Origin of the sequence: Pseudoroseomonas ludipueritiae, assembly GCF_014490445.1 — a bacterium.
Taxonomy (GTDB): domain Bacteria; phylum Pseudomonadota; class Alphaproteobacteria; order Acetobacterales; family Acetobacteraceae; genus Pseudoroseomonas; species Pseudoroseomonas ludipueritiae.
The window spans coordinates 110289-166478 of sequence record NZ_JACTUZ010000001.1; the positions used below are offsets into that span (position 1 = coordinate 110289).

The window sequence follows — 56190 nt, forward strand, 5'->3', positions numbered from 1 at the left end:
GCACCAGCTCGCCCTGCTTGATCCGGCCGTCCCGCGTAGCCTCGGCCAGAGCCAAGGGAATCGAGGCAGCGGAGGTATTCGCATGGCGGCCCACGGTGGTCACCACGCGCTCGGGCGGCAGGCCGAGCTTCCGGCCCATGGCGTCAATGATGCGCTGGTTCGCCTGGTGTGGCACCAGCCAGGAGACATCGGCCTTGTCCAGACCATTGGCGGCCAGAGCCTCGTCCACCACGGAAGCCAGCTTCGACACGGCGTGGCGAAAAACCTCCCGCCCTGTCATGCGGACAATGCGGGTGGCAGGGTCGACATTCAGGATGTCGCCATGCGTGCCATCGGCATGGAGGTGGCAGGAAAGCACACCCCGCCCTTCCGCGGCATCAGTCGGCATGGCGCGCAGCACCACGGCGCCGGCACCATCCCCGAAGAGCACGCAGGTGCTGCGGTCTGTCCAGTCCAGCAGGCGGGTGAAGACCTCGGAGCCGATCACCAGGGCACAACGTGCCTGCCCGGCCCGCAGCATGGCATCCGCCACGGAGAGCGCGTAGACGAAGCCGGTGCAGGCGGCGGAGATGTCAAAGGCGAAGCCGCGCCTGACGCCGAGCTTGGCCTGCACCTGGGCGGCGGTGGAGGGGAAGGCCGAATCCGGCGTGGCCGTAGCCACAATGATGGCGTCGACCTCGGAAACATCGACACCAGCCCGCGCCAGCGCCTCCCGCGCTGCCGCCGCGCCCATGTCGCCAGCCGTTTCGCCAGGGGCCGCCATGTGGCGCTGACGGATGCCAGTACGCTCGACGATCCACTCGTCAGACGTGTCGAGGTTGTAGCGCTGGGCGACCGCCACGTTGTCCAGCACCTCCGCCGGCAGGTAGCCGCCAGTGCCAACGATGACGGCGCGAATGTCCGAGGCGGAGGAAGTCATGGATCAGGTTTCGTCCGAAGTGTTGCGGCGGGACGGCTTATTCGGTGGTCAGGCTGGCCGGCGCGGCCGGGTTGCGGCTCGGCATGGCTGCCAGGCCCTCGCGGATACGGTCATTCACCCGATGCGTCACCATGTCCATGGCCACATCCACCGCATGGGCGAAGCCAAGGGCATCAGTGCCGCCATGGCTTTTCACGACCAGACCGTTCAGCCCGATCAGCACCGCACCATTGTAGCGGCGGGGGTCCATCCATTCCCGCAGCCGGTCCAGCGCTGGCTTGGCCAGCAGATAGCCCAGCTTGGCCATCAGCGATGACGTGAAGACCTGCTTCAGCAGCCCACCCACCAGCTTCAGGGCGCCCTCGCCTGTCTTCAGAGCGACATTGCCGGTGAAGCCATCCGTCACCACCACGTCAACGGTGCCGGAGGTGATGTCGTGCCCTTCCACGAAACCGTGGAAGTTGGCCGCGAGTGGCGAGACCTTGAGCATATCGGCGGCCAAGCGGACACGCTCGTCGCCCTTCAGTTCCTCGCTGCCAACATTCATCAGCCCGATCGAAGGATTGGGCAGCCCCAGCACCGCCCGGGCGAAGGCATCGCCCATCACGGCGAATTCCACGAGGTTCCGGGCGTCGCAGGCAATATTGGCGCCAAGGTCCAGCAGAACCACATCGCCGCGCGCGGAAGGGCCGACGGCAGCCAGCGCGGGGCGGTCGATCTCAGGCAGCGTCTTCACGACGATCTTGCCCAAAGCCATCAGGGCGCCGGTATTCCCGGCAGAAACGACGCCAGCGGCCTCGCCCGCCGCCACGGCGTCGATCGCGACGCGCATGGAGGAATGGCGCATCCGCAGCGCCGCCGTTGGCTTCATGTCGCCGGAAACGACATCCGGCGCATGGCGCAGGGCACAGGCCTTTGCAGCGCGGGCGCGCTTGGCCAGCAGCGGCGTCAGCCGGCTTTCGTCGCCCACGAGAAGGAAGCGCGCCTTGGGGTGGCGCTCAGCGGCAAGCTCGAGCCCATCCAGCACCGACTCCGGCGCATGATCCCCGCCCATCGCATCGATGGCGAGGTCATAGGCGCCGGTGACGGGCTGCTTGGCTTCGCCCTCAAGAGAAGCGGCCCGGGAGGATTCCACCTGGGACAAAATCGCTGCTTCCGTTGGGCGTGCCGTGGCTGTCAGACGCGAACCGCGGCCTTCAGGGCCTTGCCGGCCGCGACGACCTCACGGCCATCATAGTGGCCGCAGGAGGCGCAGATGTGGTGCGGGCGCTTCAGCTCACCGCAATTGGCGCACTCATGGTGCGCCTGGGCGGACAGAGCCAGATGGCTGCGGCGCATGCCACGGCGGGACGGCGAAACTTTCTTCTTCGGAACGGCCATGGCGCCGGGCCTCTCTTTTCTCTGCTCGTGCTGTAGGAGTAGCAGCGGTCAATAAGGAAGGCGGCGCATTACCACCGCACCCCCAATGGTGCAAGCATTGCGACAGGATTCGCGCCCTAGTCGAGCCGCACGGCGTAGCGATAATGCTCGGTGTCGATCAGCGAGACCCGGTGTTCGACCACCCTGCGGGCGATATCGAAAGCCAGCCGCTGCACCCTCAGCAGTGGCTTGCCTTCCGGCAGGCCCAGCACTGCCGCCTCCTCCAGCCCCGCCGCCTGGGCGGAGAGATCCTCCTCCGCATGCTCGATGGTCACGCCGTGGGCACGCTGGAGATGGACATAAAGTTCCGTAGTCAGCTCGCCCTCGGGCAGGTGGAAGCCGGGCAGCCGCGCCTCCACCAAGGTGCAGCGCTCGAAGATGCGTGGCACGCCATCCACCGTCCGCAGGCGGCGGAGGCGGAAGATCGGCGTGCCCTGCGGAAGTCGCAGGGCAGCGGCCTCCGATTCGTCCGCCTCCCCTGGCTTGCAGGAGAGAACGACGATGTGGGAAATGACGGCGACGCCGCTCAGGTCCCGCAGCCGGAAGAAGTGGAATCGGGCGGTGTCGCCGGTATGGCGCAGCACGGTGGTGCCGCGGCCCTGGCGCCGCTCGATCAAGTTGCGCCGCTCCAGCTCCGCCAGCGCCTTGCGCACCGTGCCTTGGGAGACACCAAGCTCCGCTGCAAGCTCGGGCTCGGCCGGCAGGGAATGGCCAGGTGGCCAGGCACCGCTGGCGATGCGGTCGATCAGAACCGTTTCGACCTGCTGGTACAATGGGCGCGCGTCGAGCCGATCCTGCGGCTTGGGGGGGTCACTCATAGACATGAAGAATAAAAGGCTCCGGCAATCCGTCGGGCCGATTCGCGGCGTTGCTTTGCTGTTTTCCCGATCCTGATCGCGTGATCAAGTCGCTGCCCGAATCAGACTTGTGTCTTATATAAGACCTAGCTACAGATGAGGCCTCTCGGGATTGCTCCGCAAGCCGAGTTTGGGGAGGAAGATCCCGTAACGGGACACGTGTCGACGGCGCCGGGCCAGAAGCCCAGGCGCCGTCCGCGTTATTGGCTGGCGATAGTTGCAGGTTGTGGCCGACGCCCCGGGACGTTACGCTGTGCAGCGCAGCATAATGACAGGAAGGCCAATGTAGGCTTCGCTTCTCGATCTGGTCTCCCCATCCCGAACGCGCGGCCATGCCGCCGCGGCGCGGGCGGTCGACCGTCGTCCGACGCGAATCCTCCCCGTGCCTTTTCTCGAAGTATCCCGCATGTCCTTTCTTGATCCCGGCCGCTTGCGCGCCGAATGGTTCGGCAATGTCCGTGCCGACCTGCTCTCCGGCCTCGTCGTCGCCCTGGCGCTGATCCCGGAAGCCATCGCCTTCTCCATCATCGCTGGCGTCGATCCGAAGGTGGGGCTCTACGCCTCCTTCTCCATCGCCGTCATCACCGCCATAGCGGGTGGCCGGCCCGCCATGATCTCGGCAGCCACGGCGGCCATGGCCGTGGTGGTCGTGGACCTGGTGAAGGACCATGGGCTGCAATACCTTTTCGCCACCACCATCCTGACAGGCATCATCCAGATCCTGGCTGGTGCCGCGCGGCTGGGGCGGCTCATGCGCTTCGTGTCCCGCTCGGTGCTGACAGGCTTCATGAACGCACTGGCCATCCTGATCTTCACCGCGCAGCTGCCGGAGCTGATCAACGTCCCGCCCCTGACCTATGTCATGGTCGCGGCCGGGCTTGCGATCATCTACCTGCTGCCGCGTGTGACCAAGGCGGTGCCCTCCCCGCTCGTCTGCATCGCCGTGCTGACCGCGGTTTCGCTGACGCTGGGCCTGGATCTGCGCACGGTGGGGGACATGGGCGCCCTGCCCGACAGCCTGCCTGCCTTCCTGATTCCCGATGTGCCGCTGAACTGGGAAACGCTGCGGATCATCCTGCCCTACGCAGCCACGCTGGCGGCCGTGGGCCTGCTGGAGTCGCTGCTGACGGCCGCGGTGGTGGATGAGCTGACGGATACCCGCAGCCAGCGGAACCGCGAATGCGTCGGCCAGGGCCTGGCCAATTTCGCCACGGGCTTCCTCGGCGGCATGCCGGGCTGCGCCATGATCGGCCAGTCGGTCATCAACGTCACTTCCGGCGGCCGTGGCCGGCTTTCCACCTTCGTGGCTGGCGTCGTACTGCTGATGTTGGTGGTGCCGCTGGGCAACATTGTTGCCCGCATTCCCATGGCGGCGCTGGTGGCTGTCATGATCATGGTCTCCATCAACACCTTCCAGTGGTCCTCCGTGCGGACGCTGCTGACGCATCCGCGCTCCTCCTCGGTCGTGATGCTGGCGACCGTGGCGGTGGTGGTGCTGACGCATGACCTGGCGAAGGGTGTGCTGGTGGGCGTGCTGCTCAGCGGCATCTTCTTCGCCGGCAAGGTGCGGCGCCTCTTCGCCGTCACCTCCACCACCAGCGAGGATCGGCAGAGCCGCCGCTACGTGGTGGCCGGCCAGGTCTTCTTCGCCTCGGCCGAGGATTTCGTGGCAGCCTTCGACCTGAAGGAGCCGCTGCGCCGGGTGGAAATCGACGTCTCCGGCGCGCACTTCTGGGATATCAGCAGCATCGGCGCGCTGGACCGCGTGGTGCTGGCCTTCCGCTCGCGCGGCGCCAGCGTGGATGTCCTGGGGCTGAACGAGGCCAGCGCCACGCTGGTGCAGCAGCTTGGGCGGCACGACAAGCCGGGTGCAGCCCTGTCCGCCGGCCATTGAAGCCGGCGGCGCGCCGCCTCCTCAGGCGGCGCGGGACTTCAGGCGGTCGGCGAAGGTTTTGCGGAACTTCGCCACCTTGGGCGCGACCACAACGCGGCAGTAGCCTGACCAGGGATTGCGGGTGAAGTAATCCTGGTGCTCCGCCTCGGCCGGCCAGAAAGTGCCGGCGGGCACCACCTCGGTGACGATCTTGCCCGGCCAGAGCCGCTCCGCATCCAGTTCGGCGATGATGGCGCGGGCGGTTTCCGCCTGATCCTCATCCAATGTCAGGATGATGCTGCGGTACTGCGGACCCACATCGGCACCCTGGCGGTCCTTGGTCGTGGGATCGTGCAGGGTGAAGAAGATACGCAGAATATCGGCGTAGCTCACGATCGCCGGGTCGAAGACCACCTTCACCACCTCTGCATGGCCTGTTTGCTTGCCGCAGACCTGCTCATAGGTGGGGTTGGCGACATGGCCGCCGGCATAGCCGGAGACCACCTCCGTCACACCGTTCAGGTCACGGTAAGCGGCGTCGATGCACCAGAAGCAGCCGCCGCCCAGGATGGCGGTCTCGGTCGTGTTTGTCATGGATGTCCCTCCATCGGGAGAACAGGGCTGAAGCAGCAGATGGTGTCGCTCCAGCGCCGCTGCACCCCCTTGTCGGCGGTGGCCTTGGGCGCCACCGTGGCGGCATGACGACCTCATCCTCCGACCCCGCCCTGGCTGGCTTCGACTCCGCCGCTCTGTCAGATGCCGTGGCCTTTGCCGAGGCGAATGACTCCCCCTTCCCGCGCGACCTGCGGGCCCACCTGGAGGCCGGCTATTTCGAGCCGCCGCCGGACAATGCCGTGCTGGGTTCGGTTTCACCGCGCGGCCCCCTGAACGGGCTGTTGATGCGCCACGGCCAGACCGTGGTGCGATGGGGCGATACCCGCCAGGCGGACATGACCTTCAGCGTCGCCAAGAGCTATCTGGCCCTGCTGGCCGGGCTGGCGCTGGGCGATGGGCTGATCAGGGACCTGGATGAACCGGTCTCCGCCAGCGTCACGGATGCCGCCTTCGCCGGGCCGCGCAACGGCGCCATCACCTGGCGGATGCTGCTGGACCAGACCAGCGAGTGGGAAGGCACGCTCTTCGGCAAGGCCGACCGCATCGACCGTGGCCGCGACCTGCGCCGGGAAGGCAGCGGGCCCAAGGGGATCGACCGCCCGCTGGCCGCCCCTGGCGAGCACTGGGAATACAATGATGTCCGCGTCAATGCCCTGGCGCTGGCGCTGCTGCACCGCTTCCGCCAGCCGCTGCCGGAAGTCTTCGCCGAGCGGATCATGAACCCCATTGGCGCCAGCCAGGATTGGCGCTGGGAAGGCTATTCCACCAGCTTCGTGGAGATCGACGGGCAACGGATGCCTTCCGTCTCCGGCGGCGGCCATTGGGGCGGCGGCGTGGTGACACATGCCGAGGATCAGGCCCGCATCGGCCAGCTGATGCTCCAGGATGGTGTCTGGGACGGCCGCCGTGTGCTGCCGGAGGGCTGGGCCGCGGCCTGCACCACCCCGTCGCGCCTCAACAAGGACTACGGCCTGCTGTGGTGGCTGAACGGCCAGGGCCGCTACCCCGGCGCCAGCCGCGAGAGCTTCTTTGCCCAGGGCGCGGGCGGCAACGTCATCTGGGTGGACCCCGCGCATGATCTGGTGGGTGTCTTCCGCTGGCTGAACCCGGCCGCGCTGCCGGAGATGCTCGCCCGCGTCACCGCCGCGCTTCGGTAAGCGTCGGGCGGGCAGTTGACGGAGGCGCGGCTGGCGGGAAGTTTGATGCACTGAACTCCCGCTGGATCTCGCCCGGATGACCGACAGCACCGCCCTGCACGCCGCCACGCTCAGCCTGGATACGCATGTCGATATCCCCTGGCCCTCGCCGCCCGACCCCCGCGGCGAGACCACGCGCTGCGTGGACTACCCGAAGATGGTGGCGGGTGGCCTGAACGCGGTGGTCTTCGCCGCCTATCTGCCGCAAGGTCCCCGCACCCCGCAGGCGCATGAGGAGGCCGCCGCCCGCGCCGAGGCCATGCTGCGCTCCATCCGCGCTTCGGCCGCTGGCACGGGACGCCGCATCTGCACCCGCGCCGCCGATGTGAAGGCCGCCTTCGAGGCGGGCGATACCGCCGTGCTGCTGGCGGTGGAGAACGGCTATGGTCTTGGCGAGGATCTCTCCCGGCTGGCGCTCTGGCGTGGCCTGGGCATCTGCTACCTGACGCTCACGCACAACGGCCATAACCTGCTCTCCGACTCCGCCATTCCCCTGGCGGCACTGGGCGATGCCCCGTCCCTGCATGGCGGCCTCTCCGAATTCGGCCACGCCGCTATCGCGGAAATGAATGCCCTGGGCATCCTGGTGGATGTCTCCCATGTGGCGAAGAGCGGCATGATGCAGGCGGTGGAACTCTCCCGCTCCCCGGTCGTGGCGACGCATACCTGCTGCCGCGCCCTGCGCGACCATCCGCGCAATGTGGATGACGAACAGTTGGATGCCCTCCGGGCTTCCGGCGGCCTGGTGCAGATCACGGCGGTGCCCGCCTTCCTGCGCAATGCCGATGCCGACGGCCGCTTCCGTGCCAAGGTGAGCGACATCGTCGATCATGTTGATTATGCGGTAAAGCGCATCGGCATCACCCATGTCGGCCTGTCGTCGGACTTCGATGGCGGCGGCGGCGTGGAAGGCTGGCGCAGCGCTGCCGAATCTCACAACCTGACCGCGGAACTGGCGCGGCGTGGTTACAGCGCCGAGGAAATCGGGCTGCTCTGGTCCGGCAACTTCCTCCGCCTGATGCGCGCGGCGGAGGCGGTCGCCGCCGGGGGCTAAGGCGCCACCTCAGCCAAGCTCGAAGCTAGCCAGGCCGAAGGCGCGTTCCAGTGGAATGGCTGGGGCCTGGCCCACATACATGCGGGCAGTTTCGAACACCGGCTGCATACCGGCGGCTTCCGCCATGGCGACAGCCGCGGCATTGGGTTCGGGCAGGTCCAGAAAGATGGGGCCGGGCTGCCCTTCGATCAGGGCGTCGAACAAGGCGCGGGCGCTCGGCGCATCGGCTGCGGTCAACGGCCCGATACGGGCGCCATCCTGGCTCGGGCGTAGCACGCCGAAGCCGGCGAGGACGCCATCCCGCATGACTGCCAGCGCGCGGTGGCCCGGAGTGCTGAGCCAGACCCGCAGGAAATCCTCGCGCGGCGCCGGCAGAACCGAGGCGTCCAGGGCGGAAAGTGCTTCGAAAGGCAAGCTCGCAGCCGGCACCACCTGCCCCTGCCCGCCGCCGACCGCCTGGGGCCGTGCCGCGTAGCGGACATTGCGCCAGGCGGTGCGGAAGCCAGAACAGGCGTAATCCGCCTGCCGCGCCACGACACCATCGAGCCCGACCACCCGCCCGGCCAGCCGCTCCATCGCGTGCCGCCACAGCGCCATGCCCAGCCCCTGCCCGCGCAGATCGGGCCGCACGATATAGAAGCCGATGAAGCCGAAGCCCTTGCCCTGGCGCACGGCGGAGATACAGGCGGCTGGCCGGCCATGGGTATCCTCGGCCAGCAGGAAGCCTTCCGGGTCGGCGGCGAGAAAGGCGGCGGTATCGGCCAGGCCAGGATTCCACCCTTCCTGAGCGGCCCATTCGGCCATGACCGCCAGCTCGGCAGCCCCGGCTATACGGATGGCAGGCCTCATGCGGACAGTCGCACCATGGCGGCGCGGAAACGGGCAAGGATTTCTTCGCGCCTGATGTGCTGGCCCTCCCGGACAACCTCATGCCCACCAAAGACCACGGAGCGCACTGGGTTGCCCTGGCCGCTGAAGACCCAGGCGTCCAGCAGGGTATCGCCCTCAAGGCCGGCCAGGGCCGGATGATCCGGGTCCAGTTCCACAAGGTCGCAACGCTGACCGGGCGTGATGGCGCCTATGGCGCGCGCGCTGACCTGCGCCCCGCCCGCCAGGGCTGCCTTCAGCAGGTTCAGGCCAGGATGTGGGCGGGCGACGTCGGTCGCGACGGAGCGCACATGCCGCGCCAGCCTCTGGCTGGTTTCGAGTTGGCGCATCTCGTCGCGCGGCGATGTTCCGACATGGCTGTCAGTGCCGAAACCGAACCGGCCTTTTGCTTTCGCGTAGGCAGGATAGTTAAAGACCCCATCACCCAGCGAAGCCTCTGTGGTAGGGCACAACCCAACAACCGCACCGGTGGCCGCCAGCGCCATGGCTTCGGCATCGGTCATATGGGTCGAGTGGATCAGGCACCAACGGGCATCCAGCGGCGCATGATCCAGCAGCCACTGCACCGGGCGCGCGCCGGTTGCGGCCTCGCATTCCGCCACTTCGCGTAACTGTTCGGCGGCATGGATGTGGATGGGTCCATTGAAGGACGCGAGTTCAGCCAGCATGGCCGGCGTCACGGCACGCAGGGAATGCGGCGCGAGGCCCAGGCCCGCCTGTGCATCGCCGGCAATGGCGGAGCGGACATCCTCGACGATGCGCCAGTAGCCATCCAGGTCATTCAGGAAGCGGCGCTGGCCGGGCGCCGGCTCTTTTCCGAAGATGCCGCCGTGGCGGTAGAGGCTCGGCAGCAAGGTGATGCCGATACCGGCTAGCCGCGCGGCCTCCAGGTGCCGCAGCGCCATCTCCGCCGGTGCGGCATAGGGCGTGCCATCCGGCTGATGATGCAGGTAGTGGAATTCGGCAACATTCGTGAAGCCCCATTCCAGGCACTCCACGTAAAGCTGCGCGGCCACGGCTTCGGCGTCTTCGGGAGTCATGCGCCCCACGAAGCGGTACATGGTCTGGCGCCAGGTCCAGAAGGAATCCTCGCCACCTTCCGCATCCCGCGCATCCGGCGGGGAGCGGCGCTCGGCCAACCCCGCCATCGCGCGCTGGAAGGCGTGGGAATGCAGGTTCGGCACTCCGGGAATGACCACGCCCGAAAGCCTTACCGCATCTGCGGCAGGGCTATCTGGCGAGGCCGACAGGATGGTGCCGGCATCATCGGCCTCCACCAGCACATCGCGGACCCAGCCGCTCGGCAGCAGTGCTTGGGCAGCATGGAATCGCGGCATGGCGAGGAATCCCTGTCTTGCAGTGGGAGCATCTTTTCAGGTTGACGAAGGTTGTCAATACAACCAACATGAGAGCCATGGCGCAGCCCGACCTCGACCCCACCGCCCCCCGCTACCAGCAGATCAAGAGCTTCATCCTGGAGCGTGTGCGCAGCGGCGAATGGTCGGCCGAGCACCGGGTCCCGTCCGAGAATGAACTGGTCCGCCTGACCGGCCATTCCCGCGTCACCGTCGGCCGTGCCCTGCGGGAACTCGCGGATGCCGGCCTGCTGAAGCGCGTGCAGGGCGTGGGCACCTTCGTTGCCAGCGGGCCCCCGCAGTCAGCCTTGCTAGAACTGCGCGACATCGCGGGCGAGATCACGGAGCGCGGCCATGTCCACGCCATGCGGGTTGAGGCCCTGGGCCGCCGCCTCGCCGATGTTGAACTGGCAGTCGCCTTCGGCGTGCCGGAGGGTAGCCCCCTCTTCCACAGCCGCATCGTTCATCTCGAGGACGATGTGCCGGTGCAACTGGAGGACCGGCTGGTGAACCCGGTGATCGCGCCGGATTACCTGGACCAGGATTTCACCCGCACCACCCCCTATGCCCATCTCATGGCCTGCGCGCCGGCCGAGCGCGTGGAGCATGTGGTGGAGGCCGTCCGCCCCGATGCGGCGGCCATCGCGTCGCTAGGCATCACCCCTGACGAGCCATGCCTGCTGATCCACCGCCGCACCTGGTCGCGGCGCCTGGTGGCGACGCGGGCCTGGCTGACCCATCCCGGAAGCCGCTACCGCCTCGGCGGCGCCTTGCGCTGAAAGAAGCAGCCCCATGCAGGATCGTTTCCGCAACGCCCCCGCCATTCGCGCGCCACGCGGCGCCGAACTGACCGCCCGCCACTGGACCACCGAGGCGGCGATGCGCATGCTGATGAACAACCTGGACGACGAGGTCGCCGAACGCCCCGGTGAACTGGTGGTCTATGGCGGCATCGGCCGCGCGGCGCGGGATTGGAAGAGCTACGAGAGCATCGTTTCCACGCTGAAGCGGCTGACGGAAACGCAGACCCTGCTGGTTCAGTCCGGCAAGCCGGTCGGCGTCTTCGAGACCCATGCCGATGCGCCGCGCGTGCTGATCGCCAATTCCAACCTCGTGCCGAACTGGGCGAACTGGGAACACTTCACCAAGCTCGATCGTGCCGGGCTGATGATGTACGGGCAGATGACAGCCGGTTCCTGGATCTACATCGGCACCCAGGGCATCGTTCAGGGCACCTTCGAGACCTTCGCCGAAGCTGGCCGGCAGCACTTCGGCGGTGACCTTTCCGGCCGCTGGATTCTCACCGCCGGGCTAGGCGGCATGGGCGGCGCGCAGCCGCTGGCCGGCGTCTTTGCCGGTGCCTGCGTGCTGGCGGTGGAATGCCAGGCCTCGCGCATCGAGAAGCGGCTGGAGACAGGCTATCTCGACCACAGCGCCACCTCGCTGGACCAGGCACTGGCGATGATCGGCGCCGCCTGCATCGAGAAGAAGGCGATCAGCGTCGGCCTGCTCGGCAATGCCGCCGAGATCTTCCCGGAGCTGGTGAAGCGCGGCGTGGTGCCCGACATCGTGACGGACCAGACCAGCGCGCATGACCCCGCCAATGGATACCTGCCCGCGGGCTGGACGGTGGCGGAATGGGAAGCGAAGCGCGAGGCCGACCCGCAGGCCGTGGCCGCCGCCGCCAAGCGCAGCATGGTGGCGCATGTACAGGCCATGCTGGACTTCAAGAAGATGGGCAGCGCCGTGCTGGATTACGGCAACAACATCCGCCAGATGGCCAAGGATGAAGGCCTGGCTGATGCCTTTGGCTTTCCAGGCTTCGTGCCGGCCTATATCCGGCCGCTCTTCTGCCGCGGCATCGGTCCCTTCCGCTGGGCTGCGCTGTCGGGCGACCCGGAGGATATCCGCAAGACCGACGCCAAGGTCCGCGAGCTGATCCCGGACGACAAGCACCTGCACCGCTGGCTGGACATGGCGCAGGAGCGCATCCACTTCCAGGGCCTGCCGGCGCGCATCTGTTGGGTTGGCCTGGGTCAGCGGCACCGCCTGGGGCTGGCCTTCAATGAGATGGTCGCCCGGGGCGAATTGTCGGCACCCATCGTGATCGGCCGTGATCATCTGGATTCCGGTTCCGTCGCCTCCCCTAACCGTGAGACGGAATCCATGCTGGACGGAACGGATGCCGTGTCTGACTGGCCTCTTTTGAACGCCCTCCTGAATACCGCATCCGGCGCCACCTGGGTGTCGCTGCACCATGGCGGCGGCGTCGGCATGGGCTATTCACAGCATTCCGGCATGGTGATCGTGGCCGATGGCACGCCGGATGCCGCCCGGCGCCTGAAGCGGGTGCTCTGGAACGACCCGGCGACCGGTGTGATGCGCCATGCCGATGCGGGCTATGACATCGCCATCGATTGCGCGCGAGAATTCGGGCTGGACCTGCCGATGATCGGCGGTGCGGCATGATCGTCACACCCGGTTCCGCGAACCTGGAGCACCTCCAGGCCATCATGCAGGGGGAAGCACTGGAGCTTCCCGCCGGCTGGCAGGCGCCGGTCGAGGCCTCCGTCAGTGCCCTGGCCGGACGCATCGAGCAGGGTGAGGCGCTCTATGGCGTCAATACCGGCTTCGGCAAGCTGGCGAGCCAGCGCATCGGCAGCGCCGACCTCGCCAAGCTGCAGCTCAACCTGCTGCGAAGCCATGCTTCCGGCACCGGCCCGCTGCTGCCGGCACCGGTGGTGCGGCTGATCCTGGCGCTGAAGGCGATGTCCCTGGCGCGGGGCGCCTCGGCGGTGCGGCCCGTTGTTATTGAGGCGCTGCTGGCCCTGCTGCGCGCCGATGTGCTGCCAGCGATCCCCGCCAAGGGTTCGGTCGGCGCCTCCGGAGACCTGGCGCCGCTGGCGCATCTTTCGCTGGTGCTGATTGGCGAAGGCGAGGCACTGGTGGGCGGCGCGGTGGTGCCGGGTGCCGAGGCCTTGCGCCATGCCGGACTGACGCCGCTGGCCCTGGGGCCCAAGGAAGGTCTGGCGCTGCTGAACGGCACCCAGGTTTCCACCGCCCTGGCGCTCGCGGGACTCTTCACGACCCGGATGCTGCTGCGCACCGCCCTCGCCTCCGGCGCCATGAGCGTGGATGCCGCGCGGGGTTCGGACACACCTTTCGACCCCCGCATCCACGCGCTGCGCGGCCAGCCGGGCCAGATCCGCGCCGCTGCCGCCCTGCGGGGCCTGCTGGACGGCAGCGCCATCCGTGAAAGCCACCGGACCGGCGATACGCGGGTGCAGGACCCTTATTGCCTGCGGTGCCAGCCACAGGTCATGGGCGCCTGCATTGACCAGCTTGACCATGCCGCCCAGGTGCTGGAGCGGGAAGCGAATGCGGTCACCGACAATCCGCTGGTGACGGCGGAGGGCGAGGTGCTTTCCGGCGGCAACTTCCATGCGGAGCCTGTGGCCTTCGCCGCCGACAACACCGCCCTGGCCCTGGCCGAGATCGGCGCGCTGGCTGAACGGCGCATCGCGCTGCTGACGGACCCGGCCCTGTCCGGCCTGCCGGCTTTCCTGGTGCGGGAGGGCGGGCTGAATTCCGGCTTCATGATCGCCCAGGTCACGGCAGCGGCCCTGGCCAGCGAGAACAAGTCCCTGGCGCATCCGCGAAGCGTGGACAGCCTACCTACCAGCGCCAACCAGGAGGACCATGTCAGCATGGCCACCGGCGCCGCGCTGCGCCTGGCGGAAATGGCGGATAACACCGCCGGCATCCTAGCCATCGAATTGCTGGCGGCGGCGCAGGGCATCGGCTTCCATCGGCCCCTCACCTCCTCCCCAGCGCTCGAGATGGCCTTGGCGCTGGTGCGGGAGCAGGCGGCACCCTGGGACGAGGATCGGCTGATGGCCCCCGATATCGCCGCCGTGAAGCGGCTGGTCGAACGGGGCGCTTTCGCCCGGATGGCAGAAGGGATCTGAAGCCCATGTTCGACCGGGTGTGGCTCAACGCGCATCTCGCCACCATGGATGGCCCACCGGAGGCACCGCTGGGCGTGATTGAGGACGGCGCGGTGGCGGCCAAGGATGGGCGCATCGCCTGGGTCGGCCCTCGGGCCGACCTGCCCGGACAGGCTGCCGAAACGGTGGACTGTGCCGGCGCCTGGATTCTACCCGGGTTGATCGACTGCCATACCCATCTGGTCTTCGGCGGCAACCGCGCCGGGGAGTTCGAGCAGCGGCTGGCGGGCGCGACCTACGAGCAGATTGCCCGTGCTGGCGGCGGCATCTTTTCCAGCGTCCGTGCCACGCGCTGCGCCAGCAGCAAGGAGTTGTTCGACAGCGCCCTGCCGCGCCTGCAAGGGCTGATGGCCGAAGGCGTTACCACGGCCGAGATCAAGTCAGGCTATGGCCTGCAACTGGAGAGCGAGCTGAAGATGCTGCGCGTCGCGCGGCGCCTGGGCGAGGCTGAGCCGGTGCAGGTTGTCACGACGCTTCTGGCGGCCCATGCGGTGCCACCCGATTTCGCCGGGGGCGCCGAGGCTTACGCCCGCCATGTCGCGCAGGAGATCATTCCCGCCTCCATCGGGCTGGCCGATGCCGTGGACGCCTTCTGCGAGAACATCGCCTTCTCGCCAGCCCAGACGGCGATGGTCTTCGCGGCGGCACGGGCCGCTGGCCTGCCTGTGAAGTTGCACGCGGACCAGTTGTCCGACCTGGGCGGTGCGGCGCTGGCGGCCGCGCATGGGGCGCTTTCAGCCGACCACCTGGAACATGCCAACGCCGCAGGGCTGCGCGCTATGGCCGAGGCCGGCACCGTGGCCGTGCTGCTTCCCGGCGCGACCTACTTCCTGCGCGAAGCCAAGCACCCGGACATCGCGGCCATGCGGCGGGCGGGTCTGCGGATGGCGCTTTCCACCGACATGAACCCTGGCTCCTCGCCCGCGCGGTCTTTGCTGCTGATGCTGAACATGGGCTGCACCCTCTTCCGGCTGACGGTGGAGGAGGCGCTGCTTGGCATCACCCGCCATGCGGCAGCGGCCCTTGGGCTTCAGGACCGTGGCATGCTGAGGCCTGGCCTGCGCTGTGACCTGGCCTTGTTCCGGATCGGCCGCCCGGCTGAGCTTTGTTACTGGCTCGGCTATAATCCCTGCACGGGCCGGTTTGTCGGAGGTGAGTAGCCGTTAATCTCATACGCGCACAAACAATCACGGCTTCGTAAGGCTAAGAAGTTGCGCCCGCTTAGTCATAAGATATCTTATACAAGACTTCGTTTATCTTTAACCTAGTTCAGGTTAATATCCATATTGCAGCGCAGCATCAATGACTTAGCGGATGCTGGAAGCTTGCAGTCACGCCACCGGCCACGTATCTGCGTGCAGCGGCGCTGCCAATATCGCGCGGCGCGGCCAATTTGCAGGAGCAGCCGTATGGTTCAGGGCGCTGAAGCGGCAACCACCAAGCGTCGCGGCAAGGCGGCACCTTCCGCGGGCACAAATGGCCTTTCAAAGGAGCAGTTGCTCCAGGCCTATCGCGACATGCTCCTGATCCGACGGTTCGAGGAAAAGGCAGGCCAGCTGTATGGCATGGGCCTGATCGGCGGCTTCTGCCATCTCTACATTGGCCAGGAAGCCGTGGTCGTGGGCATGCAGATGTGCCTTCAGCCGGGCGATCAGGTCATCACCTCCTACCGGGACCACGGCCATATGCTGGCCACCGGCATGGAATCCCGCGGTGTCATGGCGGAGCTGACCGGGCGTGCCGGCGGCTACTCCAAGGGCAAGGGCGGCTCCATGCACATGTTCAGCCGCGAGAAGGGCTTCTTCGGCGGCCATGGCATCGTGGGCGCGCAGGTGTCGCTGGGCACCGGCCTGGCCTTTGCCAATATGTACCGTAACGACGGCATGGTCTGCCTGACCTACTACGGTGACGGCGCCGCCAACCAGGGCCAGGTCTTCGAGAGCTACAACCTCGCCGCCCTGATGAAGCTGCCGGTCGTCTACATCATCGAGAACAACAAGTACGGCATGGGCACCAGCGCCGAGCGCGCGTCCGCCTCCAAGGACCGTTCCAAGGACGGCGCGCCCTGGGGCATCCCGGGTGAGCAGGTGGACGGCATGGACGTGCAGGCGGTGCGCGAGGCCGGCCAGCGCGCCGTGGCGCACTGCCGCGCCGGCAACGGCCCCTACATCCTCGAGATGAAGACCTACCGCTATCGCGGCCACTCCATGTCCGACCCCGCGAAGTACCGCACGCGCGAGGAAGTGCAGAAGATGCGCGAGCTGCACGACCCGATCGAGAGCGTGCGCAAGATCCTGCTCGACGGCGGCCTGGACGAGGCCGAGATCAAGAAGGTCGACGACGAGATCAAGGCCATCGTGGCCGATGCTGCCGAGTTCGCCCAGACCTCGCCCGAGCCGGACGAGAGCGAACTCTGGACCGACGTTCTGCTGGAGGCCCGCTGAGATGGGTGCGACGATTTTGATGCCCGCCCTCTCCCCGACCATGACGGAGGGGAAGCTGGCCCGGTGGCTGAAGAAGGAAGGCGATACCGTCGCCGCCGGTGACGTGATCGCCGAGATCGAGACCGACAAGGCGACCATGGAAGTGGAAGCCGTGGACGAGGGCCAGATCACCAAGCTCCTGGTGGCCGAGGGCACCGAGGGTGTGCAGGTGAATTCCGCCATCGCCGAGCTGGATGGCGGCGATAGCCAGAATGCCGGGCATGGGCCGGAGCAGCCGGTCTCCAACGCCACCCGCGCCGGGGGCGAGACGGGCCAGGTGGCCAAGGACGCCGAGGACTCCGGCGCCGTCGCCGCGCGCGGCACCGCGCGCAACGAGGGCGCCGCGGCCGAGACCAAGGCTGCGACGCCGGAGCCCGAGCGCGAGTGGGGCGAGACCAAGAGCATCACGGTGCGCGAGGCGCTGCGCGATGCCATGGCCGCCGAGATGCGCCGCGACGAGAACGTCTTCCTGCTGGGCGAGGAAGTCGCGCAGTACCAGGGCGCCTACAAGGTCTCCCAGGGCCTGCTGGACGAATTCGGCCCGCGGCGCGTGGTGGACACGCCCATCACCGAGCACGGTTTCACCGGCATGGCGGTGGGCGCGGCGATGTCGGGCCTGCGCCCGATCGTCGAGTTCATGACCTTCAACTTCTCCATGCAGGCCATCGACCAGATCATCAACAGCGCCGCCAAGACGCTGTACATGTCCGGCGGCCAGCTCGGCTGCCCCATCGTGTTCCGCGGGCCGAACGGCGCGGCGGCGCGCGTGGCGGCGCAGCACTCCCAGTGCTACGCCTCCTGGTACGCGCATGTGCCGGGCCTGAAGGTGGTGGCGCCCTGGTCCTCGGCCGATGCCAAGGGCCTGCTGCGCGCCGCCATCCGCGACCCGAACCCGGTGGTCTTCCTGGAGAATGAGATCCTCTACGGGCAGAGCTTTGAATGCCCGGTGGACGAGGACTTCATCCTGCCCATCGGCAAGGCCAAGATCGAGCGGAAGGGCAAGGATGTCACCATCGTCGCCTTCTCCATCGAGGTCGGGCTGGCGCTGAAGGCCGCCGAGAAGCTGGCCGAGGAAGGCATCGAGGCCGAGGTCATCAACCTACGGACCATCCGCCCGCTGGACATCGACACCATCGTGGAGTCGGTAAAGAAGACCAACCGGCTTGTCACGGTCGAGGAAGGCTGGGCCTTCTCCGGCATCGGCGGCGAGGTGGCCATGCAGGTCATCGAGAACGCCTTCGACTATCTCGACGCGCCTCCGGCGCGCGTGGCGGGCCTGGACGTGCCGATGCCCTACGCGGCTAACCTTGAGAAGCTTGCGCTGCCGACCGTGGAACACGTGGTCAACGCGGCCAAGAGCGTCACCTACAAGAAGTAAGAGGAAGCGGGACGATGGCCACCAACATCCTGATGCCCGCCCTCTCCCCCACCATGACGGAGGGGACGCTGGCGCGCTGGCTGAAGAAAGAAGGCGAGGCGGTCAAGGCCGGCGATGTGATCGCCGAGATCGAGACCGACAAGGCCACCATGGAATTTGAGGCCGTCGATGAAGGCGTCCTTGGCAAGATCCTGGTGCAGGACGGCACGGAAGGCGTGAAGGTCAACGACCCGATCGGCATCCTGGTCGAGGAAGGCGAGGAAGTTCCCTCCGGCGATGCCCCCAAGGCGGCGCCGAAGCAGGAAGCCACGCCGGACAGCAAGCCCGCCCCCGCCGAGCAGCCCAAGGCCGCCCCGGCGCAGGACAGCAAGCCGGCCCCGGCCGCGCAGGCTTCCGGCGACCGCGTCTTCGCCTCCCCGCTCGCGAAGCGGATGGCGCAGCAGGCCGGCATCGACCTCTCGGGCATCAAGGGCTCCGGCCCCAATGGCCGCATCGTGAAGGCGGATGTGGAGGGTGCTTCCTCCGCGCCCAAGCCGGCGGCGCAGCCGCAGGCGGCGGCACCTTCCGCGCAGCCGCAGGCCGCCGCCCCGGCGCCCGCGCCGAAGGCCCCTACCCCCGCCATCACGGCGCCGCATACGTCCGTGCCGAACAGCAGCATGCGCAAGGTGATCGCGCGGCGGCTGAGCGAGAGCAAGCAGACCGTCCCGCACTTCTACGTCACGATGGATATCGAGATCGACGCGCTGCTGAAGCTGCGCGCCGACCTCAATGCCCGCGCGCCGAAGGAGGGTCCGGGCGCCTTCAAGCTCTCGGTTAACGACCTCGTCATCAAGGCGGTGGCGCGGGTGCTGCGGCAGTACCCGAACGTCAACGCCTCCTGGACCGATGACGCGATCATCCAGTACCACGACGTAGACATCTCGGTGGCCGTGTCCATCCCAGACGGGCTGATCACGCCGATCATCCGCAAGGCCGACCAGAAGGGCTTGGCGGCGATCAGCAGCGAGATGAAGGACCTGGCCGCCCGCGCCAAGGCCGGCAAGCTGAAGCCCGAGGAGTTCCAGGGTGGCGGCTTCTCCATCTCTAACATGGGCATGTTCGGGGTGAAGGACTTCTCGGCCATCATCAACCCGCCGCAGGCCGGCATCCTGGCGGTCTCCGCCGGGGAGCAGCGCCCGGTGGTGAAGAACGGTGCCCTGGCCATCGCGACCGTCATGACCTGCACCCTCTCCGTCGACCACCGCGTGGTCGATGGCGCCCTGGCCGCCGAGTTCATCGCCGCCTTCAAGAAGGTGGTCGAGGACCCGCTGAGCCTGATGCTGTGACCGGGCATCCCGGCTTCTCCATCCGCGAGGCCAAGCCGCGCGATGCCGAGACGGTCCATCGCCTCGTGCTCGCCCTGGCGGAGTATGAGAAGCTGGGGCACGAGGCCCGCGCCACGGTGCAGGATTTCTACGGCGCCCTGGCCACCAGGCGGGTGCAGGGCCTGATCGCGGAAGTCGACGGTGAACCCGTCGGCTTCTGCCTCTATTACGAGACCTTCAGCACCTTCACCGGCCGCGCCGGCTACTGGATCGAGGACGTGTTCGTCGAGCCGGAGCACCGCCGCCTCGGCATTGGCCGCGCCTTCTTCCAGGATGTCGCGAAGCGGGCCGTGGCCGAGGGCCATGCCCGGGTGGAGTGGAGCGTGCTCGACTGGAACGAGCCGGCCATCGCCTTCTATCGGCGGATCGGCGCGGTCGGGCAGGACGAGTGGACCGATCAACGCCTTGCCGGCGAAGCGCTGCACGCGCTCGCCGCCCAGGGCTGACGAGGACAAGCAGAACATGGCCGAGCAGTTCGACCTGGTTGTGGTGGGCGGTGGCCCCGGTGGCTATGTCGCCGCCATTCGCGCCGCGCAGCTGAAGATGAAGGTGGCGCTGGTGGAGCGCGAACACCTGGGCGGCATCTGCCTCAACTGGGGCTGCATCCCCACCAAAGCGCTGCTGCGGGCCAGCGAGATCAACCACCTGCTGCACAGCCTGGACCAGTATGGCTTCGCAGCGGACAATATCCGCTACGACTTCGCCAAGGTGGTGAAGCGCTCCCGCCAGGTGGCCGGCCAGCTTTCCGCCGGCGTGAAGGGCCTGCTGAAGAAGAACAAGGTCACGGTCTTCGATGGCCACGGCAAGCTGGCCGGCAAGGGCAAGCTCTCCGTCACCAAGGATGGCAAACCTGTCGCCGATATCGAGGCCAAGAACATCATCCTGGCCACCGGCGCCCGCGCCCGCGTCATCCCCGGCATCGAGCCGGACGGCAAGCTGATCTGGTCCTACCGTGAGGCCCTGGCGCCCGACATCATGCCGAAGAAGCTGGTGGTAATCGGCTCCGGCGCCATTGGCTCCGAATTCGCCTCCTTCTTCCTGAACATGGGCGCCGAGGTCACGCTGATCGAAGCCATGGACCGCATCCTGCCGGTGGAGGACGCAGAGGTCTCGGCCTTCGTGAAGAAGTCCTTCGAGAAGCAGAAGATGAAGGTGCTGGTCGGCGCCAAGGTGCAGGGCGTCCGCAAGAACGGCGACAGCATCACCACCATTGTCGAGGTGGATGGCAAGGTGCAGGAGATCACTGCGGACCGGCTGATCTCGGCCGTCGGCATTGTCGGCAATGTCGAGAATATCGGCCTTGAAGGCACCAAGGTGAAGGTCGAGCGGACCCATGTCATCACGGATGAATATGGCCGCACGGGCGAGGATGGCGTTTATGCCATCGGCGACCTGACCGGCGCCCCCTGGCTGGCGCATAAGGCCAGCCATGAGGGCATCATCGTGGTGGAGGCAATTGCCGGGCAGCATCCTCATCCGATGGAGGTCGGCAATATCCCGGGCTGCACCTATTGCCGCCCGCAGGTCGCCTCCGTGGGCATGACCGAGGCCCGTGCCAAGGAAGCCGGCCATGACGTGAAGGTCGGCCGCTTCCCCTTTATCGGCAATGGCAAGGCCATCGCGCTCGGGGAGCCGGAAGGCTTCGTGAAGACGGTCTTCGACGCCAAGACCGGCGCGCTGCTGGGCGCCCATATGGTGGGCCCGGAAGTCACCGAGATGATCCAGGGCTACACGATCGCCCGGACGCTGGAGACGACGGAAGCGGAACTGATGCACACCGTCTTTCCCCACCCCACCGTCTCGGAAGCTATGCATGAAGCGGTGCTTGATGCCTTCGGTCGGGTGATCCACATCTAGGGCCGAGTGGGGATGCGCCTCGCCTTCCGGGGCGCATCCGCTTTATAGACAGGCAGCCGGGCCCCTCTACCCACCCGGCAGAGGACCAGGACTCCCGCATGGCCACCCGCATCCTGATCGACCACCGGGCCGGTGGCGCCGTGTCCAACACCGATGGCGCCCCCAAGCCCCTGCGGCACCCGGAAAAGGCGCATCGGCCGGACAACCCGATCAAGCGCAAGCCGGACTGGATCCGCGTCAAGGCGCCGACGCACCCGATCTACCACGAGACGCGCAACCTGATGCGCGACAACAAGCTGGTGACGGTGTGCGAGGAAGCGGCCTGCCCGAATATCGGGGAATGCTGGTCCCAGCGTCACGCCACCATGATGATCATGGGCGAGATCTGCACCCGCGCCTGCTCCTTCTGCAACATCACCACCGGCATGCCCAAGGCACTGGACGCCGATGAGCCGCGCCGGGTCGCCGATGCGGTAGCGCAGCTTGGCCTGCGGCACGTGGTGATCACCAGCGTGGACCGGGACGACCTGAAGGATGGCGGCGCCGCGCATTTCGCCGCGGTGATCCGCGCCATCCGCATCGCGGCGCCCGAAACCACCATTGAGATCCTGACGCCCGACTTCCTGCGCAAGGACGGCGCCCTGGAAGTGGTGGTGGAAGCGCGCCCGGATGTCTTCAATCACAATCTGGAGACGGTGCCGAAGCTCTACCCGACCATCCGCCCCGGGGCGCGTTACTTCCACTCGCTGCGCCTGCTGGACCGGGTGAAGGAACTGGACCCGTCCATCTTCACCAAGTCCGGCGTGATGGTGGGCCTGGGAGAGGAGAAGATCGAGGTGCTGCAGGTGATGGACGACATGCGCAGTGCCGACATCGACTTCCTGACGATCGGCCAATACTTGCAGCCCACGGTGAAGCACGCCGCCGTGGACCGTTTCGTCGAGCCCGCCGAATTCGAGGACTACGCCCGGCTGGCGCGCAGCAAGGGGTTCCTGTTGGTTTCCGCTACACCCCTCACCCGCTCCTCCTACCATGCGGACCGGGATTTCGCGGCCTTGCGCGATGCGCGGAACGCCAAGTTGCAGGCCATCACCCGGATCAGCGCGGTCTGATGCCGACCCATGCCGAGAAGCGCATCCTGCGCTATACGCCCGATCAGCTGTTTGATCTGGTGGCGGATGTGCGCCGCTACCCGGAGTTCCTGCCCTGGTGTGTGGGGGCCCGCGTCGTCAGCCAAACCGAGACGGAGCTGGTGGCCGACCTGACCATCGGCTTCAAGCTGTTCCGGGAGACCTTCCGCTCCCGCGTGCAGCTCGACCGCCCGCATGAGGTGCGGGTGAAGTACGAGAACGGCCCCTTTCGCTACCTGAACAACACCTGGAAGTTCACTCCGGTGCAGGGCGGCACGGAGGTGGACTTCTTTGTCGATTTCGAGTTCCGCAGCGCCCTGCTACAGGCCGTGATCGGTGTGGTGTTCAATGAAGCCGTGCGCCTGATGGTCCGCAGCTTCGAACGGCGGGCCATGATGCTCTATGGCCGTAGTGCGCCTGCCGCGCAGGCCACAACGGCGCCGAAGCCCTCGACAGGAGCCTGAGCCTTGCCGGGCTGCAGGGAAGAGGCGAGGATGGCGGTGCCATGCTGAAATACCTCTTCCTCTGCGGCTTTTTTGCCTTCGGCCTCTACTGGGTGGAACCGCATGTGCGCGTTATGCGCGAGACGGTCTCCTGGTTGAACTGGCTGCCAGCCTATGACGCCGCTTTCTGGGGTTATCTCGGCGTGGCGCTCATGATCGGGACCGTCATCACGGGCCTTATCTTCCTCGCAAAAACCGCGCTCTACATGTGGCGCGAGATGTCCGACTGATCCGCTCCGGGCCGGCCGGGCCGGCCCTTGCCGCACCCGCGCAAAGGTTTCCGCCCCATGGTCCATGCTCCCGCCCGCCCTCCTGCCGGCGCGCCGCCTGTCCGTATCAATCTCTATTCCGATACCCAGACCCGCCCGACCGCCGCGATGCGGGAGGCCATGATGGCCGCCGAGGTGGGTGACGAGCAGTTCGGCGACGACCCCACCGTCAATGAACTCTGCGACCGCATGGCGGCTCTGATGGGCAAGGAGGCGGCGATGTTCCTGCCCTCCGGCACCATGTGCAATGTCGTCGCCATCCTCACGCATTGCCGCCCTGGTGAGGAAGTGCTGGCGCATGAGACGGCGCATATCCTTTCCAGCGAAGGCGGCGTGCACGCGGCGCTGGCTGGTGTGCAGATCAACCCGCTGCAGGGCGCGCGTGGCATGTTCAGCGCGGAGACGCTGCGCGCCGCCATCCGCCCCGCCACCCGCTACGCTCCGCCGCAGCGGCTGTTGGAAGTGGAACAGACCGCCAATATCGGCGGCGGCGGCGTGTGGCCGCAGACGGAACTGGATGCCGTGGTGGCCGTGGCGCGGGAACAGGGCTGGTCCACCCACATGGACGGTGCCCGGCTGATGAATGCCGTCGTCGCCTCCGGCATTCCGGCCGCCGAGATGGTGGCGGGCTTCGATTCGGTCTGGCTGGACTTCACCAAGGGCCTGGGCGCGCCGCTGGGCGCGGTATTGGCGGGGTCGGAGGAATTCATCGGCAACGCCTGGCGCTGGAAGCAGCGGCTCGGTGGCTCGATGCGTCAGGCCGGCATCTGCGCCGCCGCCTGCATCCATGCGCTGGACCACCACATCGACCGGCTGGCCGAGGATCACGCCAATGCCAAGGCGCTGGCCCGCGGCCTGCGCCAGATCCCCGGCATGGCGGTGGAGGAGCCCGACACTAACCTGGTCTTCTTCGACCCGGCCGGCGCCGGCATTAACGCCACCAAGCTGGTGGCGACGCTGCGGATGCAGGGCATCCAGATCTCGATGCTGGGCGGGCGCATCCGCGCCTGCCTGCATCTCGACGTGACCGCGGCCATGGTCGATGAGACCCTGGCCACGATCCGGGAAGCGGTCGCGGCCGCTTAACCCTTCGCCAGCCGCGCCAGCAGCCGCGCATGGCTGCGGGCGCCGCTGTGCAGGCAGGACAGCTCGAACTTCTCGTTCGGGCTGTGCACCTGGTCGTCATCCAGGCCGAAGCCCATCAGCAGGCTGTCCAGCCCGAGGATACGCTTGAAGCTCTCCACCACCGGGATGGAGCCACCGCCGCCGGCCAGCACGGGTGGCTTGCCGAATTCCTCCTCCAGCGCCAGCCGCGCCGCCGCCAGATGGGGCGAATCAGTCGGGATGGAGAGACCTGGGGTGCTGGCGAAGCATTGCAGCTCGAAGCTGGCATCGGCCGGGATGCGCTCCTGCACGAACTGGCGGATGCCCTCGATGATCTTCTCCGGCTCCTGGCCCGGCACCAGGCGACAGGAGAGCTTGGCATGGCCCTCGCAGGCGATGACGGTCTTGGACCCCTCGCCCATGTAGCCGCCCCAGATGCCGTTGACGTCGGCGGTCGGCCGCGCCCAGAGACGCTCCAGCGCGCCCCGCCCCTTCTCGCCACCCGGCACGGACAAGCCGTTCTGGCCCAGGAAGGCGGCCTCGTCGAAGTTTAGAGCCTCCCAATCGGCGCGCTGGTTGGGGCCGGGCTCGATCACGCCATCATAGAAGCCGGGGATCTTGATGCGGCCGTTCTCGTCCTTCAGGTCGCCCAGCACGCGCGTCAGGATGTTGAGCGCATTGCCGGCGGAATTGCCGTAGAGGCCGGAATGCAGGTCGCGGCTGCCAACGCGCAGGTCGATCTGCGTATAGACCATGCCGCGCAGGCTGACGGTCAGGGCCGGCACGCCCGGCGCCCACATATTGGTGTCGCTGACCACGATCACGTCGGCGGCCAGCAGATCCTTCTCGGCTTTCAGCACGGCATCGAGGTTGGGGCTGCCCACCTCTTCCTCGCCTTCCACCAGCACCGTCACACGCACGGGCGGGCCGCCGGCCACCTTGTTCCAGGCGCGCAGGGCGGAGAGCCAGGTCAGGCACTGGCCCTTGTCGTCCACCGCGCCACGCGCCACCAGGCGCTTGCCGCGCGGACCATCCACGATGGCGGGCTCGAAGGGCGGGCTGGTCCAGAGCTCCAGCGGCTCCGGCGGCTGCACGTCGTAATGGCCGTAGATCAGCACATGCGGCGCATCCGGGCCTGGGCCAGGATGCGTGGCGAGGACGACAGGATGCGTCGGCGTTTCGCGCAGCCCGACGGAGAAGCCAAGGGCCTCAAGCTGGCTGCCCATCCAGGTCGCGGCGCGGCGGCAATCCGGCGCATGGGCGGGCTGGGCGCTGATGCTGGGGATGCGCAGCCACTCGATAAGGCTGGCTTCCGTTTCGGCCCGCGCCGCGTCCAGCGCGGCGAGGACCTGATCGAGATGATGATTCGGCATGGTAAGGCCGAGTGTCGCGCCGGGCCCAACCCGGCGCAAGCCTGCCTCAGACCGCCGCGGCGATGCCCAGGAAGTCACCCGCCACCAGGCTGGCGCCACCCACCAGCGCGCCATCCACATGCGGCAGCGCCAGGATGGCCTTGGCATTGCCCGGCTTCACCGAGCCGCCGTAGAGGATGCGCAGCGTGCCGCCAGCGGAGCCGAAGCGACCTTCCAGCTCCTGGCGGATGCGGGCATGCATGGCGGCGATGTCGGCTTCGGTCGGGGTGCGGCCGGTGCCGATGGCCCAGACGGGCTCATAGGCCACCACACCGCCGGCACTGGCGAAGCCTTCCGGCAGGCTGCCGGCCAGTTGCGCGGCGACGACTGCCTCGGCTTCCCCGGCAAGGCGCTGGGCCTCGCTCTCGCCCACGCAGACCACTGGCGTCAGGCCCGCAGCCAGCGCGGCCCCGGTCTTGGCCAGCACCACGGCATCGCTTTCGCCATGGTCGGCACGGCGCTCGGAATGGCCCAGGATCACGAAGCGGGCACCGAGATCGGCCAGCATGGGGGCCGAGACATCACCGGTATGTGCGCCCTTCGGCTGGGCATGGCAGTCCTGCGCACCGAGCGCGACGGCGCTGCCGACCAGGGCTTCGGCCACGGCCGAAAGGTGCAGGAAGGGCGGACAAACCAGCAGGTCGGCAGCAGGGGCCGCGCCCGCGGCGACGCCAGCGGCCAGCTCCCGGGCCGAGGCCAGGGTTCCATGCATCTTCCAGTTACCCGCGATCAGGGGGCGCACACCAGGGGTCATCCAGGCCTTCCTTTTTTCGACAAATCGTTGCCCAAGGCGCTACCCGTGGCGGTGGCGTTTGGCAACCGTCCCCCTTTTCCCTATGGTCCGCCACACTTTCCTCTTTGCGCGGAATACGATGCTCACTGCGATGCGCCGGCTGGCCGGCACCTGGTTTGCCAAGGCTCTCTTCCTGCTGCTGATCCTGTCCTTCGGGATCTGGGGCATCGAGGACGTCGTGCGGAAATTCGGCACCGATGACGCGGTGGCCCGGGTGAACGGCGAGGCCATCGAACTGCCCGAGGCGCAGCTCGCCACGCGGCGGGAGATCGCCCGCATCCAGCGCCAGGTGGGCAGCTCCTTCGAGATCACGCCGCAACTGTCGGAGCAGGTGGCCCGCCGCGCGGTGGAGAACCTGATCATGGACCGGGTGCAGCGGCAGGAGGCCGAACGCCTGGGTGTGGTGGCGCCAGACCAGGCGGTGCAGAACTATGTCTGGAGCATCCCGGCCTTCCAGGGCACGGATGGCCGTTTCAGCCGCCTACTGCTGGACCAGTTCCTGCGCAACAACGGCCTGTCCGAGCCGGAATTCCTGGCGCTGCTGCGCGCCGACCTGCAACGGCAGCAGCTGGTGGGCGCGGTGCGCGCCGGCGCCGCCGGGCCGGATGCGCTGACCAAGCCGCTGCTGATGTGGCAGGGTGAGCGCCGGGTGGCCGAGCTGGCCATGCTGCCGCTCTCCGCCGCGCCGGAGCCCGCGGCGCCTGAGGAGGCGCAACTCCGCCGCTTCCATGAGAACAACCCCGAGCGTTTCTCGGCGCCCGAGTACCGCCGCGTGACGGTGGCGGCCCTTTCCCCCGCCACGGTGGCGGAAGAGGTGCAGCCCAGCGAGCAGGACCTGCGCGCCTCCTTCGAGGCGCACCGTGCGCAGTTCGAGACGCCGGAGCGCCGCACGCTGGAACAGGCGGTGATGCAGAGCCGCGAGGCCGCCGAGAAGATCGCCGCCGAGTGGCGCGGTGGCGCCAGCTTCGCCGATGTCGAGCAGGCCGCGCAGGCCGGCGGCGGCCAGGCCCTGACGCTGGGCACGCTGGACCGTGCCTCGCTGCCGGTGCCGGAGCTGGCGGATGCCGCCTTCGCCCTGGATGCCAATGGCGTCAGCGAGCCGGTGCAGACCGCCTTCGGCTGGCACGTGCTGAAGGTGACGGCCATCGAGCCGGGACAGTCCCGGAGTTTCGAGGAGGTGCGCGAGCAGGTGGCGGCCGACCTCCGCCGCGAGAAGGCGGCGGACCTCGCTTACGAGCGCGCCAATGAGGTGGAGGATGCCCTCGCTGGCGGCGCGACACTGGAAGAAGTGGCCCAGCGCTTCGGCCTGCCCGTCGAGAAGGTGGTGATCGATTCGCGCGGCCAGACCCAGGAGGGCACCCCCGCCAACTTGCATCTGGACGGCAGCGGACGGGATGTCGCCCTGCGTGCCATCTTCGCCGCCGAGCCTGGGCAGGCGCCGCGCCTGGCCGAGGCCGGTCAGGTTGGCCTCTTCGCCTTCGATCTGCAGGAAGTGATCCCGGCCGCCCTGAAGCCTTTCGAGCAGGTGCAGGACGAGGTTCGCGCCGCCTGGACGCGGGACGCCCGCCGCCGCAGTCAGGAAGAACGGGCGGCGGCGCTGCTCGCCGCCGTCAAGGATGGCAAGAGCCTGCAGGACGCGGCGCGCGAAGCTGGCCTCGCCACCCGCCGCGCCGGCCCCTTCCCGCGCCAGCCGGACCAGCAGGGCGCGAACAGCCCGCCGCCGGAACTGCTGGCGCCCCTCTTCGCCACGGCGCCTAATGAGGCGACCATGGCCGAAACCGCCGATGGCTTCGCTGTCGGTCAGGTCGTGGACATTGTCCGCGTCGATCCCGATGCCGATCCTCTCGGCCTCGGCCGGGTCCGCTCGGATGTCGAGCAGTCCATGCTCGGCGACCTTGAGGCCCAGTACCTTGAGGCGCTGCGCCGCAACGCCAACGTTACGATCAACCCAACCATGATGGGACAGGTTTCCGCCCGATGAACGCCCACCGCAACCTCGACTTCGCCACCTTCGCCGCTGGCCTCGCTGCCGGCCAGGGGCAGGTGCTGTGGCGGGAGAGAGTGGCGGACCTGGACACCCCTGTCGGAACCTTCCTGAAGCTGGCGGAAGGCCGCCCGAACGCTTTCCTGTTCGAGAGCGTCGAGGGTGGCGCCGCGCGCGGCCGCTATTCCGCCATTGGCATGGCGCCCGACCTGATCTGGCGCTGCCGCGACGGCCGCGCCGAGATCAACCGGCACGCCCTTTCCGCCCCTCATGCCTTCGAGCCGGTGGACAAGCCGGTGATGGAAAGCCTGGCCGAGCAGATCGAGGCCAGCCGCCTGCCGGTGCCGGCCGGGCTGCCGCCGATCGGCGCCGGCCTCTTCGGCTACCTTGGCTATGACATGGTGCGGCACATGGAAGTGCTGCCGAGCCTGAAGCCCGATGTCATCGGCATCCCGGAAGCGGTGATGATCCGCCCGACGCTGGTGCTGGCCTTCGACCATGTGCGGGACACGCTGACGCTGATCACCCCGGTCTGGCCTGGCGTGGACCCGCAGGCCGCCTGGGACGCCGCCCAGGCGCGGCTGGACGAGGCCGAGGCCGCGCTGGACCGCCCCGTGCCGCGCCCGGCGCCGCCCGCACGCCTGCCGCCGCTGGCCGAGCCTTCCTCCAACTTCACCAAGGACGAGTTCCTCTCGGTGGTGGAGCGCGCCAAGGAATACATCCGGGCCGGCGACTGCTTCCAGATCGTGCCGAGCCAGCGCTTCTCGATCCCCTTCGCGCTGCCGCCCTTCGCGCTCTACCGGGCGCTGCGGCGGATCAACCCGGCGCCCTTCCTGGTCTATTTCGACTTCGGCGGTTACGCCGCCGTGGCCGCCAGCCCGGAGATCCTGGTGCGGCTGCGGGATGGCGAGGTCACGGTGCGCCCCCTCGCCGGTACGCGCCCGCGTGGCGCGACGCCGGAGCAGGACAAGGCGCTGGAAGTCGAGCTTCTGGCCGATGAGAAGGAGCGCGCCGAGCACCTGATGCTGCTCGACCTCGGCCGCAACGACGTGGGCCGGGTGTCGGAGATCGGCACCGTGAAGGTGACGCAAAGCTTCAACATCGAGCGCTACAGCCAGGTCATGCACATCGCCAGCGAGGTGCGCGGCCGCCTGCGGGATGGGCTGACGGCGCTGGACGCGCTGTCCGCCGGCTTCCCGGCCGGTACGCTCTCCGGCGCGCCGAAGGTGCGGGCCATGCAGATCATCGAGGAGTTGGAGCCTTCCCGGCGCGGCCTTTATGCCGGCGGCATCGGCTATTTCGGTGCCGATGGCAGCATGGATACCTGCATCGCGCTGCGGATGGCGCTGGTGAAGGACGGCGTCATGCATATCCAGGCCGGCTGCGGCGTGGTGGCGGATTCCGACCCGGTGGCCGAATACGAGGAAACGAAAGCCAAGGCGCGCGGGCTGGTGCGCGCGGCGGAGGAGGCGGTGCGCTTTGCCGCCGGCGGGCGATGAGCCTCGCCGCGACCGCCCTGCCCCTCAGCCCCAAGGAACCCCGGCCATGATCCTGCTGATCGACAACTACGACAGCTTCACCTTCAACCTGTACCACTTCCTCGGCGACCTCGGCGCGCAGATCGAAGTGCGGCGGAACGACTCCCTGACGGCGCAGGAAGCGCTGGACATGAAGCCGGAAGCCATCCTGCTTTCCCCCGGCCCCTGCACGCCAAACGAGGCCGGCGTCTGCCTGCCGCTGATCGAGGCGGCCGCCGCCACCCGCACGCCGTTGATGGGCGTCTGCCTTGGCCATCAGGCCATCGGGCAGGCCTTCGGCGGCGTGGTGGAGCGGGCGCCCACCCCGGTCCATGGCAAGGTCTGGGAGATGCGGCACCGGAATACCGACCTCTTCGCCGGGCTGCCCGATCCGTTCCGCGCCACTCGCTACCACTCGCTGGTGGTGCGGCGGGAAGGACTGCCGGAGGAACTGGAGGCCACCGCCTGGACCGATGACGGCTTGATCATGGGACTGGCGCATCGGGAGTTGCCGATCTGGGGCGTGCAGTTCCACCCGGAAAGCATCGCCAGCCAGCATGGCCATGACATCCTGCGCAACTTCCTGACCATGGCCGGCGCCACCCTGCCAGCACGCAACAAGGCGGCATGATGTCTCTGAAGCCTATCCTGGCGCGCTTAGCACTGGGCGAGACACTGAGCGAGGATGAGGCCGAGGAAGCCTTTGGCATCATCATGGAAGGCGAGGCCACACCGGCGCAGATCGCCGGCCTGCTGATGGCCATGCGCGTGCGCGGCGAGACGGTGGCGGAAATGACGGGCGCCGTGCGCGCCATGCGGGCCCGCATGACGGCCATCGAGGCGCCGCCCGGCGCCATCGATCTGGTCGGCACGGGTGGCGATGGCGTTGGCACACTGAATATCTCCACAGCCGCCTCCTTTGTCGTGGCAGGCTGCGGGGTGCCGGTAGCCAAGCACGGTAACCGGGCGCTCTCCTCCAAGTCCGGCGCCTCGGACGTGCTTTCGGCGCTGGACATCAACCTGGACATGCCGATCCCGGCCCTGGCGCAGGTGCTCAAGCGCGTCGGCATGGTCTTCCTGGCGGCGCCGCGGCACCACGCGGCACTGCGCCATGCCGCAGGCCCACGCGTGGAGCTGGCGACCCGCACCATCTTCAACCTGCTGGGGCCGCTGACCAGCCCGGCGCGGGTGAAGCGGCAGATGACCGGCGCCTATGCCGCCCGCTGGCTCCGGCCCATGGCGGAGACCCTGGCTCGCACAGGCACTGAACATGCCTGGCTGGTACATGGCCAGGGCCTGGATGAGCTGACCCTGGCTGGACCCAGTGACGTGGTGGAGGTGAAGGGCGGCAGCATCCGCGAATTCACCATCACCCCGGAGGATGCCGGCCTGCCCCGCGCGCCGACTGAAGCGCTGCTCGGCGGCACCCCGGCCGAGAATGCCGCGGCGCTGGTGGCGCTGCTGCGCGGCACGCATGGCGCCTATCGGGACTGCGTGCTGCTGAACGCCGCCGCCGCCCTTGTGGTGGCGGGCGCGGAGACCGATCTGCGTGCCGCGGCCAGCCGCGCGGCGCGCGCCATCGACGAAGGCGCGGCCATGGATGTGCTGGAGCGGCTGCGCGCCGCCACCAGCGCCGCGCCCGCCGCCTGATGGCCTTCCCTGAACTTGACGCCGCGCCCTTGCCCGCGCGGGAAAGAGCACCCCGATGAACGCCCCTGTCCTGTCCGATACCTTGCTCCGAATCCTGGCTGACAAGGAGACGGAGGTTCGCACCCGCTCCGCCGCCACGTCACTGGACGAGATGGAGCGCCTAGCCCGCGACGCCGGCAAGCCGCGCGACTTCACCGGCGCCTTGTGCGGCGCCGTGGCCGAGGGGCGTATCGGGCTGATTGCCGAAGTAAAGCGCGCCTCGCCTTCCGGCGGGCTGATCCGCGACCCCTTCGAGCCCGCGACCATTGCCCGTGAATACGAGGCCGCCGGGGCTTCCTGCCTCTCGGTGCTGACCGATGCGCCCTATTTCCAGGGCTCGCCGGAGCATCTGGCGGAGGCACGCAGCGCCTGCTCCCTGCCAGTATTGCGTAAGGACTTCATGATCGACCCCTGGCAGGTCTTCGAGTCCCGGGCCATGGGCGCGGACTGCATCCTGCTGATCCTCGCCGCCCTTTCCGATGCCCAGGCGAACGAGCTGGAAGACGTGGCGCGTAGCCTGGACATGTCCGTGCTCGCCGAAGTGCATGATGAGCGGGAGCTGGAGCGCGCGCTGGGCCTGAACACCCGGCTGATCGGCATCAATAACCGCAACTTGCGCTCCCTCCGCACCGACCTCGCGACGGCTGAGCGGCTGGTGCCCAGCGTCCCGGCCGACCGGATTCCGGTGGCGGAGAGCGGCTTGCGCAACCCCGAGGATGTGCGCCGCATGGCGCATGTCGGGGCCCGCTGCATCCTGGTGGGCGAGCACCTGCTGCGGCAGCCGGACCTGACCGCCGCCGCCCGCGCCATGGTCGAGGCCTGAATGTCTAACGAAAGCGGCCTCACCCATTTCGATGCTGAGGGCAAGGCCGTGATGGTCGATGTCTCGGCCAAGCCATCCACCACCCGCGTTGCCGTCGCGCGCGGGCGGGTGGTGATGGCGCCGGCGACGCTGGAGACCATCCGGCAGGGCGGCATCGGCAAGGGTGATGTTCTGGGCGTGGCGCGGCTGGCCGGCATCATGGGTGCCAAGCGCACCGCCGAGCTGATCCCGCTCTGTCACCCCCTGCCGCTTTCCTCTGTGAAGGTGGAGCTGGTGCCGGTGGCGCCGGATGCGGTGGAGATCGAAGCCACCGCCAAGACCACCGGCCAGACCGGGGTGGAGATGGAGGCGCTGACCGCCGTCAGCGTCGCAGCCCTGACAGTCTATGACATGTGCAAGGCCATCGACCGCGGCATGCGGGTGGAGGACGTGCGGCTCGTCCGCAAGGAAGGCGGCAAATCCGGGCTCTGGGAAGCGCCCTGATGCTCTCTGTCGAGGAGGCCCGCGCCCGCATCCTCGGCGCGCTGCAGCCCGTGGGGGCCGAGACGGTCGCCCTTTCCGAAGCCTGGAACCGCGTGCTGGCCGCGCCGGTGCATGCACGCCTGACACAGCCACCGGCCGATGTCTCCGCCATGGACGGCTATGCGGTGCGGGCGGCCGATGCCACCGAGGGCGCCACGCTACGGCTGGTTGGCGCCGCCCCGGCCGGGCACCCTTTCGCTGGCTCGGTGCAAGCGGGCGAGGCCGTGCGCATCTTCACCGGCGCGGTGGTGCCGGCCGGCGCCGATGCCATCCTGTTGCAGGAAGATGCCCAGGCCAATGGCAACAGCGTCACCGTCGGAGAAACCGTGCGGGCCGGGCGCTGGATCCGCCGTGCTGGGCTGGACTTCCGCGAGGGTGAGGAACTGCTCGCCGCCGGCCGCCGGCTGACGGCGCGCGATATCGGCCTCGCCGCAGCTGGCAATCATCCGTGGCTCAGCGTGCATCGCGCGCCGCGCATCGGCATCCTGGCCACAGGCGACGAAATTTCCCTGCCGGGGGACCCGATGGCGCCGGGCGGCATCGTTTCCTCCAATGCGCATGCTCTGGCGGCGCTGGTGCACAGCGCGGGTGGCGTGCCGCTGGTGCTGCCGGTGGCACGGGATGATGTTTCGGCCATCTCCTTGGCGGCTCGCAGCGCGCGGGGCTGCGACCTCCTCGTGACTGCCGGCGGCGCCAGTGTCGGCGAGCACGACCTGGTGCAGAAGGCGCTGGGGCCAGAGGGCTTTGCGCTGGACTTCTGGAAGATCGCCATGCGGCCGGGCAAGCCCTTGATCTGGGGCCGGCTGGGCGAGACGCCGCTTCTGGGCCTGCCGGGCAATCCCGTATCGAGCCTGGTCTGTGGCATTGTCTTTCTGTTGCCCGCCATCGCGGCGCTGGCGGGCAGGCCAGGGCTGGCCGCGCCATTGCGCCATGCCAGGTTGGGCACAACCCTGCCGGAGAACGACCGCCGCGCGGACTACCTGCGCGCGACGCTTTCCACCGATGAGGAGGGCCAGCAGATCGTCACGCCCTTCCCGGTGCAGGACAGTTCCATGCTGAAGACCATGGCCAGAGCGGAAGCCTTGCTGCTCCGTGCCCCGCATGCGCCGCCGCTGGAGGCCGGTGCAACCGTGGAGATCATTACATTGGCCGATCTTGGGCTTTAGGTCGCTGAATTCAGGTTGACCAGGGCGGGAGAACTTCCGTAGAACATTTGAGACAGTTTCCGGTTTGTTCGCAGGCCGGCTCCGTTTCAAGGGAAGGTCTCCACATGCTGACGCGCAAGCAGCACGAGCTGCTGATGTTCATCGACCGGCACCTGCGCGACACTGGATTCTCCCCTTCGTTCGAGGAGATGAAGGAAGCGCTGAAGCTGCGTTCCAAGTCCGGCATCCACCGCCTGATCACGGCCTTGGAGGAGCGCGGCTTCCTGAAGCGCCGCGCGCACCGGGCGCGGGCGCTGGAAGTGCTGCGCCTGCCTGATAGCGTGGCGCCGCGTTCCGCCGAGGCCAGCGCGCGCTCGGCACCAGCCAGTGCCCCTGCCCCCAGCTTCCCGGCCAATGTGATCCGCGGCAATTTCGCGCCCAATCTCTCTGGCGTGCAGAAGGCTGCGGCGGATGCCGCGGCGGTGCACCTGCCCCTTTACGGCCGCATCGCCGCTGGTTTGCCTATCGAGGCCTTGCGCGACCAGGGCAGCAGCGTCGAGGTTCCGGCGGCGCTGCTGGCCTCGGGCGAGCATTACGCCCTGGAAGTGGCTGGTGATTCCATGACGGGCATTGGCATACTGGATGGTGACACGGTCATCATCCGCCGTGGCGAGGTCGCCGATAACGGCGATGTTGTCGTGGCCCTGGTGGACGACAGCGAAGTCACGCTGAAGAAGCTGCGCCGCAACCGCAATTCCATTGCCCTCGAAGCTGCGAATCCCGCCTATGAGACGCGCATCTTCGGGCCGGATCGCGTCAAGGTGCAGGGCAAGCTGGTGGGGCTGCTTCGCCGCTACTGACCAGCCGCCTGCTCCCAGGGGGCGCGTGGCGGCGGCGGCACCCAGGGCCGGCGCCCGCGCCAGTCGCGGTCTGATATGATCCGTGGACCATTGGCTTCCAGCCAGATGGCATGAGAACCGCTTCGCCAGACGGTGAAGCGGTCCACCTCGGCGGCGCCACGGCAACGACCGCGAATTGGCTCCGGCGAGAGCAGGACAGCCGCTTCGCCGCAATGCGCTGATGCCTGGATAGGCGGTGCCGCTTCCTTCGCCCGGGTCTTTTCGGCGCGGAGCAGCAGTGCTGCCGCACTGTTGGGCCTTGGCTGGAAGCGGCAGGCGGCTGGGGTGCAATCGAGCGTACCATCCTCTGTCCGGCCCTGGAGCGGCACCGGCACCACTTCCTCCTCCGCCCAGTTTCGAAGCCAGCTTTCCCGCACAAGGGAGGACGCGCCGCTGCCGCGCTGCAGATAAACGCCATGCGCGGTGCGGAAGGCGATCAGCCGCGCATCGGCCGAGACCAGGATATCCGGCGGTGTCATCCAGGCCGCTGAAAGGCTGCCCACCAGCATCATCGGCAGGCCCAGCAGCCGCCATGGCCTCTGCCAGAGGCAGAGCCACAGCATGCCGAGGCTGATCAGGCCGAGGCCCCAGGGCGGGATCGGCGTGGCGGAAAGCGCGGCGCCTGGCCAGCCAGCGACTGTACGGGCAACCCAGAGAATGCCCTCGACACCCCAGCCCATCGGCGCAAGCGCCAAGCCCTCCAGGCCGAAGGGCATGAGCGCCAGGGCCAGCATGCCCGCTGGCATAACGAGCACCGAGGTCAACGGAATGGCGAGAGCGTTGGCAACGACGCCGTAGATCTGCAGGCGCCCGAAGTGGTGCAAGCCATAGGGCGTGGTCGCCAGCCCGGCCAGAATGGAAGTCAGTGTCAGCCCCAGCAGCATGAGCACTGGCTTGCGCCACCACTCCTTGTGGGCACGCCAGCGTGCCATGAACGGCCCTGTCCATTCACTGCCGGCAATCAGCACCATCACAGCGGCGAAGCTCATCTGGAAGGAGGGGCCGGTAACGGCGTCGGGCTGCATCAGCAGCACCGCCACGGCGGCCAGGGCAAGCGCGCGGAGCGACAAGGCCCGGCGCCCCAGCAGAATGCCCAGCGTCACCAGCGCCGCCATGGCGAAGCTTCGCAGCATGGGCACCTGAGAGCCGGTGAGCAGCACATAGCCCAGCCCAACAACAAGACTGCCCGGGGCCGCCACGGCCTTGCCGTCACAGCGCAGGGCCAGCCAGGGCACCAGCGCCAGCAGGAAGCGCACCGCACCAAAGCTCAGCCCCATGACGATCGCGATATGCAGGCCCGATACCGAGAGCAGGTGCGCCAGGCCCGAATCTCGCATCGCTGCCATATCGGCTTCTGGAATCGCACTCTGCGAGCCGGTCAGTAGCGCCATCGATACGGCGCCGGCGCCTCCCGCGATCTCCGCGCTGACCTGCGCCCCGATGACTCCGCGCAGCCGGACGAAGGGCGATGCCGGCAGCGGCTCCCCAAGCCGTTCGGCCGCGCCGATGGCGAAGCCGGAGCCACCAAGCCCCTGGAAATAGGCGCCACGCTGGAAATCCCAGGCCCCAGGAAAGGCAGGCGGCGCAGGCTCGCGCACCAGGGCACGCACCCGGAGATGATCGCCGGGCACCGGCGTCAGAGGGTCCTTCTTGCGCAGGCGGATGCGGAGATTGCGTGGCAGGTCGGGCCCATCCGTCGAGAGGCGCGGCCTGGCCAGCGTCACCCGCACCCCCTCGGGCAGTGGATCGACCGCCTCCACAACGCCTTCAACCACCACTGCCTTGCTGGGCAGGTCGATGATGGGTGGCAGCCGCTGCGTTTGCCAGCCTGCCACGCCGAAGCCGAGTGCCACCATGCCGGCCATGCCCAAGGCCCAGGCACTTAGCGGCCGCCGGGGCACCAGAACCACCGCGCCCAGTATCAGCGCAGCGGCCCACCAGAGGGCCGAGAGGCCGGGCTCGTGCTGCAGGCTGAAATAAAGCAGGATGCCGGCGCCCATGCCGATTGGCAGCCAGAGCGGCAGGCGCTCCCATTCCGATGCCAGGATGCCATACGCCATCGAGGCTAGCCGGTGCATAAAGTCGATGCCGGGGAGATGAGCCGCCGCACTGCCAAACCGCGTGAGTGGGACCAGCGGCAGGCGCCCTGCGTTCATCATCCACATAGTTTCTCAACCTCTGCGCGCACTCTACAGCAGAGGGGTAGCGTGGTAGAAGTGGTGGTTCGTAGGAAATCTCGCGAGCCATAGGGGCATGCCCTGCGGCTTGAAGGAATCTGGCCGCGCCATGACAGTCCGCACCCGCTTCGCCCCTTCCCCGACCGGGTATCTGCACATCGGAGGCGCGCGTACCGCGCTCTTCAACTTCCTCTTCGCCCGCCACCATGGCGGCCAGTACCTGCTGCGAATCGAGGACACCGATAAGGCGCGCAGCACCCAGGAAGCGGTGGACCAGATCATCAAGAGCCTGGACTGGCTCGGCCTCTCGCCCGACGAACCGCCGGTGATGCAGAGCGCGCGGGAGGCCCGCCATGCCGAAGTGGCGCGGGAGCTGCTGGAGCAGGGCAAAGCCTATTACTGCTTCTGCACGCCCGAGGAACTGGCCGAGATGCGTGAGACGGCCGCCAAGGAAGGCCGCCCGCCGCGCTACGACGGCCGCTGGCGCGACCGCGACCCGTCCGAGGCCCCGGCTGGCGTGAAGCCCGTGATCCGCATCAAGGCGCCGCGCGAAGGCGAGACGGTGATCCGCGACCTCGTCCAGGGAGAGGTACGGGTGAAGAACACAGAGCTGGATGACATGATCATCCTGCGTTCGGACGGCACGCCGACCTACCTGCATGCCGTGGTGGTGGATGACCATGACATGGCTATCACCCATGTCATCCGCGGCGACGATCACCTGACCAACACGTTCCGCCAGGTGATGATCTATGATGCCATGGGCTGGAGGCGCCCGTATTTCGCGCATATCCCGCTGATCCATGGCGCCGATGGCGCCAAGCTGTCCAAGCGCCACGGCGCGGTAGGCGCGCTGGAATTCCGCGACCAGGGCTTCCTGCCCGAAGCCGTTTGCAACTACCTGCTGCGCCTCGGCTGGGGTCATGGCGATGAGGAATTCGTGCCGCGTCAACGTGCGATCGAACTCTTCGACCTCAAGGATGTCGGCCGCGCCGCCTCCCGCATGGATTATGCCAAGCTGACGCATCTCAACGCGCAGTACCTGCGGCAGAAAGACGCGGATGCGGTGGCTGGCGACGTGCTGTCCATCCTGCGCGCGCGCGGCCCGCTGCCGGAGGGCGCCGCCGCCACGGTGCGGGCCCTGATGCCGGACGTGCAGCCGCGCGCCCGCACACTGATCGAGGCCGCCGACATGTGCGGCTTCGCGGTGGCCAGCATTCCGCTGACCTTCGAGCCCAAGGCCCAGGCCCAGCTGACGTCCGAGGCAAAGGAGCGGCTGCTCGACATCGCTTCCTTCCTGGAGGAGGCCCCCTGGGAGCGCGCCGACCTGGACAAGTGGCTGCGTGACTACGCCGAGGTGAAGGGCCTGAAGCTGGGCGCCGTGGCACAGCCGCTGCGGGCAGCACTGACCGGCAGCACCCAGTCTCCGCCGATCGACGCCGTGCTCTTCGCCCTGGGCAAGGGTGAGGCCCTGGCCCGTATGCGCGCCGCCGCCGCCTGACCGAAGGAGGAAACCTTCTCATGGACGAGATCCTGCTCTCCACCCTGCGCGCGCTGCAGCCCGAACTGGCTGCCATCCGCCAGGACATCCACGCCCATCCCGAGATCGGCATGGAGGAGGAGCGCACCTCCGCGCTCGTCGCCGCCAAGCTGCGGGAATACGGGCTGCAGGTCGAGGAAGGCGTCGGCAAGTACGGTGTAGTGGCCACGCTGAAGGGCCGCCTGCCTGGCCAGCGCGCCATCGGCCTGCGCGCCGATATGGACGCGCTGCTGATCAACGAGGCGACGGGCCTGCCCTATGCCTCCACCCACAGCGGCAAGATGCATGCATGCGGCCATGACGGCCACACCACCATGCTGCTGGGCGCGGCCAAGTACCTGGCGCAGAACCCGGATTTTGGCGGCACCGTCCACTTCATCTTCCAGCCGGCCGAGGAAGGCCGTGGCGGCGCCGTCGCCATGCTGAAGGACAAGCTCTTCGAGCGCTTCCCGGTCGATGCAGTTTATGGCTTGCACAATGAGCCGGGCATGCCGCTGGGCCTCTTCTCCACCCGCACCGGCCCGGCCATGGCGGCCAGCGACCGCTGGGAAGTGACCTTCCGCGGCACCGGCGGCCATGGCGGCGCGACGCCGCATCTCTCCACCGATGTCACCATCGTGCTGGCGCAGTTCGTGATGGCGCTGCAGACCGTCGTCAGCCGCAACGTGGCCGCCGTGGATTCTGCCGTGATCAGCGTCGGCGCCATCGAGGGCGGTTCCTTCGGCTCCACCAATGTCATGCCTGCCGTCATGCGGATCGGCGGCACGGCGCGTTCCTATACCCCGGCGGTGCGGGACCTGCTGGAGCGCCGGATCGCCGAGCTGGCGCATGGCATCGCAGCCAATTTCGGCTGCACGGCGGAACCGGAATATCACCGCGGCACCACCGCCCTGGTGAACCATCCGGAACAGACGGCCATCGCCGTGGCCGCCGCCGGCGCATTGATAGGCGACGGCAAGGTCGACTCCAATGCCCCGCCGACCACGGGCGGCGAGGACTTCGCCTTCATGCTGGAGGCACGCCCGGGGGCCTTCATGTTCATGGGCCAGGGCGCCGGTGGTGCGACCTCTGAGGGCCTGCATACGCCGACCTACAACTTCAACGACGACGCCATTCCCTATGGCATCGGCTATTGGGTCAGCCTGGTCCGGCAAGAGATGGGCGCGGCGGCCTGAGGGCCTTCACGCTCCGTTAAGTCCGGGTCCGCTAGTCTCCCTCCATCTCTGGAGGGAGGCCAGAATGGCCCTGGATGCACCGGACCGGCGGTTGATCGCCTATACGCTCGACAGGCCCCTGCCGCCGATCATGCCGGCGCCCGTGCGGCGGGATTGGATGGATGCCTCGCCGCAGGGCTTCGCCTACCGCTGCCTGCCCCTGACCATCGCCAACAGCCATGGCTGGGTGCTGCTGGGCGAAAGCACCTTCGATGCCGTCTGGAACGGCGGAGACCAGCCCGGCGACATCGAGATCACCGTCATCGGCGATGCTGTCTCGCCGCCTGTCAGCCACTTTGGCGCCGGCATCCTCACCTTCCACGTCAGTGCCTTGCTGCGCACACCGCCTGGGTTCAACCTCTGGGTCTCCGGCCCGCCCAATGCGCCAAAGGACGGCATCGCTCCCCTCTCCGGCGTGGTCGAGACCGATTGGGCACCGATGACCTTCACCATGAACTGGCGCTTCACCCGCCCGCATCACTCCGTGCGCTTCACGGCCGGTGAGCCGGTGTGCTTCTTCTTCCCCGTGCCGCGTGACCTCGTGATGGCCATGCAGCCAGAAACCCGCGCCCTGGCCGAAGACCCTGCCTTGCACGCCGCCCATCACGGCTGGCGGCAATCCCGCAACGGCTTCAATGCCGCGCTGAAGCAGGCGGGGAGCGAGGCCCAGGCCCAGGGCTGGCAGCGGCATTACCACAGAGGCCTGGCCCCCACTGGGGAAAGCGCGGTCCATGGACATGCCACAAAGGTCCAGGCCCGCCCTTTTCCCTCCTAGAGAGGCAGGGTCACCAAGGCCACCAGACCGCCTTCGGGCCGGTTCCGCAGCACCACGTCGCCGCCATGCGCACGCAGGATGTTGCGGGCAATCGGCAGGCCGAGGCCGGTGCCGCCTGTCTCCCGGTTCCGACTGACTTCCAGCCGGCGGAAGGGCTGGAACACGGCTTCCAGGGATTCATCGGGGATACCCTCGCCCTTATCCTCCACCCGCAGGGTCAGGATGCCGTGGGAGGGCGCCTCCATCACCACATGCGCGGTGCCCCCATAGTTCAATGCGTTGGCAACGAGGTTTGCCAATGCCCGCTTCAGGGCGATGGGGCGGCCGCGAATTTTCTGCCGGTCAGGCCCCCGGTAGGAAATCGCTTCCGGCGGCAGTTCCGGGCGGGCATCGGCGGCCTCGTCCAGCACGGTGCGGCACAGCGCCGCGAGGTCCAGCGCCACTGAAGGCTCGGTGGCTGAATCATCGCGGGCGAAGGCCAGGGTGGCGTTCACCATGGCCTCCATCTCATCCAGGTCCGCCAGCATCTTGCGGCGCTGCTCGTCATCCTCCAGGAACTCGGCGCGCAGCCGCAGGCGGGTGATGGGGGTGCGCAGGTCATGGCCGATGGCGGCCAGCATCTGGGTGCGGTCGCCGACGAAGCGCCGGATCCGTTCAGCCATGGTGTTGAAGGCTCGTGCGGCGGTGACAACCTCGCTGGGCCCGACTTCCGGCAGCGGCGGCGCATTGACATCGCGCCCCAGCCGGTCCGCGGCATGGGCCAGGGCGGAAACCGGCCGCACCAGTCGGCGGGTCGCCCAGAGGATCAGCGCCAGGGCGGCGCCGGTCATGAGCATGAAGGCAATCAGGAAGGTCTCGGAATGCCAGGGGCGCGGCGGCGGCAGCGTCAGCCACATGTTCAGCCAGGGGCCGTCCGGCAGGCGCATGGCCACCACCAGCATGCCCGGGCGCGGACCGCTCGCCACCAGGGCCTCGCGCGGGCGGAAGCGCGGTGGGCTGGAGGCGATGAGATCGAGCTGGAACAGCCGCACCAGGGCCAGCGGCGCGCGCGGCATGCCGGGCCGTACGGCGGGCATGTCGGAAAGGTCCGCGGCCAGGCCATCCGGTAGCTCGATATCGAAGAGCATGGATTCGCGCCGGTCCGGCGGCGCCAGCATCACGGTGCGCCAGATCCCGAAGGCACGCGCGCTGATCTCCCGCGAGACGCCAAGGCGCTGCAGGTCCACCCGGTCCAGGGCATGGATGGTCAGCCCCGCCGCCTGCACCAGCATCAGCGCCAGGGTCAGGAAGACGGCGGTGCGGCCTGCTAGGCTGCGCGGCAGCAGTTGCCGCATCATCGCAGGCTCACCCGGCGGTGCCTTCCACCCGCTCCGAGGTCTTGTCCACCGTCGCGGCCAGAACATACCCGCCACCACGCACCGTCTTGATCAGGCTGGGGTTGCGCCCGTCGTCCTCCAGCTTGCGCCGCAGGCGGGAAACGGCGACATCGATGGCTCGGTCGAAGGGTCCGGCCTGGCGGCCCCGCAGCAGGTCCATCAGCATGTCGCGCGTCAGCACCCGGTTCGGGCGCTCCACCAGCACCATCAGCAGCTCGTACTCGCCGCCGGTCAGCGGCACCTCCACGCCTTCCGGGTTCAGCAGGCGGCGCCGGGCGGGCTCCAGCGTCCAGCCGGCGAAGCGGATCGCCTTCGGCGGCGGCTCCTGGCTGCTGCCGCTCTCCCCATTGGCGCGGCGGAGCACGGCACGGATGCGCGCCAACAGCTCCCGCGGGTTGAAGGGCTTGGCGACGTAGTCGTCGGCGCCAAGCTCCAGCCCAACGATACGGTCGGTCTCCTCGCTCATCGCCGTCAGCATCACGATGGGCACATCGGACTGGCCCCGCAACCAGCGTGCGAAGTCCAGCCCGGATTCGCCCGGCAGCATCAGGTCCAGCACCACCAGGTGGTAGCGGCCGAGCGGCCAAAGGCGGCGGGCCTCCCGCGCATCGCGCGCGGCGGTCACGCGGCAGGACTGCCGTTCGAGGAATTTCGACAGCAGATCGCGGATTTCCCGGTCGTCATCGACAACAAGGATATGCGGAGGCGGTTCCATGACTTCGACCATAGCAATGATATGGCATCAACGCCGTCAGCCATTGTTACAGGCTTTTGCCGCCATGTGCCTCGTTTCCCTTCGTTGCAATTCGACAGCCGCCGCATGAGCGAAGCGACCCCGCCGCCCTGGTTCCGCCCTGGAATCGAAGCCCTTTGTGTTCTGGAGCCGGATTTCGCCCGCATCGAGCCGGCCGCCGGCCCCCTGCCCTGGCGCTGGCGCCCGCGCGGCTTCGCCGGGCTGGTGCGGACGGTGCTCGGGCAGCAGATCAGCAACCAAGCGGCCGGGGCGATCTGGCGCCGCTTCGCCGCCCTGCCAGGGGCGCTGGAGCCAGCCGGGACATTGGAGCTGACCGACGAGCAGTTTCGTGCCGCCGGCCTGTCCCGCCCCAAGGTGGCGCATCTGCGCGCCCTCGCCTCGGCTGTCCTGGATGGAAGGCTGCGGCTGGATGCGCTGGGCAACATGCCGGATGCGGAGGCGGTCGCGCATCTCGCCGCGCAACGGGGGCTCGGCCCCTGGACAGCACAGGTGCATTTACTCTTCGCCGAGGCGCGGCCGGATGTCTTTCCGCATGGGGACGTTGCCCTGGCCGCCTCGCTGGCACACCTGAAGGGCTGGCAGGAACGGCCGACACCGCGCGCCTTGACGCTGATGGCGGCAGCCTGGAGCCCCTGGCGCTCACTGGCGGCAAGGCTGCTCTGGCATCACTGGCGATATGCCACCGGGCGGCCCGCTGGCGAGTCCGACTAGGCTGTGCCACTTTGCCTGCCATCATGCCCAGCCTCCGCCTTTCGCGCCGCGTTGCCGCCACCGGCGCGCCCCCCATTCCCGCCGCCCGCGCCTGGGCCGCCCGTTACCAGGGCGGTGCTGGGCCGATGATCGACCTGACGCAGGCGGTCCCTGGCTACCCGCCGCACCCGGAGATGCTGGAACGGCTGGCCAGCGCCGCCGGCAGCCGCGCCTGCGCCGGCTACGGTGCCATCGATGGCGACCTGCCGCTGCGCGAGGCCCTGGCGGCGGATGTATCCGCCTTCTACGGGGCAGAGGTCGGCGCCGGAGAGGTGACCATCACCGCCGGCTGCAACCTGGCCTTCACCATGGCCATGACGGTTCTGGCCGGTACCGGCGATGCCGTTCTGCTGCCCACGCCCTGGTACTTCAACCATCGCATGGCGCTGGAACTGCTCGGCGTCGACGCCCTGCCCTTCGAGACCCGCGCCGAGGACGGCTTCGTGCCGGACCTGGAGCGGCTGGAAGCGGCGCTGACGCCGCAGGTCCGGGCGGTAGTGCTGGTCAGCCCCAACAATCCCACCGGCGCCATCTACCCACGCGAGGTCATTGCCAGCATTGCCGCCATCTGTCGCCGCAAGGGCGTCTGGCTGGTGCTGGATGAGACCTATCGCGACTTCCTGCCTGAAGACGCCTGCCCGCCGCATGACCTGTTCCAGGACCCGGATTGGCGGGATGGGGTGGTGCAGCTTTATTCCTTCGCGAAGTCCTATTGCATCCCGGGGCACCGCGTCGGCGCCATCGTGGGCGGCGGCGCATTCCGCGCCGAGTTGCTGAAGCTGGTGGATACCATGCAGATCTGCCCGCCCCGGGCGGCGCAGACAGCACTGGCCTGGGCCGTGCCGGCGCTGCGGGACTGGCGCCTGGCCAACCGTGGCATCATGCAGGGGCGTGCCGCGGCCTTCCGGAGTGCGATGCAACAGGCGCCGGAATGGCGTATCGACGCGCTGGGGACATACTTCGCCTACCTGCGGCTGCCGGCCCATGCGCCGGATGCCCTGCGCGCCGCCGAGATCCTGGGCAGCGAACATGGTTTGCTCACCTTGCCCGGCCCCTTCTTCGGGCCTGGGCAGGAGCGGCACCTGCGCCTGGCCTTCGCCAATGTCGAGGAAGCGGCGCTGGCGGCCGTGCCGGACCGCCTGCGCCTCAGCGCAAAGGTTCCGGCCTGACCGGAACCGCGTCACCACCGGCGCGGCGGCGGGGCGACGGATAACACTGGCGGCGACGCCGGGTGGTGATGGCGGCCTACGGCGGCGGTGGCTGAGCCTCCGCCTCGCCGGAGGTAGACATGGTCACTGCGCCGGCCAGTCCCAGGGTGGCCGCCAATTGGAACAATCAGCGGCGTCTCAGCACATCCACCTCTGCATGCCTGTGCGCCGGGAGCCAACGCGGCCCGGCCACCTCGTTCCATGGAAGAGGCGTAAGCTAAGCCGTCAGCCAGAGTGCGGCCCAGGCGACCAGCCAGCCTGCCAGAATACCGACGATGCCACCCAGCATGCCCTCCCGCAGCAGCGGGTGCAGGCGAAGGTTCAGCAGCGCCAGCCGGAGGCGGCGGAGCGGGGATGCCCGCGCCACCTGCCAGGAAGCGCGGGACGGCCAGTGCGGCCGCTGCCGCAGCGGGGGAGTAGCGAGGGAGAAGGCAGGTTCCTGCGGCATGGGAAGAACATGCACATAAAGAGAACTTCACCGTCAAGCCGCTTTTGAACCCTTTTTGTTCTCATCCTCCAGGGTGTTGCGGCGGCGCTACGAAGCGCCGCCGGAAGCCTCAGCCGATCTCGCCGAGCACCGCGTCCACGCCTTCCAGGAAGCGGTCCGCGTGCTCACGCTGGAAGACCAGCGGCGGGCGGATCTTCAGCACATTGGCATGCGGCCCCGCGGCGCTGATCAGGATGCGGCGTTCCCGCAGGCCATTCACCAGCTTGGCCGTGCTTTCGCCATCCGGCTCCCGCGTGGCACGGTCCCGCACCAGCTCCACCCCGATGAAGAGCCCGGCGCCCCGGACGTCGCCGATGACCTCATGTCGCTGGGCCAGGCCGCGCAGCCCCTCGCGCAGATAGGCGCCGACATCCCGGGCGTTCTCCAGGATGCCCTCGCCCTCGATCACCTCCAGCACAGCCTGCCCCACGGCGCAGGAGACCGGGTTGCCGCCGAAGGTGTTGAAGTAGCGGGTGCGCTCGCCAAAGCGGTCCAGGATCTCCGGCTTGGCGACCATGGCGGCGATGGGGTGGCCGTTGCCCATGGGCTTGCCCATGGTGACCATGTCCGGCACCAAGCCGTGGCGCATGAAGCCCCACATGGCCTCACCGGTGCGGCCGAAGCCCGGCTGCACCTCGTCCGCGATGAAGAGGCCACCCGCTTCGCGGATCGCCGCCACCGCCGGCTGCAGGAAGCCGGGCGGGTCGGAGAAGACACCGTCGCTGGAGAAGATGGTGTCCACCAGCAGCGCGGCGGGACGGATGCCATGCGCGACCATGTCGGCGATGGCTTCCCGCACGGCGCGGCCGAAGGCCTCGCCGACATCCTGGCCGCTGGCACGGTACAGATCGGGCGCCGGCACCGTGCGGACATGAGCACCCAGCGTGATGCCATCTCCCAGCGAGGGAGACATCTCCGAGATCGCGACGGTGACACCATGATAGGCCAGCCGCGTCACGATCATGCCGGTGCCGCCGGTGAAGCTGCGGGCGGCGCGATAGGCGAGGTCGTTCGCCTCGCTGCCGGTGCAGGTGAACATCACGTGGCTCAGCTCGGGCGGGAAGTAGCCCAGCAGCTTCTCGGCATAATCGAGGATGGTGTCGTTCAGGTAGCGGGTATGGGTGTTCAGCACCGCCGCCTGCCGCGACAGCGCCGCCACCACATGCGGGTGGCAATGCCCGACGCTGGCGACGTTGTTGTAGACATCGAGGTAAGCGTTGCCGTCCGGGTCGTAGAGCCAGACCCCCTCGCCCCGCACCACATGCACCGGGTTGGCGTAGAACAACCGGTAAGCGGGGCCCAGCAGCTTCTGCCGCCGTGCGATCAGTTCCTGCTCACGTGGGGCGACGCCATTGGTGGCCTTGGCATCGAAGGCATTGATCATGCTCACGGGGCAATGGTCCTTGCGCAGGCGGCGTGGAAGATGGCGCGGGCTTCGTCGCGCGGGATGGCGGCCAGGCGCTCCAGCCCGGCCCAGGAACGTGGCGCATTGCGGAGGATATAGGCCGCGTTCTCCGGCTGCAGCCGCGCGCGCCAGCCGCTGATGGCGACGCTGATGACGCCGCGCACCGCGATCAGGTCAAAGAGGATATCCAACTCCTCCGGCAGCAGCGGACAGACGGCATGGAAGGCGGCGGCCATCTCCGCCGGTCCTTCCAGCGGATGGCCCTCCGGCTGCACGTGATAGGCGCAGGCGGTGGCGAGGTCCTGCACCAGCGGCGCATGCACCATGTCGCCGAAGTCGATGACGCCGGCGATCTGCGCATCCTCCACCGCATCGGCCAGCACGTTATGCGGGTTGAAGTCGTTGTGGATCACCTGCTTCCGCAGGTTCCGCATCACCGGTAGCGCCTCCTGCTCGAAAACATCCAGCAGGCGCTCCGGAATGGCGCGGCGCGCAGGGTCTTCGATGGCGGCCAGCAGCTCCCGGGCGCGGGCAGCATGTTGGATGTCCCAGAGCAGCACATGGTGCTGCGCCGGGTGGCTGAAGCCTCGCAGCGCCAGGTCCAGCCGCGCCAGCAGCGCGCCGAGGTTGCGCCGCTGCGCCGGGCTGGAGGCCGTGAGGTGCAGCGGCCTTCCCGGTAGCCAGGAATAAACGCGCACCAGCCGCAGAGGCTGGCCTGGCACCTCGTAAGGCACAGTCAGGGGCAGACGGGCGCGGGGCACCGGAAGGCCGGGGTCCGACTGCGCCAGATGCAGCAGCGCCTGCCCTTGGAAGTCGGTGACGGCGGGGTCCTCGGCGGGATGGACCACCTTCAGCACGTATTCGGCGCCATCCGCCGCCCGCAGGTGGAAGTTGCGGTCGCGCTCGCCGGTCAGCGGCGTCGCCACCGCCTCCAGCCCGAAATGCAGGCGGGCCAGCGCCACCGCCTCATCGGCGGAGACTGGCGGGACGGGCGCGTCCAATACCGCGCCCAGGTGGTCAGCAGGCATCAGGTCCATCGGTTCCCGACTTGGATAGGGTGTCAGTGTCACGGCCAAGCCGATGCCGCGCAACCCGCCCGCGCCCCACTTCAGCCGCCAACCGGACCGCCACTCTCCCGCACAAAGGACATCAAGGTGCTGCGTGGCGGTACCGAGGGGTCGAACTGCGGCCAGCGCGTGCCGGGCCGCGCATAGTCCGAGCCCGGATTGGCTCCTGGCGCACGGGCCACGGTGAAAAGCGCCTGCCCGTCCGGGGTCATGGCGGCGCCGCCAATGCCGGCCGCGAAAGGCGCGCCATAGAGTGGCAGGGGCAGCCCGCGTCCAGGCCCATCCGTGTCGCAGCCATAGAGCGTGTCCGGGGCCTGCCCGATGCGCCCGGCATGGTCGGTGCCGATCCAGAGGCGCCCGCGCCCATCCACCGCCAAGGTGGTCGGCGCATCCGGCCAAGCGCTGCCGAGAGAGGCGAAGCGCGCCGGTGGCTGCCCGCCGACCAGCAGCAGGCTGGCTGCCGCGCTCTCCGCGGCATGGTCGCCACCGGCGGGGCTGATCTCCACCACATGGCCACCGCTGCTGCCGGCCAGCGGGTTCAGGGTATCCACCTGTTCCGGCCTTCGGGCCGCATTGCCGCGGCAGGCCAGGTAGAGGCGCCCGGAGCGCGGGTCGATCGCGAGGCCCGAGGGCACGTCGAAAGCCACGGCGGCTGCCTGGCTGGCGGCGGCGAGAGGGTTCAATGCAGTCTCGGCGCCACCAGGCAGCGCCACCCAGGAAAGGCCGCGCCCATTCAGCCGCGCCACGAAGAGGGTACCGGCATCCAGCGCATCCGGCGCATCAGCCGGCCCGGCCGAGATGAAGCGGAAGAGGTAACCGAAGGCGCGCCGGTCGGTCATGTAGACCACCGCGCGCCCATCCGCCGTCAGCGCCGCGGCGGCGTCACCGCGCGGAAAGCGCGCCAGCGCACTGCGCTTGGCCGGGATGGATTGCGGGTCCAGCGGGTCGAGTTCCGTCATCCAGCCGAAGCGTGTCCCCTCGGAGAAGCGCGGGTACAGGTCCCGCAGGCGGGTCAGCCAGGAAGCGGGGTCATCCTCGCCCAGAAGCAGCGTGCCCCAGGGGGTGGCGCAGCCGCCGGAGACACCTAGCAGGCCCTGTACGGTGTCCCCCACCGCCTCGGCGGCGGGGCCGGTGATGCGGCACAAGGTATCGGCCGTCAGGCGGCGGGACTGGTAGCCGCCATCGACCACGATCCAGCGCCCGCCCTGCTTCTCCAGGTTCAGCAGGGAGGCGCCCTGCATCATCGCCGCCACCGCCGGATGATCCCGCCCATCCGGGAAGGCCATGGCAGGGTCCACCGTGGGATGCGCCACGGCCAGGATGGCACGTGCCACGCCATCCGTGGCGGGCGGTGCCGGCAGCAGAGCGCAGATGCGGGCATCCCAGCCGAACTGGGCCGCGGCGGCCTGGGCGCTCGGGCGGCGCGGATTCCAGTCCGGCGCGTCAAAGGTCACGCGGTCGCCCCAGCGCAGCAGCACAGCGCGGCGATAACCGGCGGCCACCGTGTCATCCGGCTTCAGCGGCATGGCGCGCGGCGGAATGTCCAGCGTCGTCACCTGCGCCTGTGCCGCCAGCGGCAGCAGTGGCAGGGTGGCGGCACTAGCCAGGAGGTTGCGGCGGTGGAGCATCAGGCCGCCTCCTCGGCAATCGCGGGCGGCGCGAATACCGTAACTTCAGGCAAGGCGCCCTCAAAGCGTTTCACCTGCGCCAGGCAGGACTGCGCGGCGCAGCCCTGGCCAAGGCGGGAGGTGCCCACATCCTGCGTCAGCACATTGGGGTTGCCGTGGCGGTCCAGCCCGTCGCCCGCAGGATCCCACCATGCTCCGGTGGCCATGGCGACGACGCCGGCGCGGATGCCGTCATCCAGCCGCAGGCCGCCGAGACAGGCGCCACGGTCATTGAAGACGCGCACCACATCACCATCCGAAAGGCCGCGTCCGGCGGCATCGGCCGGGTGCATCAGAATGGGCTCACGGCCCCGGATCTTGTTGGCGGCGGCTACGCGCCCCTGGTCGAGTTGCCCGTGCAGGCGTGTGGCGGGCTGGTAGGAGAGCAGATGCAACGGGAAACGCGCGGCCGCGCTGGCACCGAGATACTCCGCCGGCGCCTGCCAGCGTGGGTGCCCGCCGATTTCGGCATAGCCAAAGCCGGCAATGGTTTCCGAGAAGAGTTCCACCTTGCCGGAGGGAGTGTTCAGCGGATGCGCCTCCGGGTTCCGTGCGAAGTCGGAGAAGAGGACGAATTCTTCCTCGGGCGGCGGGGTCTCGACATAGCCCTCGGCCCAGAAGCGGTCGAAATCCGGTGCATCGAAGCCGATGCGGGCGCAGGCGGCGCGCCAGCGGTCGTAAAGGTGGCGCAGCCAGGCATCCTCGTTGCGCTGCTCGGTGAAGCGGTCGCGGAAGCCCAGGGCCTCGGCGATATCCGCCAGCATGTCATGGTCGTTGCGCGCCTGGGCCTGCGGCGGAATGGCCTGGTGCATCGCCCGTACGAAGCGGTCGGAGGAGGAGGAACCGATGTCGTTCCGCTCCAGCGTAGTGGTCGCCGGCAGCACGATGTCGGCGTGGCGGGCGGGGGCGGTCCACCAGGGCTCCTGCACCACCACCGTATCGGCACGGCACCAGCCGCGCAGCAGGCGGTTGAGGTCCTGGTGATGGTGGAAGGGATTGCCGCCAGCCCACCAGATCATGCGGATGTCGGGCAGCGGGATATCGCGGCCGTTGTATTGCAGCACCTCCCCCGGCCGTTCCAGCAGCTCCGTGACGCGGGAGACGGGGATGGCGGTGCCAACCGGGTTACGGGGCGCGGGCATCGAAACGGAGGGCAGGTTCAGGCGCGGCGTGCCCATGCCGTTCATGCTGCCATAGCCGAAGACCACGCCCTGCCCCGGCTTGCCGATGCCGCCCAGCATGGAGGCCAGCGCCACCAGCATCCACCAGGGCTGCTCCCCGTGCTCGGCGCGCTGAAGCGACCAGGTGGCGGTCAGCATGGTCGGCAGGCCGGCGGCTTCCAGCGCCAGGCGGCGGATGGTGGCGGCGGGAACCTCGGTGATGGCCTCGGCCCATTCCGGTGTCTTGGGCGTGCCGTCGCTCTCGCCTAGGATATAGGGGCGTAGCTTCTCCCAGCCCGTGCAATGGGTGGACAGGAAGCCGCGGTCCTCCAGCCCCACCGCCAGGATGGCATGCGCCATGCCGAGGATCAGCGCCGTATCGGTATTGGGGCGGATCGGCACCCATTCGGCCTGCAGGAAATCCGGCGCATCGCCCCGGAAAGGCGAGATATTGACGAAGCGCACGCCCGCCGCCGCCACCTGCCGCAGCCAGGGCACGTATTCATGCGCGCCGGCACCGCCCGCCGTGATCAAGGCATTCTTCAAGGGCAGCCCGCCGAAGCACAGCATCAGCTTCGTGTGCTTCACGATACTGGGCCAGTCCGTCACCTTCCCCTGGATCACGTCATTGGTACCGAGGATATGCGGCATCAGCGTCATGCCGGCGCCGTAGGAGTAATTCGTGACCTGGGTGGTGAAGCCGCCTCCCAGCCCGAGGAAGCGTTGCAACTGGCTGCGCGCATGATGGAAGCGCCCGGCCGAGGACCAGCCGTAAGACCCGCCCAGGATGGCCGCATGGCCAAATTCGGCGCGCACCCGCCGCGTCTCCTCCGCCACCAGCCGCGTGACCTGATCCCAGGAGACCGGCACGAAGGCGTCTCCGCCGCGAAGCGAGCCCCGCCGCTCCCCGCGCAACCAGCCGGTGCGGACGTAAGGCCGGTCGATGCGCGTGCGGGCATGCACGGCATCCGGCACGGATTGGATCAGCGTGCTCGGTGAAGGATCACGGGCAAAAGGGCGCACGCCGGCGACGCGCCCATCCTCAACAATCGCGTCGAAGCTGCCCCAGTGCGCGGCGTGCGGTTTGATCTCGACCATGGGGCAACTCCTTCTCCGGGCGGCGGAAGCTAGGGCGCTTTCAGCCTGCCTGCCAGTTGCGGATGGCCTCGCTCGGCCAGAGCAGCATCAGGACATTCAGCGTCAGGTTGTCCCGGATCGCCAGCAGCGCCGCCAGTTCCAGCGCCAGCACCAGCAGCACCGAGGCCCAGACCGGCAGACGCGCCGCCAGCGCGAAGCCCAGCAGCATGGCCACCAGATCAGCCAACGAATTCACCACGCTGTCGCCGGTATAGCCCAGGGCGATGGTCGCATCGCGGTAGCGGCCGATCACGGCGGGGGTATTCTCCACCACCTCCCAGGCCGCCTCCACCAGCGCAGCCAGCACCGCGCGCAGCGGCAGCCCCTTCCCTGGAAGCAGCCAGCGCGCGGCGGCATAGAACAACAGCCCATGCACGATATGGGAGGGCGTGTACCAATCGCTGAGATGCTGGGAATTACCGGCGCTGTTCACCTCCCCATGCCACAGATCAACAGCGCCGCAGGTGCAGATGAGCACGCGCCCCATGGCCAGCTCGACGGCAGCCATCACCACCGCGATGCCAAGGATGGCGAGGCCAGCCCTGCTCCACTCCCGCCGCCTGGCTTGGTTCACCTGCATCGTCTGCCCCCCTTTATGCTGCCCCGCTATGTCCCGCAGCAGCTTCCGCCGCAACCAGGCGACAGTTCCTGGCGCGGCGGAATTGCCGTAAGGGCCTAGGCATGACCCAGCAGGTTCAGCACGGCGCTTCCCTTGACTGGCGCGCCCCCACGTTCCCCCTTGCGATCGCCGCGCTGGTCGCGCCCCTCGCCGCCGTGCTGCAGTCCAAGGCCATGTCCCCACTGGGACTGGTGGCCTTGCTGGCCTGCATCCTGCTGGCGCGGCTGCGCCAGGGCGCCTGGCCCTGGCCACGCGGCGCCGCCTTCTGGTCGGGCATGGCCCTGGCAGGCTGGGGTGCGCTCTCGGCTCTCTGGGCCATCGACCCAAGGCGCAGCTTCTCCGAAGGCCTGACGCTGATCGGCATGGTGCTGCTTGCCGGCGCGGCGGCCCACGCAGCGGCACAGGATGCGCCCGAACAGCGCTGGAAGCTGGGCGGCGCCTTGCTGATCGGCCTCGGCATCGGGCTGGCCGCCGCCTTGTTTGACCATCTCAGCGGCAATGCGCTGCGCGCCGGTGTGCGGGGGCTGCAGGAAGTCCCAGCCAGCCTCGCCTTCGGCCTGAAACCCGCAGCCTCCGTGATGGCTTTGCTGCTGCCGCTGCTGGCGGGCGCCCCGCTCGCCCCGCGCTGGCGCATCGCGGCTTTGCTGCTGGGTCTCGCGATCCTTCTGGCCATTCCGGGGGACACCGCCAAGCTGGCGGCGGTGGCGGGTATTCTGGTGGCTGGTGCCGTGGCGCTCGCCCCGCGCCGGATGCCGCGGGTGGTGGCGGTGGCGCTGGCGGCCGTGCTGCTGGCGACACCTGCGCTGCTGGCACCCGCCATTGGCTTGATCGGTGCGCGGGTGGAGCGGCTGCCGCCTTCCGGCATCCACCGCCTGTTGATCTGGGATTTCGCGCTGGGCAAGGCGGAGGAGAAGCCGCTCACCGGCTGGGGCATGGAATCCGCCCGCATCATTCCGGGCGGCGAAGCGCGGCCTGACCCGCTGCGCCTCGGCGTGGCAGACCCGAACCTGCTGGCCTGGTTCACTCAGCCGCAGCTCCGGCTGCTGCCGCTGCACCCGCATAACGGGCCACTGCAGATCCGGCTGGAGCTGGGATGGGTCGGTGCCGCGCTGGCCGCTCTGGCCTTGCTGATGCTGGGGCTGGCGGCGGCGCGCTGCGCGGTGCCCGCAGCCGCCGCCGGCGCCTTGGCTTCCGGCTTCGTCACCTTCTTCGCCAGCTTCGGTGTCTGGCAGAACTGGTGGCTTTGCGCAGCGGCGCTGGCACTCGCCATGGCCGCCGCGCTGCCGGCAAGGCGCTAAGGCTTACGCCGGCACCTTGCTGGCGAAATGGGCGGCGAAGCGGGCCACGATATCCGTCAGCTTTTCCACCAGCACCTGGCCGGTCTCGGCCGAGCAGAGCTTCGGGTCACCCTGGGCGACACCGTCGTGATAGGTGTCGTCGTACTCCATCGGCAGGCCGATCTCGGCGCCATTGAAGCTGGCGGTGCCCAGGCCAGTATAGGGCAGGCCCAGGATGCTGTCCTTCTTCAGCGACTTGCCTTCCGGGATCAGGTCCTCGCGGATCAGCTCGGGGAAGAGATGCATGCCGATGCTGGTCAGCGGGTCGGCGCCGTGGCCGGAGACCGCCTTGGCCTTCTCCGCGCCGATCAGGCCGGGCAGCAGGCCGTAGCTGATGCGCCAGAGGTAGAGGCTGGGCAGCACCACCTTCTTCTCCTGCCACAGCGTGCGCGCCACCTCGGCGATCGGGCCGACATTGCCGCCATGGCCGTTGATGACGACGATGCGCGTCAGGCCGTTGCGGTGCAGGCTGGCCACCATGTCGGTGATGACGCTGGCCAGCGTCGCCTGGCTGATGGCGATGCCGCCGATCATCGGGCCGAACCAATCGGCGCCGCCGAAGGGCAGCACCGGCGCGACAAAGGTCGGCGTGCCGGCCTCGGTGGCGCGGATGGCGGCGAGTTCCGCCACCTTCTCCGCCAGCAGGTAATCGCCCATGGGCGCGTGCGGCCCCTGGTCCTCGTGGCTACCCATCGGCAGCAGAATGATCGGATTCCTGGCGAAGGCTTCGCGCCCCTCCCCACCGGTCAGCGTGCCCATGTGAACCTTGGGCTTGGTCAGTGCAGCCACCAGTCTTCACTCCGTTCTTTTCGTTGAAGGCCAAGCGGATCAGGCGATCTCTTCCGCCCGGATGCAGGCGACGCGCGTTCCCGCATCGCCAAAGGGCCGCAGTTCCGGCACCACCTCGGCGCAGGCGTCGCGCGCATGGGCGCAGCGCGTGCGGAAGACGCAGCCGGAGGGCGGGTTCGAGGGGCTGGGCGGGTCGCCCTGCAGCAGGATGCGCTTGGCACGGCGCGCCGGGTCCAGCATCGGCGTGGCCGACAGCAGCGCGCGGGTATAGGGATGGACCGGGCGCGCGAAGACGCTACGTGCCGTGCCTTCCTCCATCACCCGGCCCAGGTACATCACGATCACCCGGTCGCAGAGATTGGCGACCACCGGCAGGTCGTGGCTGATGAAGAGCATGGCGAGGCCCAGGTCCCGCCGCAGTTCCCCCAGCAACTGGATGACCTGCGCCTGGATGGAGACATCCAGCGCCGAGACGGGCTCATCCGCCACCAGGAAGTCCGGCCCGGTGGAAAGCGCCCGCGCGATGCCGATGCGCTGCCGCTGGCCGCCGGAGAATTCATGCGGGAAGCGCTGCGCATGGGCCGGGTCGAGCCCGACCTTGTTCAGCAGTTCCGCCACCCGCCGCTCCCGTTTGCCCGAGGGCAGCAGGCCATGGATGGAGATGCCATCGGCGATCTGGTCGCCGACGCGGCGGCGCGGGTCCAGGCTGCCGTAAGGGTCTTGGAACACGATCTGCATCCGCCGCCGCAGCCGCCGCCATTCGGCGCGGGAGGCCTCATTCACCAGCTTGCCGTCGAAGCGGACGGCGCCCTCCGTTGCCGGCATCAGCCCCAGCATCATGCGGCCCAGCGTGCTCTTGCCGGAGCCGCTTTCGCCCACCACGCCCACGGCCTCCCCGAGCGCGACGGAAGCATCGATATGCTTCACCGCCTGCACCGGCCGACCCTTGCGGAACAACCCCTTGCCGGGGAAGGTCTTGGAAAGACCGACAGCTTCGATCAGCGGCGCGTTCATGCCACGGCCTCCGTGGGCGTCAGTTCATGCCAGCGGATGCAGCGCACCTGCCGCTCGGCGCGGATATCCTCCAGCGGCGGCGGCCCGGCTTCGCAGGCGGCGGTGGCGAAACGGCAGCGCGGCGCGAAGCGGCAGCCAACCGGGAAGTTGTGCGGCGGCGGCACGATGCCCGGGATGCCCAGCGGCGGCTCCTCGCCTTCCGGCACGGCGGCCAGCAGGGCGCGGGTATAGGGATGCAGCGGGTTGCCGAAGACTTCCTCGACCCTGCCCTGCTCCACCACCTGCCCGGCATACATCACCGCCACCCGGTCCGCGATCTCCGACACCACGCCCAGGCTGTGCGTGATGAAGATCATCGCCATGCCGGTCTCGCGCTTCAGGTCGTTCAGCAGGTCCAGGATCTGCGCCTGCACCGTGACATCCAGCGCCGTGGTCGGCTCGTCGCAGATCAGCAGCTTCGGGTTGTTGGCGATGCCCATGGCGATCATCACGCGCTGCCGCATGCCGCCGGACATCTCATGCGGATAAACCCGCAGCCGCTTGGCCGGGTCGGCGATGCCGACGCGCTTGAACAATTCCTCCGCCCTGGCCCAGGCCTCGGCCGAGGAGATCTTCTGATGCGCCTGGATCGCCTCCACCACCTGGGCGCCCACGGTATG

The 56190-nt window shown here is 68.5% G+C and carries 51 protein-coding genes (2 of these 51 running past the window's edge); 30 read left to right on the plus strand and 21 right to left on the minus strand.

From position 1 onward, the window contains the following. The 4 genes from IBL25_RS00540 to IBL25_RS00555 all read right to left on the minus strand — a co-directional run. Positions 1-919, minus strand: partial view of a beta-ketoacyl-ACP synthase III gene (locus tag IBL25_RS00540; protein ID WP_194433560.1) — the 5' portion only. The gene continues 56 nt to the left of window position 1, outside the view; 919 of the gene's 975 nt are visible here — the first part of the coding sequence; it begins with the start codon at positions 917-919; its stop codon lies off the left edge, out of view. A gap of 37 nt (positions 920-956) precedes the next feature. Continuing rightward, positions 957-2054 carry a phosphate acyltransferase PlsX gene (plsX, locus tag IBL25_RS00545; RefSeq protein ID WP_321210476.1) on the minus strand — a complete coding sequence of 366 codons (1098 nt, stop codon included), beginning with the start codon at positions 2052-2054 and terminating at the stop codon, positions 957-959. A 41-nt stretch (positions 2055-2095) separates the two neighbouring features. Beyond that, a complete protein-coding gene (gene rpmF, locus IBL25_RS00550) occupies positions 2096-2299 on the minus strand; it encodes a 50S ribosomal protein L32 (protein WP_187776592.1) in 204 nt (67 codons plus the stop codon). A gap of 116 nt (positions 2300-2415) precedes the next feature. Continuing rightward, a complete protein-coding gene (locus IBL25_RS00555; protein WP_238940117.1) occupies positions 2416-3162 on the minus strand; it encodes a GntR family transcriptional regulator in 747 nt (248 codons plus the stop codon). A gap of 439 nt (positions 3163-3601) precedes the next feature. On the opposite strand from IBL25_RS00555, the gene IBL25_RS00560 reads away from it, so the two are divergent. Further along, on the plus strand, positions 3602-5089 hold the full coding sequence (locus tag IBL25_RS00560; protein WP_187776593.1) for a SulP family inorganic anion transporter: 1488 nt from the start codon (positions 3602-3604) through the stop codon (positions 5087-5089). 21 nt (positions 5090-5110) lie between these two features. Here the strand turns inward: IBL25_RS00560 and msrA are convergent, their stop codons facing one another. After that, positions 5111-5662 carry a peptide-methionine (S)-S-oxide reductase MsrA gene (msrA, locus tag IBL25_RS00565; protein WP_187776594.1) on the minus strand — a complete coding sequence of 184 codons (552 nt, stop codon included), beginning with the start codon at positions 5660-5662 and terminating at the stop codon, positions 5111-5113. 104 nt (positions 5663-5766) lie between these two features. Between msrA and IBL25_RS00570 the strand changes: the two genes are divergently transcribed. Both IBL25_RS00570 and IBL25_RS00575 read left to right on the plus strand, forming a co-directional pair. Then, positions 5767-6840 (plus strand): serine hydrolase domain-containing protein, encoded by a 1074-nt coding sequence (locus IBL25_RS00570; RefSeq protein WP_187776595.1) that lies wholly within the window; start codon positions 5767-5769, stop codon positions 6838-6840. Positions 6841-6916: 76 nt separating this feature from the next. Then, on the plus strand, positions 6917-7933 hold the full coding sequence (locus IBL25_RS00575) for a dipeptidase (RefSeq protein ID WP_187776596.1): 1017 nt from the start codon (positions 6917-6919) through the stop codon (positions 7931-7933). 9 nt (positions 7934-7942) lie between these two features. Here IBL25_RS00575 and IBL25_RS00580 read toward each other — a convergent pair whose 3' ends face one another. Together IBL25_RS00580 and IBL25_RS00585 are read right to left on the minus strand one after the other, a co-directional pair. After that, the gene (locus tag IBL25_RS00580) at positions 7943-8782 is read right to left on the minus strand and encodes a GNAT family N-acetyltransferase (protein WP_187776597.1); all 840 of its coding nucleotides are present in this window, start codon (positions 8780-8782) and stop codon (positions 7943-7945) included. Continuing rightward, complete coding sequence (locus IBL25_RS00585) at positions 8779-10158, minus strand: formimidoylglutamate deiminase (RefSeq protein ID WP_187776598.1); 1380 nt, start codon at positions 10156-10158, stop codon at positions 8779-8781. Before IBL25_RS00585 ends, IBL25_RS00580 begins: the two co-directional genes overlap by 4 nt. 77 nt (positions 10159-10235) lie before the next feature. On the opposite strand from IBL25_RS00585, the gene hutC reads away from it, so the two are divergent. From hutC to IBL25_RS00650, 13 genes are all read left to right on the plus strand, one after another. After that, on the plus strand, positions 10236-10955 hold the full coding sequence (gene hutC / locus IBL25_RS00590) for a histidine utilization repressor (protein WP_187776599.1): 720 nt from the start codon (positions 10236-10238) through the stop codon (positions 10953-10955). 13 nt (positions 10956-10968) lie between these two features. Further along, positions 10969-12645 carry a urocanate hydratase gene (gene hutU / locus IBL25_RS00595; protein WP_187776600.1) on the plus strand — a complete coding sequence of 559 codons (1677 nt, stop codon included), beginning with the start codon at positions 10969-10971 and terminating at the stop codon, positions 12643-12645. After that, positions 12642-14144: a histidine ammonia-lyase gene (gene hutH, locus IBL25_RS00600; RefSeq protein ID WP_187776601.1), complete on the plus strand. Its 1503-nt coding sequence runs from the start codon at positions 12642-12644 to the stop codon at positions 14142-14144. The genes hutU and hutH overlap by 4 nt, the downstream gene beginning before the upstream one ends. A 5-nt stretch (positions 14145-14149) precedes the next feature. Next, a complete protein-coding gene (gene hutI, locus IBL25_RS00605) occupies positions 14150-15343 on the plus strand; it encodes an imidazolonepropionase (protein ID WP_187776602.1) in 1194 nt (397 codons plus the stop codon). 249 nt (positions 15344-15592) lie between these two features. After that, positions 15593-16627, plus strand: a complete 1035-nt coding sequence (gene pdhA / locus IBL25_RS00610; protein ID WP_187776603.1) for a pyruvate dehydrogenase (acetyl-transferring) E1 component subunit alpha — start codon at positions 15593-15595, stop codon at positions 16625-16627. A gap of 1 nt (position 16628) precedes the next feature. Next, positions 16629-18044: a pyruvate dehydrogenase complex E1 component subunit beta gene (locus tag IBL25_RS00615; RefSeq protein ID WP_187776604.1), complete on the plus strand. Its 1416-nt coding sequence runs from the start codon at positions 16629-16631 to the stop codon at positions 18042-18044. Between the two features lie 14 nt (positions 18045-18058). Continuing rightward, on the plus strand, positions 18059-19369 hold the full coding sequence (locus tag IBL25_RS00620) for a pyruvate dehydrogenase complex dihydrolipoamide acetyltransferase (RefSeq protein WP_187776605.1): 1311 nt from the start codon (positions 18059-18061) through the stop codon (positions 19367-19369). Continuing rightward, a complete protein-coding gene (locus tag IBL25_RS00625; protein WP_187776606.1) occupies positions 19366-19854 on the plus strand; it encodes a GNAT family N-acetyltransferase in 489 nt (162 codons plus the stop codon). Before IBL25_RS00620 ends, IBL25_RS00625 begins: the two co-directional genes overlap by 4 nt. A 16-nt stretch (positions 19855-19870) precedes the next feature. Then, positions 19871-21265, plus strand: coding sequence for a dihydrolipoyl dehydrogenase (gene lpdA / locus IBL25_RS00630; RefSeq protein WP_187776607.1), 1395 nt, complete (start codon positions 19871-19873; stop codon positions 21263-21265). Positions 21266-21363: 98 nt separating this feature from the next. After that, positions 21364-22377, plus strand: coding sequence for a lipoyl synthase (lipA, locus tag IBL25_RS00635; RefSeq protein WP_187776608.1), 1014 nt, complete (start codon positions 21364-21366; stop codon positions 22375-22377). Then, positions 22377-22859 carry a type II toxin-antitoxin system RatA family toxin gene (locus IBL25_RS00640; RefSeq protein ID WP_187776609.1) on the plus strand — a complete coding sequence of 161 codons (483 nt, stop codon included), beginning with the start codon at positions 22377-22379 and terminating at the stop codon, positions 22857-22859. The genes lipA and IBL25_RS00640 overlap by 1 nt, the downstream gene beginning before the upstream one ends. 41 nt (positions 22860-22900) lie before the next feature. Beyond that, positions 22901-23128: a hypothetical protein gene (locus tag IBL25_RS00645; RefSeq protein WP_187776610.1), complete on the plus strand. Its 228-nt coding sequence runs from the start codon at positions 22901-22903 to the stop codon at positions 23126-23128. Between the two features lie 57 nt (positions 23129-23185). Beyond that, positions 23186-24253: a threonine aldolase family protein gene (locus IBL25_RS00650; RefSeq protein ID WP_187776611.1), complete on the plus strand. Its 1068-nt coding sequence runs from the start codon at positions 23186-23188 to the stop codon at positions 24251-24253. On the opposite strand, the gene IBL25_RS00655 is transcribed toward IBL25_RS00650, so the two are convergent. Further along, positions 24250-25644 carry a dipeptidase gene (locus IBL25_RS00655; RefSeq protein WP_187776612.1) on the minus strand — a complete coding sequence of 465 codons (1395 nt, stop codon included), beginning with the start codon at positions 25642-25644 and terminating at the stop codon, positions 24250-24252. The two genes, IBL25_RS00650 and IBL25_RS00655, sit on opposite strands and share 4 nt — an antisense overlap. Positions 25645-25690: 46 nt before the next feature. Beyond that, the gene (tpiA, locus tag IBL25_RS00660) at positions 25691-26425 is read right to left on the minus strand and encodes a triose-phosphate isomerase (protein ID WP_187776720.1); all 735 of its coding nucleotides are present in this window, start codon (positions 26423-26425) and stop codon (positions 25691-25693) included. A gap of 130 nt (positions 26426-26555) precedes the next feature. Here tpiA and IBL25_RS00665 point away from each other — a divergent pair, with 130 nt between their 5' ends. The 8 genes from IBL25_RS00665 to lexA all read left to right on the plus strand — a co-directional run bounded on the left by IBL25_RS00665 (position 26556) and on the right by lexA (position 35016). Next, positions 26556-28457 carry a peptidylprolyl isomerase gene (locus tag IBL25_RS00665; RefSeq protein WP_187776613.1) on the plus strand — a complete coding sequence of 634 codons (1902 nt, stop codon included), beginning with the start codon at positions 26556-26558 and terminating at the stop codon, positions 28455-28457. Next, positions 28454-29959: an anthranilate synthase component I gene (gene trpE, locus IBL25_RS00670; protein ID WP_187776614.1), complete on the plus strand. Its 1506-nt coding sequence runs from the start codon at positions 28454-28456 to the stop codon at positions 29957-29959. The genes IBL25_RS00665 and trpE overlap by 4 nt, the downstream gene beginning before the upstream one ends. A 46-nt stretch (positions 29960-30005) precedes the next feature. Beyond that, complete coding sequence (locus IBL25_RS00675; protein ID WP_187776615.1) at positions 30006-30608, plus strand: anthranilate synthase component II; 603 nt, start codon at positions 30006-30008, stop codon at positions 30606-30608. Next, positions 30605-31627, plus strand: a complete 1023-nt coding sequence (gene trpD / locus IBL25_RS00680; RefSeq protein WP_187776616.1) for an anthranilate phosphoribosyltransferase — start codon at positions 30605-30607, stop codon at positions 31625-31627. Before IBL25_RS00675 ends, trpD begins: the two co-directional genes overlap by 4 nt. 55 nt (positions 31628-31682) lie before the next feature. After that, positions 31683-32489, plus strand: coding sequence for an indole-3-glycerol phosphate synthase TrpC (gene trpC, locus IBL25_RS00685; RefSeq protein WP_187776617.1), 807 nt, complete (start codon positions 31683-31685; stop codon positions 32487-32489). Continuing rightward, a complete protein-coding gene (gene moaC, locus IBL25_RS00690) occupies positions 32490-32972 on the plus strand; it encodes a cyclic pyranopterin monophosphate synthase MoaC (RefSeq protein ID WP_187776618.1) in 483 nt (160 codons plus the stop codon). Next, positions 32972-34177: a molybdopterin molybdotransferase MoeA gene (locus IBL25_RS00695; protein WP_187776619.1), complete on the plus strand. Its 1206-nt coding sequence runs from the start codon at positions 32972-32974 to the stop codon at positions 34175-34177. Before moaC ends, IBL25_RS00695 begins: the two co-directional genes overlap by 1 nt. Before the next feature lie 104 nt (positions 34178-34281). Then, on the plus strand, positions 34282-35016 hold the full coding sequence (lexA, locus tag IBL25_RS00700; protein WP_187776620.1) for a transcriptional repressor LexA: 735 nt from the start codon (positions 34282-34284) through the stop codon (positions 35014-35016). On the opposite strand, the gene IBL25_RS00705 is transcribed toward lexA, so the two are convergent. Next, on the minus strand, positions 35010-37115 hold the full coding sequence (locus IBL25_RS00705; RefSeq protein ID WP_238940118.1) for a ComEC/Rec2 family competence protein: 2106 nt from the start codon (positions 37113-37115) through the stop codon (positions 35010-35012). The genes lexA and IBL25_RS00705 overlap by 7 nt on opposite strands. Positions 37116-37341: 226 nt before the next feature. Between IBL25_RS00705 and gltX the strand changes: the two genes are divergently transcribed. The 3 genes from gltX to IBL25_RS00720 all read left to right on the plus strand — a co-directional run bounded on the left by gltX (position 37342) and on the right by IBL25_RS00720 (position 40761). Next, positions 37342-38733 (plus strand): glutamate--tRNA ligase, encoded by a 1392-nt coding sequence (gene gltX, locus IBL25_RS00710; protein WP_187776622.1) that lies wholly within the window; start codon positions 37342-37344, stop codon positions 38731-38733. Between the two features lie 20 nt (positions 38734-38753). After that, on the plus strand, positions 38754-39947 hold the full coding sequence (locus IBL25_RS00715; RefSeq protein ID WP_187776623.1) for a M20 aminoacylase family protein: 1194 nt from the start codon (positions 38754-38756) through the stop codon (positions 39945-39947). 64 nt (positions 39948-40011) lie between these two features. Continuing rightward, a complete protein-coding gene (locus IBL25_RS00720) occupies positions 40012-40761 on the plus strand; it encodes a DUF6065 family protein (RefSeq protein WP_187776624.1) in 750 nt (249 codons plus the stop codon). Here IBL25_RS00720 and IBL25_RS00725 read toward each other — a convergent pair. Both IBL25_RS00725 and IBL25_RS00730 read right to left on the minus strand, forming a co-directional pair. After that, on the minus strand, positions 40758-42098 hold the full coding sequence (locus tag IBL25_RS00725; protein WP_187776625.1) for an ATP-binding protein: 1341 nt from the start codon (positions 42096-42098) through the stop codon (positions 40758-40760). The genes IBL25_RS00720 and IBL25_RS00725 overlap by 4 nt on opposite strands. 7 nt (positions 42099-42105) lie before the next feature. After that, positions 42106-42852, minus strand: coding sequence for a response regulator (locus IBL25_RS00730; RefSeq protein ID WP_187776626.1), 747 nt, complete (start codon positions 42850-42852; stop codon positions 42106-42108). Positions 42853-42957: 105 nt separating this feature from the next. Between IBL25_RS00730 and IBL25_RS00735 the strand changes: the two genes are divergently transcribed. Together IBL25_RS00735 and IBL25_RS00740 are read left to right on the plus strand one after the other, a co-directional pair. Next, positions 42958-43602: a DNA-3-methyladenine glycosylase family protein gene (locus IBL25_RS00735; protein WP_187776627.1), complete on the plus strand. Its 645-nt coding sequence runs from the start codon at positions 42958-42960 to the stop codon at positions 43600-43602. A gap of 23 nt (positions 43603-43625) precedes the next feature. Then, the gene (locus IBL25_RS00740) at positions 43626-44810 is read left to right on the plus strand and encodes an aminotransferase (RefSeq protein ID WP_187776628.1); all 1185 of its coding nucleotides are present in this window, start codon (positions 43626-43628) and stop codon (positions 44808-44810) included. 256 nt (positions 44811-45066) lie between these two features. On the opposite strand, the gene IBL25_RS00745 is transcribed toward IBL25_RS00740, so the two are convergent. From IBL25_RS00745 to IBL25_RS00770, 6 genes are all read right to left on the minus strand, one after another. Continuing rightward, positions 45067-45297 (minus strand): hypothetical protein, encoded by a 231-nt coding sequence (locus IBL25_RS00745; RefSeq protein WP_187776629.1) that lies wholly within the window; start codon positions 45295-45297, stop codon positions 45067-45069. A 109-nt stretch (positions 45298-45406) separates the two neighbouring features. Then, the gene (locus IBL25_RS00750; protein WP_194433569.1) at positions 45407-46720 is read right to left on the minus strand and encodes an aspartate aminotransferase family protein; all 1314 of its coding nucleotides are present in this window, start codon (positions 46718-46720) and stop codon (positions 45407-45409) included. 2 nt (positions 46721-46722) lie between these two features. After that, the gene (locus IBL25_RS00755; protein WP_187776631.1) at positions 46723-47769 is read right to left on the minus strand and encodes a phosphotransferase; all 1047 of its coding nucleotides are present in this window, start codon (positions 47767-47769) and stop codon (positions 46723-46725) included. A gap of 80 nt (positions 47770-47849) precedes the next feature. Next, on the minus strand, positions 47850-49436 hold the full coding sequence (locus IBL25_RS00760; protein WP_187776632.1) for a PhoX family protein: 1587 nt from the start codon (positions 49434-49436) through the stop codon (positions 47850-47852). Continuing rightward, the gene (locus IBL25_RS00765; protein ID WP_187776633.1) at positions 49436-51733 is read right to left on the minus strand and encodes a molybdopterin-dependent oxidoreductase; all 2298 of its coding nucleotides are present in this window, start codon (positions 51731-51733) and stop codon (positions 49436-49438) included. Before IBL25_RS00765 ends, IBL25_RS00760 begins: the two co-directional genes overlap by 1 nt. Before the next feature lie 40 nt (positions 51734-51773). After that, positions 51774-52352: a DUF2585 family protein gene (locus tag IBL25_RS00770; RefSeq protein WP_187776634.1), complete on the minus strand. Its 579-nt coding sequence runs from the start codon at positions 52350-52352 to the stop codon at positions 51774-51776. A 101-nt stretch (positions 52353-52453) separates the two neighbouring features. On the opposite strand from IBL25_RS00770, the gene IBL25_RS00775 reads away from it, so the two are divergent. Continuing rightward, positions 52454-53689, plus strand: a complete 1236-nt coding sequence (locus IBL25_RS00775; RefSeq protein ID WP_187776635.1) for an O-antigen ligase family protein — start codon at positions 52454-52456, stop codon at positions 53687-53689. 3 nt (positions 53690-53692) lie between these two features. On the opposite strand, the gene IBL25_RS00780 is transcribed toward IBL25_RS00775, so the two are convergent. The 3 genes in view from IBL25_RS00780 to IBL25_RS00790 are tightly spaced (at most 39 nt apart) and all read right to left on the minus strand, a layout consistent with a single transcriptional unit that may run on beyond the window. Then, positions 53693-54517: a creatininase family protein gene (locus IBL25_RS00780; protein ID WP_367615519.1), complete on the minus strand. Its 825-nt coding sequence runs from the start codon at positions 54515-54517 to the stop codon at positions 53693-53695. A 39-nt stretch (positions 54518-54556) separates the two neighbouring features. Beyond that, the gene (locus tag IBL25_RS00785; RefSeq protein WP_187776636.1) at positions 54557-55531 is read right to left on the minus strand and encodes an ABC transporter ATP-binding protein; all 975 of its coding nucleotides are present in this window, start codon (positions 55529-55531) and stop codon (positions 54557-54559) included. After that, on the minus strand, positions 55528-56190 hold the 3' portion of the coding sequence (locus IBL25_RS00790) for a dipeptide/oligopeptide/nickel ABC transporter permease/ATP-binding protein (RefSeq protein WP_187776637.1). It continues 1182 nt past the right edge of the window; the window shows 663 of its 1845 coding nt (coding positions 1183-1845); its start codon lies off the right edge, out of view — the gene reads right to left on this strand; its stop codon occupies positions 55528-55530. The genes IBL25_RS00785 and IBL25_RS00790 overlap by 4 nt, the downstream gene beginning before the upstream one ends.

What these genes read in the sequence shown, in the direction of transcription:
- IBL25_RS00650 (WP_187776611.1), top strand. Translation starts at nt 23,186, where the DNA reads ATGGTCCATGCTCCCGCCCGCCCTCCTGCCGGCGCGCCGCCTGTCCGT.
- IBL25_RS00615 (WP_187776604.1), top strand. Translation starts at nt 16,629, where the DNA reads ATGGGTGCGACGATTTTGATGCCCGCCCTCTCCCCGACCATGACGGAG.
- IBL25_RS00695 (WP_187776619.1), top strand. Translation starts at nt 32,972, where the DNA reads ATGCTCTCTGTCGAGGAGGCCCGCGCCCGCATCCTCGGCGCGCTGCAG.
- IBL25_RS00560 (WP_187776593.1), top strand. Translation starts at nt 3,602, where the DNA reads ATGTCCTTTCTTGATCCCGGCCGCTTGCGCGCCGAATGGTTCGGCAAT.
- IBL25_RS00640 (WP_187776609.1), top strand. Translation starts at nt 22,377, where the DNA reads ATGCCGACCCATGCCGAGAAGCGCATCCTGCGCTATACGCCCGATCAG.
- IBL25_RS00730 (WP_187776626.1), bottom strand. Translation starts at nt 42,852, where the DNA reads ATGGAACCGCCTCCGCATATCCTTGTTGTCGATGACGACCGGGAAATC.
- hutC (WP_187776599.1), top strand. Translation starts at nt 10,236, where the DNA reads ATGGCGCAGCCCGACCTCGACCCCACCGCCCCCCGCTACCAGCAGATC.
- IBL25_RS00580 (WP_187776597.1), bottom strand. Translation starts at nt 8,782, where the DNA reads ATGAGGCCTGCCATCCGTATAGCCGGGGCTGCCGAGCTGGCGGTCATG.
- trpD (WP_187776616.1), top strand. Translation starts at nt 30,605, where the DNA reads ATGATGTCTCTGAAGCCTATCCTGGCGCGCTTAGCACTGGGCGAGACA.
- IBL25_RS00665 (WP_187776613.1), top strand. Translation starts at nt 26,556, where the DNA reads ATGCTCACTGCGATGCGCCGGCTGGCCGGCACCTGGTTTGCCAAGGCT.
- hutU (WP_187776600.1), top strand. Translation starts at nt 10,969, where the DNA reads ATGCAGGATCGTTTCCGCAACGCCCCCGCCATTCGCGCGCCACGCGGC.
- IBL25_RS00575 (WP_187776596.1), top strand. Translation starts at nt 6,917, where the DNA reads ATGACCGACAGCACCGCCCTGCACGCCGCCACGCTCAGCCTGGATACG.
- IBL25_RS00715 (WP_187776623.1), top strand. Translation starts at nt 38,754, where the DNA reads ATGGACGAGATCCTGCTCTCCACCCTGCGCGCGCTGCAGCCCGAACTG.
- lipA (WP_187776608.1), top strand. Translation starts at nt 21,364, where the DNA reads ATGGCCACCCGCATCCTGATCGACCACCGGGCCGGTGGCGCCGTGTCC.
- msrA (WP_187776594.1), bottom strand. Translation starts at nt 5,662, where the DNA reads ATGACAAACACGACCGAGACCGCCATCCTGGGCGGCGGCTGCTTCTGG.
- IBL25_RS00745 (WP_187776629.1), bottom strand. Translation starts at nt 45,297, where the DNA reads ATGCCGCAGGAACCTGCCTTCTCCCTCGCTACTCCCCCGCTGCGGCAG.
- hutH (WP_187776601.1), top strand. Translation starts at nt 12,642, where the DNA reads ATGATCGTCACACCCGGTTCCGCGAACCTGGAGCACCTCCAGGCCATC.
- IBL25_RS00765 (WP_187776633.1), bottom strand. Translation starts at nt 51,733, where the DNA reads ATGGTCGAGATCAAACCGCACGCCGCGCACTGGGGCAGCTTCGACGCG.
- IBL25_RS00775 (WP_187776635.1), top strand. Translation starts at nt 52,454, where the DNA reads ATGACCCAGCAGGTTCAGCACGGCGCTTCCCTTGACTGGCGCGCCCCC.
- IBL25_RS00620 (WP_187776605.1), top strand. Translation starts at nt 18,059, where the DNA reads ATGGCCACCAACATCCTGATGCCCGCCCTCTCCCCCACCATGACGGAG.
- gltX (WP_187776622.1), top strand. Translation starts at nt 37,342, where the DNA reads ATGACAGTCCGCACCCGCTTCGCCCCTTCCCCGACCGGGTATCTGCAC.
- IBL25_RS00675 (WP_187776615.1), top strand. Translation starts at nt 30,006, where the DNA reads ATGATCCTGCTGATCGACAACTACGACAGCTTCACCTTCAACCTGTAC.
- IBL25_RS00725 (WP_187776625.1), bottom strand. Translation starts at nt 42,098, where the DNA reads ATGATGCGGCAACTGCTGCCGCGCAGCCTAGCAGGCCGCACCGCCGTC.
- IBL25_RS00555 (WP_238940117.1), bottom strand. Translation starts at nt 3,162, where the DNA reads ATGTCTATGAGTGACCCCCCCAAGCCGCAGGATCGGCTCGACGCGCGC.
- IBL25_RS00755 (WP_187776631.1), bottom strand. Translation starts at nt 47,769, where the DNA reads ATGCCTGCTGACCACCTGGGCGCGGTATTGGACGCGCCCGTCCCGCCA.
- IBL25_RS00770 (WP_187776634.1), bottom strand. Translation starts at nt 52,352, where the DNA reads ATGCAGGTGAACCAAGCCAGGCGGCGGGAGTGGAGCAGGGCTGGCCTC.
- lpdA (WP_187776607.1), top strand. Translation starts at nt 19,871, where the DNA reads ATGGCCGAGCAGTTCGACCTGGTTGTGGTGGGCGGTGGCCCCGGTGGC.
- IBL25_RS00760 (WP_187776632.1), bottom strand. Translation starts at nt 49,436, where the DNA reads ATGCTCCACCGCCGCAACCTCCTGGCTAGTGCCGCCACCCTGCCACTG.
- rpmF (WP_187776592.1), bottom strand. Translation starts at nt 2,299, where the DNA reads ATGGCCGTTCCGAAGAAGAAAGTTTCGCCGTCCCGCCGTGGCATGCGC.
- IBL25_RS00740 (WP_187776628.1), top strand. Translation starts at nt 43,626, where the DNA reads ATGCCCAGCCTCCGCCTTTCGCGCCGCGTTGCCGCCACCGGCGCGCCC.
- IBL25_RS00785 (WP_187776636.1), bottom strand. Translation starts at nt 55,531, where the DNA reads ATGAACGCGCCGCTGATCGAAGCTGTCGGTCTTTCCAAGACCTTCCCC.
- IBL25_RS00705 (WP_238940118.1), bottom strand. Translation starts at nt 37,115, where the DNA reads ATGGCGTATGGCATCCTGGCATCGGAATGGGAGCGCCTGCCGCTCTGG.
- IBL25_RS00720 (WP_187776624.1), top strand. Translation starts at nt 40,012, where the DNA reads ATGGCCCTGGATGCACCGGACCGGCGGTTGATCGCCTATACGCTCGAC.
- hutI (WP_187776602.1), top strand. Translation starts at nt 14,150, where the DNA reads ATGTTCGACCGGGTGTGGCTCAACGCGCATCTCGCCACCATGGATGGC.
- moaC (WP_187776618.1), top strand. Translation starts at nt 32,490, where the DNA reads ATGTCTAACGAAAGCGGCCTCACCCATTTCGATGCTGAGGGCAAGGCC.
- trpE (WP_187776614.1), top strand. Translation starts at nt 28,454, where the DNA reads ATGAACGCCCACCGCAACCTCGACTTCGCCACCTTCGCCGCTGGCCTC.
- IBL25_RS00735 (WP_187776627.1), top strand. Translation starts at nt 42,958, where the DNA reads ATGAGCGAAGCGACCCCGCCGCCCTGGTTCCGCCCTGGAATCGAAGCC.
- IBL25_RS00570 (WP_187776595.1), top strand. Translation starts at nt 5,767, where the DNA reads ATGACGACCTCATCCTCCGACCCCGCCCTGGCTGGCTTCGACTCCGCC.
- IBL25_RS00585 (WP_187776598.1), bottom strand. Translation starts at nt 10,158, where the DNA reads ATGCCGCGATTCCATGCTGCCCAAGCACTGCTGCCGAGCGGCTGGGTC.
- IBL25_RS00750 (WP_194433569.1), bottom strand. Translation starts at nt 46,720, where the DNA reads ATGATCAATGCCTTCGATGCCAAGGCCACCAATGGCGTCGCCCCACGT.
- pdhA (WP_187776603.1), top strand. Translation starts at nt 15,593, where the DNA reads ATGGTTCAGGGCGCTGAAGCGGCAACCACCAAGCGTCGCGGCAAGGCG.
- trpC (WP_187776617.1), top strand. Translation starts at nt 31,683, where the DNA reads ATGAACGCCCCTGTCCTGTCCGATACCTTGCTCCGAATCCTGGCTGAC.
- IBL25_RS00645 (WP_187776610.1), top strand. Translation starts at nt 22,901, where the DNA reads ATGCTGAAATACCTCTTCCTCTGCGGCTTTTTTGCCTTCGGCCTCTAC.
- lexA (WP_187776620.1), top strand. Translation starts at nt 34,282, where the DNA reads ATGCTGACGCGCAAGCAGCACGAGCTGCTGATGTTCATCGACCGGCAC.
- IBL25_RS00655 (WP_187776612.1), bottom strand. Translation starts at nt 25,644, where the DNA reads ATGCCGAATCATCATCTCGATCAGGTCCTCGCCGCGCTGGACGCGGCG.